The sequence below is a fragment of the Cupriavidus taiwanensis genome, from assembly GCF_900250075.1.
In the GTDB taxonomy this organism is placed as follows: domain Bacteria; phylum Pseudomonadota; class Gammaproteobacteria; order Burkholderiales; family Burkholderiaceae; genus Cupriavidus; species Cupriavidus taiwanensis_C.
The window spans coordinates 621,449-677,525 of sequence record NZ_LT977071.1; the positions used below are offsets into that span (position 1 = coordinate 621,449).

The window sequence follows — 56,077 nt, forward strand, 5'->3', positions numbered from 1 at the left end:
AGTCGTCGCGCTGGATCACCACGTCGGCGGCGTTCTTGTTCTGGCCCCAGCGATAGCCGCCCATGATCTTGGCCGGGCCGAAGGTGTAGCTGGCGCCCACCACGGCCTTGCGCAGCGTGCCGCTGCTGGTGCCGATGGTTGGATTCCACTGGTCGTAGCCGACGGTGGCGCCGAAGGGTCCGGCGGCATACGCCAGCGAGGCGCCATAGGCGGTATCGCGGCGGAACTGCCCCGGCACTTCGCCGTTGCCCCCGATCGGCGTGGCGATGCCGACCGTCTGCGGCAGTGCCAGCCCGACGCCGAACGACCAGTGCGCGCGCGCCGTCAGCGGGCCGAACTGGCCGGTGTACTTGACGGTGTTGTCCTCGCGGAAGTTGGGGCCCGCCTGCAGCACCACCGGTTCGTATTGCGTGGCGTAGGCCGTGGGCGAGAAATTCGCCAGGGCTTCGAAGATCGAGGTGTACTGGCGGCCCAGGCTGAGCTGGCCCATGTTGGCGTGGCGCACGGCGACAAAGGCCTGGCGACCGAACAGGCGCCCGGCTTGCTGCAACGCGCCGTTGTCCACGCCGAAGCCGCTTTCCAGCACAAACGATGCCTGCCATCCGGAACCCAGGTCCTCCATGCCGCGCAGGCCCCAGCGCGAGCCGGACAGGCCGCCCGAGTCCATGCGGAACACCTTGTCGCCCGGCCCGCGGTTGAAGCCATTCGCGGCGACCGGTACGGCGCCGACGCGGTTCACATATTCGACGTTGATGTCGGCCACGCCATACAGCGTGACCGACGATTGCGCGACGGCCGCCAGCGGGCACCCCAGTATCAGGGCCATGACGGTGTTTCTGGTTTTCATCTCTCTCCTCCTTGTTGGCCCGGCCTTGGTGGCCGGATGTTCTTGTCGTGACGCGCGCTGCGGCGCGCTCAGGCCTGCTGCACGACCAGCGCGTCCAGTTCCGCCAGCAGGGCATGGGCGCGCGGCCAGGGACCGTAGCCGGCGGCCGGGTTGAGGTGGCCGACGTTGCCCAGGTCCACCAGCCCACTGCCCCACGCGGCGGCCATTTCAGTGACGCGCGCATGGCTCGCCAGCGGATCGTTGCGGCTGGCCGCCACCAGGCTGGGAAACGGCAACGGCGCCAGCGGCGTCGGCAGCCAGCCGGCTTGCGCCAGCGCTTGCTGCGCCGGATAGCCCGGCGGCAGCGGCTGCGTGAAGTCCGGCGGCGTCACCAGCAGCGCGCCACGTATTGGGCGGCGGTGCAACGCCGCCCAATGCACGGTGATCATCACGCCGGCGCTGTGCGCGACCAGCACCACCGGCCCGTCGATGTCCGCCAGAGCGGCATCGAGCGCGGCGACACGGGCGGTGCGGCTGAGCTTGTCGTGCTCCAGCGGCGGCACGCAGCGGGCATCATGCCCTTGTGCCTGAAGCTCGGCCTGGAGCAGGGTCTGCCAGTGCTCGGCGACGTGGTCGCGCAAGCCCGGCACCATCAGGATGGTGGGCGAAGGGGTAGCAGTCATGGTGGGATCAGAAAAAGTCAGACAGGAACGGCGTGGGGCACGGGTTGGCCATCCAGGCGCCGCAGGTCCGCGGCATAGTGACGGCGGCCGATGCAGAACAGCAGCGTGGCGGCGGCGCCGGCCAGCGGCATCCATTGCAGCGCGCCGCTCAGGCCGATGCGGTCGGCCAGCACGCCGGTCAGGAACGGGCCTGGCGCCAGGCCTAGCAGGTTGTTGATAAGCGTCAGCGTCGCAAACGCGGTGGCGTGGATGGCAGGCCGCGTCAGGTTGGCCACCATCGCGCTGGCCGGGCCGGCGCAGCCGCCCACCACCAGCATGCCCGCGCCGATCAGCACCAGCTGGGCCGTGCCGGCGGGCAGCCGGAACGCCGTCATCAGCAATACGCAGCAGACCAGGCTGTAGGCGATGGCCATGTGCCATTTGCGCCCGGGCGCGCGCCGCGCCACGCGGTCGGTCAGCGCGCCGCAGGCCACCATGCCGGCGCCCGCTACCAGCACCAGCAACGCCGCCGCCACACCAGCCCGCCCGGTTGCCATGCCGTACTCACGCGCCAGGAAGCTCGGCAGCCACGCCAGCAGCGCGGCCATCACCAGCAGTTGCAAGGCGCTGCCGGCACAGGCGCACAGCATCGAGGGCAGCGTCAGCAGTTCGCGCACGATCCGGCGCGGCGCCAGCTGGCACGCCGTGGCCGCGTCGCGGTTGCCGTCCTCAGTGGCGCCAATACGCTGCTGCAGCCGGCGCAGCCGCTGCTCGCTGATCGTCAGCGCATAGCAGGCCACCATCGCCAGCCCGAACGCGGCCATCCCGGCAAAGGCCATGCGCCAGCCGAAATGTGCGGACAGGATGCCGCCCAGTCCCATGCCCAGCACCGAGCCGAACGCGCCGCCGGCGATGAACGCAGCGCTGAGGCTGGCGCGCAGGTGGCGCGGGAACACCGACACCACCACCGCGATGCCGACGCTGCCGTAGGCGGCCTCGCCGATGCCGACGCACAGCCGCGCCAGGAACATCTGCCCAAAGCTGCCCGCCAGCGCGCAGCCCAGCGTGGCCAGGCTCCACAGCGCCGCCATCAGGATCAGGCTGCGCACGCGGCCCCAGCGGTCGGCCAGCAGCGACAGCGGAAGCGCCAGCACGCCCACCATCAGCGCCACCACCCCGCCGAGCGCGCCCAGTTCCGTATCCCCCAGCTGCCATTCGGCCTTCAACAGCGGAAACACGGCATTGAGCACCTGGCGCGACATGTAGTCCGACAGCAGCAGCGCAAAGGTCAGCGCAAACACCAGCCACGCATAGCGCGGTCCGGCAGCCGCGGGCGCGGCCGGCGTGGGCGCGGCGGATGCGGCGGCAAGGGCAAGGCGGGATCTGGGCATGGGCGTCTCCGGAAGCCGGCCGGCGGTCTTGGCGCCGCCGTGTGTTCAGTACCCGCGCGGAGTGGCGGGTGAGCGCAGCCAGTATCTGGCGATCGGGACTACGCGGTTTGATATTCCGGGACGTTCGCTTGACATTACGTGACAGGTGGGGAAAACGCCGAGACAAAAAAAACCGGCACCCTCAGGTGCCGGTTTCTGGCGGCCCCCGCCGTCAGGCGGGGAAGCGCGAAGCTCAGTCTTCCAGCTTCGGCAGCGAAGCGCTGACCTGCGTCGACAGCAGGCCGGTCTTGGCATACGTCTGCAGCTTCTCGCGGGTATCGACGATGTCCAGCGTGCGCATGGTCAGCTGGCCGATGCGGTCCAGCGGCGTGAACATCGACTCGCCCTTTTCCATGGTCAGCCGTTCCGGCTTGTAGGTCAGGTTGGGCGAGGTGGTGTTCAGGATCGAGTAGTCGTTGCCGCGGCGCAGTTCGATGGTGACCTCGCCGGTGATGGCGCCGGCCACCCAGCGCTGGGCGGTTTCGCGCAGCATGATGGCCTGCGGGTCGAACCAGCGGCCCTGGTACAGCAGGCGGCCCAGGCGGCGGCCGTTGTCGCGGTACTGCTCGATGGTGTCTTCGTTGTGGATGCCGGTGATCAGGCGCTCGTAGGCGATGAACAGCAGCGCCAGGCCCGGGGCTTCGTAGATGCCGCGGCTCTTGGCCTCGATGATGCGGTTCTCGATCTGGTCGCTCATGCCCAGGCCATGGCGGCCGCCGATGCGGTTGGCTTCCATGAACAGGTCGACGGCATTGGCGAAGGTCTGGCCGTTCAGCGCGACCGGCTGGCCTTCCTCGAAGCGCACCGTGACTTCCTCGCGCTTGACTTCGACGTCATCGCGCCAGAACTGCACGCCCATGATCGGCTGGACGATGCGGATGCCCGAATCCAGGTGCTCCAGGTCCTTGGCCTCGTGGGTGGCGCCCAGCATGTTGGAGTCGGTCGAGTACGCCTTTTCGGCCGACATCTTGTAGTCGAAACCGTTCTGGCGCATGAACTCGGACATCTCGGCGCGGCCGCCCAGTTCGTCGATGAACTGCTGGTCCAGCCACGGCTTGTAGATCTGCAGGCCGGGGTTGGTCAGCAGGCCGTAGCGGTAGAAGCGCTCGATGTCGTTGCCCTTGAAGGTGCTGCCGTCGCCCCAGATGTTGACGCCGTCTTCCTTCATCGCGGCGACCAGCATGGTGCCGGTGACGGCGCGGCCGATCGGGGTGGTGTTGAAGTAGGTGATGCCGGCGGTGGAGATATGGAAGGCACCGCACTGCAGCGCCGCGATGCCCTCGGCCACCAGCTGCGCGCGGCAGTCGACCAGGCGCGCTTCCTCGGCGCCGTAGGCCTTGGCGCGGCGCGGGATGTCGTCGTAGTCGGGCTCGTCCGGCTGGCCCAGGTTGGCGGTGTAGGCGTAGGGGACGGCGCCCTTCTGGCGCATCCAGAGGAGTGCCGCGCTGGTGTCAAGGCCGCCGGAGAAGGCGATACCGACGCGCTGGCCGGTAGGAATGTGCTGCAGGATGGTAGTCATCGCCAGAAAATCAATGTGAATTTGTCGGCTCTTGGGCGGGCTTCCACGGCGTCGACCGCAAGCGGCCGGAGGCGGCGGGAAGCACGGCGACGCGGCCGGCCGAGTCACGTGCCGAGTCAGTGCCAAACGCGAATTGTGACACGGCAGCGCCCACGCGCCAAACGCGGGGGCCGGCGGGGGCGCCGGCGCCACCCCGGCCGCGCCGGACGCGACCCGGCCATACCGTTCAAATCCGACGAACGCGCCTTTCAAAACTCTCGACTGGTTCGGCCCGATACCCCTCCCTATACTGCGCCGCACTGTTGTCGGAAAGCGGAGTCGTCATGCTGCATCGCGCCCTGGAAGGTGTCCGGGTCCTGGATTTGTCGCGCATCCTGGCCGGTCCCTGGTGTACCCAGAACCTGGCCGACCTGGGCGCCGAGGTGACCAAGGTCGAACACCCCGAACGCGGCGACGATACCCGCGGCTGGGGCCCGCCCTACCTCGACGCACCGGCCGGCACCGAAGGCGACCCGCGCCTGTCCGGCTACTTCATCTGCTGCAACCGCGGCAAGCGTTCGCTCGCGATCGACTATGGCACGCCCGAAGGCGCGGCGCAGGTGCGCGAACTGGCGCGCACGGCCGACGTGCTGGTCGAGAACTACAAGGTCGGCACGCTGCGCCGCTACGGGCTGGACTACGACACGCTCAAGGCCATCAACCCGCGCCTGGTCTACCTGTCGATCACCGGCTTCGGCCAGAGCGGGCCGATGGCGGACAAGCCTGGCTACGACTACGTGTTCCAGGGCATGGGCGGGCTCATGAGCTACACCGGCCAGCCCGACGGCACGCCCGGCGCCGGCCCGCTGCGCACCGGCGTCGCGGTGGTCGACCTGAGCACCGGCATGTATGCCACCTCCGCGGTACTGGCCGCGCTGTACCAGCGCCAGGCGACCGGCGTGGGCGCGCACCTGGACATCGCGCTGCTCGACGTGGCGGTGGCGATGAATGCCAACCAGGCCGCCAACTACCTGGTGTCGGGCCAGAACCCGCAGCGCAGCGGCAACGCCCATCCCAACTGCGCGCCGTATGAAGTGTTCCGCTGCGCCGACGGCCACCTGATCCTGGCGATCGGCAATGACAGCCAGTTCGCGCGTTTCTGCGCCGTGGCCGGCATGCCGGATCTAGCGCAGGACCCGCGCTACGCCACCAATTCCGCGCGCATCGAACACCTGGACGCCTTGCGCGCGCGGCTGACCGAACTCTTTCCCACCCGCACCCGTGCCGCCTGGACCGAGGCCTTCGACGCCGCCGGCGTGCCCTGGGGCCCGATCCACACCATGGACGAAGTCTTCGCCCATCCGCAGGTCAGGCACCGCAAGCTGATGCAGGTGGCCGAGCACCCCGTGATGGGGCGCGTGCCGATGGTGCGCAACCCGATGCTGGCCGGGCACGAGGCCCCGCCGGCACCGCCCCCGCTGCTGGGCGAACACAGCCCTCAGCGCTGACCGTTCTGCCACGACATCTATAACCCCGACCCGGAGACATCCCGATGAAGCCAACCCTTTTCGCCATGGCCCTGCTCGGCATTGCCAGCAGCGCGCACGCCGCCTATCCCGAGCGGCCGATCAAGCTGATCGTGCCCTACGCGGCCGGCGGCACCACCGACATCATTGCCCGCATCGTCGGCACCCGCCTGGGCCCGGTGCTGGGCCAGCCAGTGGTGATCGAAAACCGCCCCGGCGCCGGCGGCGCGGTCGGCAGCGCCTACGCGGCCAAGCAGCCGGCAGACGGCTACACGCTGGTGATGGAGGTGGAAAGCTCGCACGCGGTCAACCCCAACGTCTACCTGAAGACCGCCTACGACCCGGTCAAGGACTTCGCGCCGATCAGCAACCTGGCCGACGTGCCCAACGTGCTGGTGGTCAATCCCGCCTTCCCGGCGACGGACCTGGCATCCTTCATCAAGCAGCTCAAGGCCAATCCCGGCAAATATTCGTTCGGCTCGTCCGGCAACGGCGGCCTCAGCCACATGAACGGCGAGCTGTTCATGAATACCACCGGCACGCGCATGCTGCACGTGCCGTACAAGGGGCTGGGCCCGGCGCTCAACGATGCTGTGGCCGGGCAGATCCAGGTGGTGTTCGACAATATCCCGTCGTCGTCCGGACTGATCCAGGGCGGGCGCCTCAAGCCGCTGGCGGTGGCCGCGAAGCAGCGCCTGAAGGTGCTGCCCAACGTGCCCACCTATGCCGAGGCCGGCCTGGCGGCGATGAACAACCCGTCGTGGTTCGGCCTGGGCGCGCCGGCCGGCACGCCCGCCGCCATCCTCGACCAGCTCAACGACGCGGTGCGCAAGGTGCTGGCCGAGCCCGAGGTGGTCGCCGCCATCGAGAAACAGGGCGCGATCCCGGCACCGACCTCGCGCAAGGCCTTTGGCGACCTGATCCGTGGGCAGAACGCGCACTGGCAGCAGGTGGTCGAGGCCATCCACTTCACCAAGCTCCAGTAAGCCCAGAGGACCGACATGAGCACACTTCAGCAGGAATCGCACGCCGGCGTCGAGATCGACGCGCGCGGCATTGCCACCGTCACCATCCGCGAGGCCGGCTCGCTCAATATCCTGAGCACGCCGGTGATCGCCTCGCTTACGCGCGCGATCGAAGCGCTGGCCGCCCATGACGCGCTGCGCGTGCTGGTGCTGCGCGGCACCGGCGACAAGGGTTTCATCGGCGGCGCCGACATCAAGGAGATGGCCGCGCTCGACCGCGCCAGCGCCGAGGCCTTTATCAGCGGCCTGCGCCGGTTGTGCGATGCCGTGCGCCACCTGCCGGTGCCGGTGATCGCGCGCATGCCGGGCTGGTGCCTGGGCGGGGGGCTGGAACTGGCACTGGCGTGCGACCTGCGCATCGCCGCCGACACCGCGCAGCTGGGCATGCCCGAGGTAAAGGTCGGCATCCCGTCGGTGATCCATGCCGCGCTGATGCCGCGCCTGATCGGCAATGCGCGCACCGCGTGGATGCTGCTGACGGGCGAGATCTCCAACGCGGCCGAGGCGCTGCAGTGGGGGCTGGTCAGCCGCGTGGTGCCGCTGGCGGAACTGGATCAGGAAGTCGAGCGCGTGGCCGCGCTGCTGGCGGGCTTTGGCCCGGTCGCGGTGCGCCAGCAGAAGCGCCTGCTGCGAGAGTGGGAAGACGCGCCGCTGGAGGTCTCGATCGGCAACAGCGTGACCGAGTTCGGCAGCGCCTTCGACACCGGCGAGCCGCAGCAGCACATGGCCACCTTCCTGAACCGCAAGCGCTGACGGGCTAAGCGTGGGACAGGCAGTTACGGCGCCGTGGCCGCCACGGCGCCGCCTTCGCGCGTGGCTGCCACGCGCGGATCGTTGAGCAGGAACTGCGCAAAGGCCTCGGCAAACGCCGGCAGCTTGCCGTCGGCGCGCACGATCAGGTTCAGCTCGCGCAAGGCCCACGGCTCGGCCAGCCGCACCCCGGCCACGCGCGCCTCGCGCAGCGCCTGCGCCGCGACACTGCGCGGCACCAGCGCCACGCCGACGCCGGCCTCGGCCAGCGACAGCACCGCATCGAAGCTGTGCGCATGCAGGCGTACATTGGGGCTCTTGCCGGCGCGCTGCGCCATCTCGCGCAGGAACAGGAAGTTGCTGCTGGTGCGGCTCATGCAGACAAAGTCGAACGCCAGCGCCGCGCCAAAGCGCACCTCCGGCTCGCGCGCCAGCGGATGCTCGGCCGCCATCACCAGGATCAGCTCGTCGCGCGCGTAGCGCACCGAGCGCACGCCGGCAGCTTCGTCGCCGGTATGGAAATCTCCCGCCAGGATGCCGACATCGGCTTCATGCGCCGCCACCGCGGCCAGGATCGCCTGGCTTGCGCGCTCCTCCAGGTCGATGTTCACATCCGGATTGGCCAGCAGGAAGTGGCTCACGCTGGGAATGATGAAGCCGTTGAGCGAGCTGCTGTTGGCCAGCAGCCGGATATTGCCCTTCAGCCCGGCGGAGAAGCGCCCGACCTCGCCATGCATGCGCTCGACGCCCAGCAGCAGTTCGCGCACATGGACCAGCAGGGTTTCGCCGGCCGGCGTCAGCTCCATGCCGCGCGCCGTGCGCACGAACAACGGCGTGCCCATGGCGTGCTCGAGGTTCTTCAGCCGGTAGCTCGCCGCCGACGCGGTGATGTGGGTGGCCGATGCGCCGCCCGACAGGCTTTGCGCATCGGCAATGGCCTGGAACAGGCGGAGGTCGGTCAGTTCGTAACGCAAGGCAACTCCATTCGGGCCGCGGCAGTCGAAACGGTTGGCGCCGGGCGGGCGCTGTCGCCGGCCATTCTAGTGCACCTCCGCCGGCGTTCCGGCAGCCGCCCCACCGCGCCGCCAGCGCGTTTAATGTGGACGCCGTCCATGTTCTTTGCTAAGGTATTGTGGACGGCGTACACAAAGCGTGTCGCCATGTTGCCGAGATCCCGGTGGCCCCTACAGCCCCACAGGCCGCCCCTTCACAGGAGTTGTCATGCAAGTCCAGCCCTATCTGTTTTTCGAAGGCCGTTGCGACGAAGCGGTCGAGTTCTACAAGCAGACCCTCGGCGCCAAGGTCAACGCCCGCATGACCTTTGCCGACAACCCCGACGCCGGCAAGGGCGGCGAAGGCTGCCAGCCCGGCGCGGGCGCGCAGGACAAGGTCATGCACCTGGAATTCCAGGTCGGCGACAGCATCATCCTGGCCTCCGACGGGCAGTGCTCGAACCAGGTCGCGTTCCAGGGTTTCGGCCTGGCGATCACGTTTCCCGACAAGGCCGGGGTCGAAAAGGCGTTCAACGGCCTGAAGGAAGGCGGCCAGGTGCTGATGCCGCTGGACAAGACCTTCTTCGCCGAGCAGTTCGGCATGGTGGCCGACCGTTTCGGCATCATGTGGATGCTGCTGACCGCGCCCAAGTAAGCCGGGGCGCAGGTTCCCGGCCAGCGGCGCGCGCTTCGGGCCACAGCCCGGGGAGGGTTTACAATGCGCGCCGCCCGCCGGAGAAACCTAGCCATGGACGATCGCATCAACGAACTCGAAATCAAGCTCGCCTTCCAGGAAGACCTGCTCGATACCCTGAACAGCACCGTGGCGCGCCAGCAGCAGCAGATCGACCTGTTGCAGGAGCAGTTCCGCGCGCTTTACCAGCAGGTGCGCAGCGCCGCCACCACCGCGGCCGACGCCGACCCCTTGCAGGAAATTCCGCCGCACTACTGAACCGGCACGCTGCCCGATGTGACGGAACGCGAGCCCCGGCCGCGCGGTCTGACAGGCTGATCCCACTTATCGCGGCGCCCCATGGCGCGCCCGACCCGCCACATGCGCCTGACGCCTTGCCTGCTCCTTGCCGCCGCCTGCATCGCCGGCTCCGCTCCGGCCCTGGCCGGCTACAACATCTGGACCGGCGAATATTCCCTGACCCGCCAGGAACTGCAGACCGAACTCGACAAGCGCTTTCCCGCCACGCTGCGCTACGCCGAAGTCGTCAGCGTCCAGCTCAGCCACCCGCGGCTGGTGCTGGATGAAGCCAGCAACCGCATCACCACCCATGTCGACGCACGCCTGAACAATGCCCTGCTGCCCTCGCCTCCGGTCGACGGCAAGCTCGCCCTGAACAGCGGCATCCGCTATGACGCGAGCCGGCGCGCAGTGCTGCTCGACAACCCCACCGTGCAGCAGGTCGAAGTCGCCGGCATGGGGCCCTACCGCGAACAGCTCAACGCCATCGGCGCCGTGGTCGCGCAGCAGCTGCTGAAGGACTACCCGATCTACACCTTCAAGCCGGAGGAGCTGCGCGTGGGCGGCAAGGAGGTGGAACCGGGGGCGATCACGGTGGGCAAGGACGAGGTGCGGGTGGAGGTGAAGCAGCGGTAGGCGCCTTCGGGCAGCGCCCCTCCCCCTGCTCCACCTACCGCTTCATCAGCGCTTGGTGCCGCGGAACACCAACCCCAACCCCGCCAGCACCGCCCCCATCCCCGCCAGCGCGAGCGGTGCCATGCGGTTGCCCAGCAGCAGGTAATCGAGCGCCGCGGTGCCCGCCGGCACCAGGTAGAACAGGCTGGTCACGTTGACCAGGTTGCCGGCGTGGATCAGGCGGTAGAACAGCAGCGTCGCGCCGATCGAAATCCCCAGCGCCAGCCACAGCAGCGGTGCGGCGAACGCCAGCGACGCTTCGAAGGCGAAGGGCTGGAACGGCAGGCACAGCAGGCAGGCCGCCAGGCTTGCGCCGTACTGCAGCGGCAGCACTTCGGCGGGCGGGCGCGGACTGCGCTTTTGCAGGATGGCGCCGACGGTCATGCTGGCCAGCGAGGCCAGCGCGCACAGTACGCCCGCCGGTGACAGCCGGGCCACCAGCAGGCTGTCGGCGACGACCATGGCCAGCCCGGCGAATGCCAGCGCCAGGCCGCCGAGGCGCGCCGCGCTGGCGCCGCGCTCGGTCAGCAGCAGTGTCAGCATCGGCTGCGCGCCCAGCACCGTGGCCAGCACGCCGGGCGTCATGCCGTGGTCCAGCGCCAGAAAGTAAAAGACCGCGTAGCCGCCGATCAGCAGCAGGCCCGCGCCGGCCGTGTGCAGCCGCTCGCCGCGCGGCGGCAGCAGGCGCTTGCGCGCCAGGCCTATCGCGCACAGCACGGCGCAGACCAGCGCGAAGCGCAAGGTCAGCAGGGCGAACGGGGTGGCATGGTCGAGCGCCAGCCGGGCGGCGATGGCGCCGCTGCTCCATAGCAGCACGAACAGCGGCGTGGCCCAGAGGGCGGAGGAAGTGGTACGCGTGGTAAGCGTGTTGCGCGCGGCGTCGAAGCGCGCCGCGCAATCTTCTTGGTTGGTCATGGCTTGTCATCTGTCGTCAGCTTGGCAGGCTCCGGCAACGCGCTGCGACATGCGGCCACGGCACGGCGACAGCGCGCACGGGCGTGCGGCGGCCGTGCGCACGGGCGCACGAAGGCGGGATTACCGGAGACGAGAAAGGCTGGGGCGCGTGCCCGTCAGCCGCGCGGCGGCGGCGGGTGCGCACCGCCGGAGAACGGCGGCGGCGGCGCGACAGATGTGAACGCAGGCTGGCGACGCGGGCACGGCAACGCGCGGCCCGGAGGCGCGGCGATGACGGGGCGTTGGCGGTCTGCGGTCATGGTGGGAAGCGGAAGCCTTGAAGAAAGATCGACCGGCGTCGATCAAAGTGGTGTGGCGATGCTATGCCTGCACGGCGCTCGCGTCAACGGGATCCTGCAGTGTCCTGCTCCAGCCGCGACACCAGCGCCTGCAGCGCCGGCGCGCAACCGGCCTCGACCTTCAGCGCCAGCATGGCGTCGGCACGCGTGGTGCCCAGGTTGAGCGCGGCCACCGGCTTGCCCATCTGGCCGGCCCAGACGCAGAAGCGGTAGCCCGAATAAACCATCAGCGACGATCCCACCACCAGCATCGCATCCGCAGCGGCCAGCGCCGCGCGCGCGGCGTCGACACGCGTGCGCGGCACGGATTCGCCGAAGAACACCACGTCGGGCTTGAGGATGCCGCCGCAATGGCTGCAATCGGGCACCTGGAACTGCGCGAACAGCGGCGATTCGAAATGCACGTCGCCGTCGGCGGCGGGCGGCGCGATCACGTCGCGCAACGCGGCGTTGCGGGACACCAGCCAGTCCTGCAGGCCGGCGCGGTCGTGGCTGGCGCCGCAATCCAGGCAGATGGCGCTGGCCAGGCTGCCGTGCAGTTCGATCACGCCCTGGCTGCCGGCGCGCTGGTGCAGGCCGTCGACATTCTGCGTGACCAGCGCCGTCATCCGGCCCTGCGCGCCGAGCCGCGCCAGCGCGTGGTGGGCATCGTTGGGCCGTGCCTGCCCCGCCAGCGGCCAGCCGAGCATGCTGCGCGCCCAGTAGCGCTGACGGCCTGCGTGCGAGCCGAGAAAGGCCTGCAGCGTGATCGGCGGGGAGCGTTGCCACTGGCCACGCGCGTCGCGGTAGCCGGGAATGCCGGAATCGGTGCTGATGCCGGCGCCGGTCAGCACGAACAGGCGCGGGTGGCGCTGCACGAAATCGAACAGCGCCGCCCCGGCTGCCGGGGAGGGCTGCGATGGCTGCGATGGCGGCATGGCCGGGACGCTCAGGTGTGTGCTCAAGCGGCCGGATCCTCGGCATGGCGCGCTTCCCATGCCCGCAGCGCCTCGCGGTAGCGGTCCAGCTCCTGGTAGTAGTAATCGAAGATGCAGGGATCGCAGCCGGAGCCGCAGCACTCGCCATCGGCGGGCCGCTCCGGCGGCTCCGGGCGGGGGTCGTCAGGGGTAAGCGTGGAACCAGTTACAGGGACTACAGAGGACACTTGAGACACTTGCGGATCGCGCGCGCGGCGCCATGGCAGACCAGCCCCCAGTATATTCCGGCGCGCTCGCCGGCGTCCGGCGGCCCCATCGCCCCACCTGGCAGCACCGGGAGCCGATCTGAATGCTTCCGAGCCGCGTGTTGAATTGTTTTTGCGCGCGGCGCGGCGCGGGGCCCGCACAACACGTTTTGCCGGAAGATAGCCGGACTTCCCCCACGGCAACCGGCCTGGTGGCGGTTGCGACCCTGATCGAGCCATGAAGGCAGCTCCACACCATTGCTTGCGCCGCGCCGGCATGATGCGCCTGCTTGCCGCCATCGCGCTGGGCGCCGGTACCGCGATGGCCGCGGAGCCCCCCGCGCCCGGCCACGACGCCGGCACTGCCGCGGGCCTTGCCGCCCCTGCTGGCGCGCCGCCCGCCGCGGCCGGCCGCCCCCGCATCTGCCTGGTGCTGTCGGGCGGCGGCGCGCGCGGCGCCGCGCATATCGGCGTGCTCAAGGTGCTGGAGGCGATGCGTATTCCGGTCGACTGCATCGCCGGCACCAGCATGGGCTCGCTGGTCGGCGGCGCCTACGCTACCGGCATGGGGCCTGCTGAAATGGAACAGCTGGTCAGCGGCCTGAGCACCAACAAGCTGTTCAAGGAACGGCCGCCGCGCCAGGACCTGTCCGTGCGGCGCAAGCAGGACGACTTCACCAACCTGTTCACGCCGGAGATCGGCTTGCAGGCAAGTGGCGTGCTGCTGCCGAAGGGCGCGGTCTCCGGCGTGCAGCTGGAGACGGTGCTGCGCCAACTGGCCAGGACCCCGGGCTACCGCGATTTCGACCGCTTGCCGATCCCCTACCGGGCGGTGGCGACGGATCTGGTGGCGGGCACGGCGGTGGTGTTCAGCGAGGGCGAGCTGGCCAACGTGATGCGCGCCAGCATGTCGGTGCCGGGGGCGGTGGCCCCGGCGGAATACGAGGGCCGGCTGCTGGTCGACGGCGGGCTGACCGACAACCTGCCGGTGGGCGTGGCGCGCAGCATGGGCGCCGATATCGTCATCGCCGTGAACCTGGGCACGCCACTGCTGAAGCGCGAGGCGCTGACCTCGGTGATCGGCGTGACCGGCCAGATGCTCAACATCCTGACCGAGCAGAACGTGCGCGCCTCGCTGGCCTCGCTGCGGCCCACCGACGTGCTGATCGAGCCCGCGCTGGGCGACTTTTCCGCGACCGACTTCGACCACCTGTCGACCACCATCCCGATCGGCGAGGCCGCCGCGCGCAAGGTCGCCGACCGCCTCGCGCCGCTTGCGCTGCCGCCGGCGCAGTATGCCGAGCTGCGCGCGGCCCAGCAGGCGGTGCAGCCGCCTGACACCCGCCCCGTCGACGAAATCCGGCTGGCGCCGTTGCATCGCGTCAATCCCGACTATGCCAGGGCGGTGATGCAGACCCGCCCGGGCGAGCCGATCGACCAGGCCGCGCTGGACCAGGACATGCGCCGCCTGTTCGGCACCGGCGACTTCGAGCACGTCAACTACGGCATCCTGGAAGAACCGGGCCGGCGCGTGCTGACGGTCAATGCCGTGGAAAAATCGTGGGGCCCCGACTACCTGCGCTTCGGGCTGGGACTGAGTTCGGACTTCCGCGGCGATGCGTACTTCAACCTGGTCGGCAGCTACCGGCGCACCTGGCTCAATGCGCTGGGGGCGGAATGGCGCACCGACGCACAGGCGGGCCAGACCTCGGCGCTGAGCAGCGAGTTCTACCAGCCGCTGGATACGCGCCAGTTCTTCTTCATCGCCCCGCGCATCGAGCTGGAACGGCGCCCGGTCAATGTGTTCCAGGGCAGCACGCGCATCGCCACCTACGACGTGCGCCGCTTCGACCTGGCGCTCGACGTCGGCAGCCAGTTCACCAAGTACGGCGAGCTGCGCGTCGGGGTGCAGGCCGGCTCGGAGCACGCCACGCTCAGCACCGGCCCGGCGTCGCTGGCGCCAGGTCCGGGCAGCATCCGGCGCGGGGCCATCACCGGGCGGCTGTTTTTCGACCAGCTCGACAGCGTGGATTTCCCCCGCTTCGGCTATGCGGGCGGGGTGCGGATCTACGCCTCGCAACCGGGGCTCGGAGCCGACCAGACCTATATCAAGGCGCAGGCCGACGGCATCTATGCTCATTCGTTCGGCGACCATACGCTGTCGTTCGGCTTCAAGGTCGGCGGCAACCCCGGCGGCAAGCCGCTGCCGAACTACGACCAGTTCCAGTGGGGCGGCTTCCTGCAGCAGTCCGGCTACGCGACCGGGCAGCTGATGGGCGCCAACATGCAGTTTGCGCGGCTGGTGTACTACAACAAGCTGGCGCGGCAGACCCTGCTGCAGGGCGTCTACGCCGGCTTCTCGCTGGAGGCTGGCCGCGTGGGGGACCCGCTGGTGCCGGGCAGCCCGACCGGGCTGCTCAAGTCCGGCTCGCTGTTCCTGGCACTCGACAGCCCGCTCGGGCCGCTGTACCTGGCCTATGGCCGCGCGGCGGCCGGCGTGTTCAGCTTCTACCTGTATCTGGGCAAACCGTTCTGACGCGGCGCGGCAATGTGCGCCTGCCGTACCCCTCCAAAGTTGTATGTAATGTCTTAATTCAAATGTCTATACTTTTCCCTGTCACCAAGACCCCCTCTTGAATGACAACCTTCCCCGGTCGCCGCTTCCCCAGCGGCGACTTTTTTATGGGCGCCTGGCCGACCATGGCGCGCCTATAATCCCTGCCTTGGGCTGCACTTTGCGGCCGTTCTCCGCGCCAGCTTCCGCGCGCACCCTTGATGCAGATCGACTTCCAGCATTTCACGCCGTGGCTTTCGCTCGCCGGCGGGCTTGTCATCGGCCTTGCGACGGCGCTGATGATGCTCGGCCTGGGCCGCATCGCCGGCATCAGCGGCATCGTCGGCGGCCTGCTGCGGTTGCCGCAAGGCGACACCGCATGGCGCGCCGCCTTTGTCATCGGGCTGCTGCTGTCGCCATGGCTGGCCTTCGCGTTCGATGCCATGCCCGCGGCGCGCATCGACGCGGGCTGGACCGAGGTGCTGGTGGCCGGGCTGCTGGTCGGCGTGGGCACGCGCTACGCCGGCGGCTGCACCAGCGGCCACGGCGTGTGCGGCCTGTCGCGCGGTTCGGTGCGTTCGCTGGCGGCTACCGTGACCTTCATGGCGGCCGGCTTCCTGACGGTGCTCGTGCAGCGCCACGTGCTGGGAGGCTGAACCATGGGCGCGTTGCTGGCGTTGCTGGCCGGACTGGTGTTCGGCATTGGCCTGATCCTCTCCGGCATGGCCAACCCGGCCAAGGTGCTGGGCTTTCTCGACCTCGCGGGAATGTGGGACCCGTCGCTTGCCTTCGTCATGGCCGGCGCGATCGGAGTCGGCGTGGTGGCTTTTGCGCTGGCACGCCGGCGCCAGCGCTCTTGGCTTGGGCTGGCGATGCAGTGGCCGGCGCTGGCCGCGGTCACGCCGCGCCTGCTGCTGGGCAGTGCCGCCTTCGGAACCGGCTGGGGCCTGGCCGGCTTTTGCCCGGGCCCCGCGCTGGTCGCGCTGGGTGCAGGCTACGCCAAGGCGTGGGGCTTTGTCGCGGCGATGCTCGCGGGCATGGCCCTGTTCGAGGTGGCGGAAGCGCTGACCCGGCCTCGCCGATGACGCAGCGCAGCATGCAAGCAATGCTGGCTCGCGGCGCCAGAGCGGTTTAACATTGCGCGATTATCGAACGACCGTAGACCACTCCCAGCCTCCCATGGATGTCCTCCGCCCCATCGGTCTTGGCCATGCCCAGGCCGACACCGTCCGCGTTGCCCGGCCCCAGGCCGACCTGCTCGGCAGCTTTGCCGGCGATCCCAATTTCATGCTGTCGCTGGCGCGCGGGCTGACCGTGCTGGAAGCGTTTTCCGAGCGCAAGCGCCCGCTGACGATCTCGCAGGTGGCACAGCGCACCCAGCTCTCGCGCGCGTCGGTGCGGCGCTGCCTGTACACGCTGGAGCAGCTCGGCTATGTCAGCCAGCAGGACGGGCAGTTCGCGCTGCGCCCGCGCGTGCTGCACCTGGGGCACGCGTACTTCTCGTCGACCTCGCTGGTGTCGCTGGCGCAGCCGATCCTGGACAACCTGAGCGCGCGCATCCACGAGACCTGCACGCTGGCGATCCTGGACGGCACCGACATCCTGTACCTGGTGCGCTCCGAGGTGCAGCGCGTGCTGAACTATTCGCTCGGCATGGGCAGCCGCCTGCCGGCCTACTGCACCTCGAACGGCCGGCTGCTGCTGGCGCACCAGCCCGCGACCGTGCTCGACGGCTTTTTCGAGCATGCCGAGCTGCGCCCGCGCACGCTGCAGACCAAGGTTTCGCGGCAGGAACTGGAAGCCTGCTTCGAGCGTGCCCGCGAAGTGGACTATGTGATCGTCGATGAAGAGCTGGAGCCCGGACTGCGCGCCATGGCCGTGCCGGTGCGCTCGGCCTCGGGCATCGTGCTGGCGGGGCTGAGCGTGAGCGTGCGCGCCGCGCGCGTTTCCGAAGCGGACATGATCACGCGGCTGCTGGCGCCGATGCGCGAGGCCGCCGCGGCGATTGGCCGGATGATCGGCTCCTGATCCTGCCGCTGGCCGGCGCCAGGGCTTACCAGCCCGCCTGCGCGCGCAGCCGCGCGGGACTGAGCATGGCGGCGGTCACGCCATGGTCAGCGATATGCGCCGGCAGCGGCCGGCCCTGCGCCAGCGCGGCGCAGGCCTCTCCCATCGCCGCCGAGGTCTGGATGCCATAGCCGCCTTGCGCGGCCACCCAGAAGAAACCTTCCACCTCGGGATCGAATCCGCCCACCAGGTCGCCGTCGGCAACGAACGAGCGCAGTCCGGCCCAGGTGCGCGCGGGGCGGCGGATCTTCAGCGTGGTGGCGGCCTCGATCTGGTGGATGCCCGTGGCGATGTCCAGCTCCTCGGGCTGCACGTCGTGCGGCGGCACCGGGTCGGCGTTGGCCGGCGAGCCGAGCAGCATGCCGGCATCGGGCTTGACGTACCAGGTCTCGTCGAAGCCGTAGAACATCGGCCAGCGCGAGACCTCGATGCCATCGGGCGGGGCAAAGACAAAGGCCGAACGCCGGCACGGCTGCAGCCCCACCGGCGCCACGCCCGCGCGCGCCGCCACCACGTCGCACCACGCGCCTGCCGCGTTGACCAGCACCGGAGCGCGGTAGATATCGGCGCCGGCATGGACGTGCCACACGCCGTCGCACCGCTCGATCACCCCGGCCTCGGCGCCGCAGGCGATCACCCCGCCGTGATGGCGCACGCCGCGCAGGTAGCCCTGATGCAAGGCATGCACGTCCATGTCGGCGGCATCGGGCTCCAGCACCGCGCCCAGCACCAGTTCCGGCCGCAGCACCGGCACCAGCGCGCACGCGCCGGCCTGGTCCAGCCGCTGCGCCCGTGCGCCCATGCCGGCCAGCACCTGCCAGTGCGCGTCGAGCTGGTCCTGTTCGCCCGGACGCGCCAGCATCATGGCGCCGCGCGGCGACAGCACCGGATGGTCGGCAAACCCCGTGGGCGGGGCATCGAGGAAGGCGCGGCTGGCCATGGTCAGGCCGCGCACCTGCGGCGTGCCGTAGCTTTCCAGGTAGAGCGCGGCCGAACGGCCGGTGGCGTGGTAGCCCGGCTGCGCCTCGCGCTCGAGCACGATCACACTGCCCGCGCGCGCCAGCCAGTACGCCACCGAGGCCCCGGCAATGCCGGCGCCGATGACTAGGTAGTCGGCCGAAAACTGCTTGCCGCCGGCCGGAGCCGGATCGCTGTGGACCATTGCCGTGTGCCTCCCGTGTCATGCGAACTGGCGGGCAATGTAGCGTAAACCGGCCGGCGCGCGCGCGCGGAGCGCGCCGGATCCGAGGCGGCGTCTCAGCCGCGGTGCGCCAGTTCGAGTGCGAACACCAGCCGCTGCAGGAAGTTCTCCATGCGCCCGTCCGGATTGACGAAGGCGCAGCCGAAGTGGTGGATGGCGCTGTCGTCGTGCCCCACCAGCCAGTGGCCGACCACCTGCATGTCCACCTCCAGCTTGCCCAGCTCGCGGAAGTCCAGCCGGCACTTCGCCACCGTGGTCCCAACCGGCAGATGGTCGGCGGTGACGGCCTTGGAGCGCAATCCCACGCCGGACAGCGACAGGTCGGCGATATCGAGGCCCAGCACGGTCTTGTCCGGCATCGGCATCTCGCACCGGTAGCCCTTGGTCACCAGCGTGCGTGCGCGGAAATGGCGGCGGCGCTGGAAGTGATAGAGCTTGTCCGGAAACTCGACCACGAAGGCGGGGCCGTCTTCGTAACGCGTGGCCGCCGGCTGGCCCACCACGAAGTTGACCGGCACGCCGCGCAGCAGCCCGGAGAACGCGTTCTCTTCGGAGGTCATCAGCGACATCCGTTCAGGCTCGGCATTGCACCAGTCGAACACGAAGGTGCGGTTGACCGGGTCGACATGCAGGATCGAGGTGACGAACTGGTGCGCGGTGCGGGTGCGCACGCTCAGCATGCACTTCTGCCACGCCAGGTCGCGCAGCACCGTGCCGATCTGCGAGTTGTGGGTCAGGCGATAGCGCTCGTCCGCCGGGTCGGCTTCGGCATCGTGATCGGCGGGCCCGGGGGCGTCGTGCTGGTTCATAGGTTCACGCAACATCTGGAGGGGCTGGGAGCGACGGCCATGGCACAGCCGCGGACCAGCCGGAGCCCGTCGGCGGCACCGGCCTGCCGGCCGCGCGCCGCATGTTAAGCGCCTGCACCATAGGCCGGCAAGACCGATGATCTCACTTCGGCAAATCTGTGGCAGAACTTGAGGACAGACTTCCGGGGGGTAGCGCTTGCGTGCCTTTCAGGCCTGCGGCGGCGGTGCGAGCGTGGCGTGCGCGCACTCGCGCAGCCATGCCAGCAGGGCCAGCCGGCGCGTGTCGTGCTCGAACGGCGCGGGCGACAGCAGGTGATAGGCCGAGCCGTCGGCCGCAAAGCCGAACGGCGCCGCCACCCGGCCGTCGGCGATCTCGTCGGCAGCCATCAGCTGCGAAGCCATGGCCCAGCCCAGGCCCGCCGCCGCGGCCTGCAGGCTCAGGTAGAAATGCTCGTACCAGGCGTCGCCGTCCAGACGCAGCCGGCCCGCGTCATCGGGGCACGCCGCCTGCCAGCGCTGCCAGGCCTGCGGCCGCGTGCGCGTATGCAATCGCACCGGCGCCACCGCCGCACCCTCGGCCGACTGTGGCCGGCACACGGGGCCCACGCGCTCCTGCACCACCTCGCGCGCATGCCAGCGGGCGTCGAAGGCAAAGTCATTGCGCCGCAGCGCCAGGTCGGCGCCGCTGCGCGCAAAGTCGATCGGCCCGCCCGCCGCCATCAGGTGCAGCGGAATGTCGGGATGGCGCGCGGCAAAGCGCGGCAGCCGCGGGATCAGCCAGCGCATGGCGATGGTCGGCTCGCACGACAGTACCAGCGCCCGCTCCGCGGGCTGTGTGCGGATGCGCGCGGCGGCGGCGGCCAGACCCTCCATCGACTGTGTCGCCGCCGCAAACAGCGAGCGCCCCGCCTCGGTCAGGAAAACGCCGCGATTGCGCCGCTCGAACAACGCCACGCCAAGCGTGTCCTCCAGCTGGCGGATCTGCCGGCTGACCGCGCCATGGGTCAGGTGCAGCTCCTGCGCCGCGCGGGCAAAGCTCTCATGGCGCGCCGCGGCCTCGAAGAATCGGATCCATCCCAGCCAGTGCATCGGTCAGTTTTTCTCACGGAATCGCGCGAGTATATATCGGTTGTGCGGGCGTTTTGCGGCACGCAGAATTGGGTACGCTTCGATCCCCAACAAGCGGGGATCGACCGGAACACACAACATATCCTGACGCAACATGCCCCCTCTCGCCGAATCCCTGGCGGTCGCCACGGTGACCGTGCTGGCCGTGATCAGTCCTGGCCCGGACTTCGCCATGGTCACCCGCAACAGCTACCTGTACGGCCGGCGTGCCGGCTTGCTCAGTGCATTCGGCATCGCCCTGGGGGTGCAGGTGCATGTGCTCTATACGATGTTCGGGGTATCGCTGCTGATGACGCACGCGCATGGCGTGCTGACGGTGGTGAAGGCGCTGGGTGCCGTCTACCTGGTCTGGATCGGCCTGCAGACGCTGCGCAGGCGCGACGCGCTGACGGTAGACCTGCGCGGCGGCCGCGCGCTGGCCCCGCTGGCGGCGCTGCGCATGGGCCTGCTGACCAATGCGTTGAACCCGAAGACCACGCTGTTCGTCGTCAGCACCTACACCCAGGTGGTGGACGTCCACACCCCGGTACCGGTGCAGTGGGCCTATGGCGGATTCATGTCGGTGGCGCACCTGGCGTGGTTCAGCGTGGTGGCGTGGGTGTTCACCGCGCCGGCGCTGCGCGCGGCCATGCTGCGGCGCCAGCGGCTGCTGGACCGCGCCATCGGCTCGGCCCTGTGCGGGCTGGGCGTGGCGCTGGGCTTCAGCAACCTGGCGTAGGGCCTTGCGCCGCCAGCGGCCAGGCCTGGCGCAGCAGGTGTTGCGGGCCCTGCGGACCGAGCCGGCTTTCGAACAGCACCAGCCGCGCGACGCGCCACGGCGCGCTGGCCAGGGTGCGGTGCGCATCGAGCCACGCGCGCAGCGCGCTCTCGGGCACGGTCGGCTTGCAACGGGCCAGGGTCACGTGCGGATGGAAGCGCCGCCGCTCCGGCGGGAAGCCGGCGGCCTGCGCCAGTGCCTCGCCTACCTCGGCGTGCATGGCGCGCAGCGCGTCCAGTCCGGGACCGGGCGCGAGGCCGGCCCATAGCACCGATCCCGGGCCGCTGCGAAAGCGCCCGGTGCCGTACGCCTGCAGCGTGAACGCGGGGGTGCGCAGCATCGCGAGCGCGGCAGCGAGCTTTTCGACGGCCTGTGCCGCCTCGCCCAGGCCTTCGCCGAGGAAGTGCAGGGTCAGGTGGACCTGGGCCGGTGTCGCGGCGCGCATGCCGGGCACGGCAGGAAGCGACGACAACAGCCCCACCGCCTGTGCGGGCGGCACTTCCACCGCGATGAACAGGCGCGCCATCGCTGCGTGGCCGGCTTCAGCCCGTCGCGGCAGCGATGCCCTCGCGCCGCAGCAGGGCGCGCTTGCGCTCGATGCCGCCGGCATAGCCGGTCAGCGCGCCGGCGCTGCCCAGCACGCGATGGCAGGGCACGATCACCGACAGCGGGTTGCGGCCGACCGCGCCGCCCACGGCGCGCGCATGCGTGGGCGGCAGCCCGAGCGTGCGCGCCAGTTCGCCGTACGAAGCGGTGACGCCGCACGGGATCTCCAGCAGCGCCTGCCACACCCGCTGCTGGAACGGGCTGCCGGCAAAGCGTACCGGCACGGTAAAGGTGTCGCGGCGGCCGGCAAAATACTCGGCCAGCTCGGCGGCGGCCCGGTCCAGCACCGCGGCGTCGGCCGCAGGCACGTCGCGGCTGTCGGCAATGCCGGCGGGATGGTACTTCTGTCCCGCGAAGAAGAGGCCGGTCAGGTGCCCGTCGCGCGCGCGCAGCAGCACGGTGCCCAGCGGGCTGTCGATATGACGATAGCTGGTCATGGGAGGGTCTCCGGTTGCGCCGCGGCCGGCGGCGTGTCCTTCATCGTTTCATAGCGGTGCCACAGGTGGATTGCGGCGTAGGCCCGCCACGGCGCCCATTGCGCAGTGCGTTCGTGCATCGCGCGCACGGTGCTGACGCCCAACACCTTGCGCAGCGCATAGTCGGTGCCGGGGAAGGCATCAGGCCAGCCCAGCGCGCGCATGGCGACATACTGCGCGGTCCAGTCGCCGATGCCGTCGATCCCGCGCAGCGCCGCCACCGCCTGCTCCGGCGCCGCATGCGGGTCGAGCACCAGCGTGCCGTCGGCGACGCGGCGGGAAAGCGCCTGCAGCGTGCAAGCCTTGCCTGGCGACACGCCCGCCTGGCGCAGCGCAGCCTCGGGCAACGCCGCCAGCGCGGCCGCGCTCGGGAAGGTGTAGCGCAAGCCGTCGTCAGGCGGCGCGCCGTCCAGCGCCTGCCCCGCGCACTGTGCCAGCGCGGCCAGGATGCGCCGTGCCTGCACCACCGAAATCACCTGCCCGATCACCGCGCGCACCGCGATCTCGAAGCCATCGACGCAGCCCGGCAAACGCACGCCCGGCATCGCCTCCGCCAGCTCGCCCAGGTGCCGGTCCACCACGTCGGGGCGGCAGCCCAGGTCGCACAGCCGGCGCACCTTGCCCAGCGCCTGCGGAATCACGCGCGCCAGCGACGCCGACAGGGTCACGCGCAGCACCAGCCGGCGCGGCACATGCTCGATGCGGACCCAGCCGAGGTGGGTGCTGCCACCGGCTTCGACGCGCAAGGTGCGGAGGTAGGCGCCATCGCGGATGGCTTCGATGCCGTCGACCGCGCGCGTGGCCAGGAAGCGCAGCCATGCGTCCCAGGCAAAGGGCGGCCGGTAGCCGAGCTCGAACACCAGCCGGTCGGCCACGCCCTCGGCGGCACGCCGCCGCAGCGCCAGCGGCGTCAGGCCGTAGCGGGTCTTCAGCACATCGTTGAAGCGGCGCACGCTGCCGAAGCCCGCCGCCAGCGCCACGTCCGTCACCGGCAGCGCGGTATCGGCCAGCAGCCGCTTGGCCAGCAGCAGGCGCTGGGTCTGCGCGTACTCCAGCACCGACACGCCAAACTGCGCGTCGAACAGCCGCCGCAGGTGGCGCTCGGTCACGCCGATGCGCGCCGCCAGCGCGGCCACGCTGCCGTCGGCCATGAAGCCTTCGTCGATCAGCGTGGCGGCGGCCTGCGCCAGCCGGCCGGAAATATCGGCCAGGCCATGCCCCGGCGCCAGTTCCGGGCGGCAGCGCAGGCACGGGCGAAAGCCATGCTTCTCGGCCGCGGCGGCGCTTTCATAGAACGAGCAGTTCTCGCGCTTGGGAGTGCGTACCGCGCACACGGGGCGGCAATACACGCCGGTCGACGAGACGCCCACGTAGAAGCGCCCGTCGAAGCGGCGGTCGTGCGAGGCCACGGCCTTGTAGCAGGTGTCGGGATCGAGGTTCATGACGGCATGCTACCGCCAGATGCCGGCGTGCATCCGCTGCTTTCGGACATTTCCCTCTGGCGCGCGGGGGTCGGTTGGGGCACAGTTGCCCTGCCCTTATCTTTCCCATCGGAGACCCCATGCGCCGCACCGCCCTGCAACTGTCACTGCTTGCCACGCTGGCCTGCCCGCCGGCGCTGGCGCAGCCTTCGGCAGCGCCGGTACAGGCAGTGCAGGCGGTGCAGGTGGCATCGGTCGAAGGCATTACCGAACACCGCCTGCCCAACGGCCTGCGCATCGTGCTGGCACCCGATGCCGCCAAGCCCACCACCACCGTCAACATCACCTACCTGGTCGGCAGCCGCCACGAAAACTACGGCGAGACCGGCATGGCGCACCTGCTCGAGCACCTGCTGTTCAAGGGCACGCCGTCGCTGCCGGGCAAGACCATCCCGGGCGAGTTCGCGCGGCGCGGCATGAGCGTCAACGGCACCACCGCGCAGGACCGTACCAACTACTTCGAGACCTTCACCGCCAGCGACGACAACCTCGACTGGGCGCTGCGCATGGAGGCCGACCGCATGGTCAACAGCGTGATCGCGCGCGCCGACCTCGACCGCGAGATGACGGTGGTGCGCAACGAGATGGAGATGGGCGAGAACAGCCCCGGGCGCATGCTGATGCAGCAGACCATGGCCGCCGCCTATCGCTGGCACAACTACGGCAAGGCCCCGATCGGCGCGCGCAGCGACGTGGAGAACGTCAGCCTCGACAACCTGCGCGCGTTCTACCGCCGCTATTACCAGCCCGACAACGCGGTGCTGGTGGTGGCGGGCAAGTTCGATCCCGCCGCCACGCTGGCGCGCATCGAGCGCTATTTCGGGCCGATTCCGCGCCCGCAGCGCGTGCTGCCGCCGGAGCCCACCGTCGAGCCCGCGCAGGAAGGCGCGCGCGAACTGGTAGTGATGCGCCCCGGCGACACCCGCCTGGTGGCCGCGCAATACCATGTCAGCCCCGGCGCGCACCCCGACACCACCGCGCTGTCGCTGCTGACCATCATCCTGGGCGACACCCCCGGCGGCCGGCTGTACAAGGCGCTGGTGGAGCGCAACCAGGCTACGTCGATCGGCAGCGCGTTCTATGCGATGAAGGACCCCGGCGCGCTGCTGTTCATGGCGCAGGCATCGAAAGACCAGCCGCTCGCGGCCGCGCGTGCCGGCCTGATCACGCAGATCGAGGGCTTTGCCGAGGCGCCCGTGACCGAGGCCGAACTGGAGCGCGCGCGCGTGCGCATGCGCAACGCCTACGAGCAGTACATGAACGACCCCGGCGCGCTGGGGATTGCCCTTTCCGAGGCCATCGCCAAGGGCGACTGGCGCCTGTTCTTCCTGGCGCGCGACCGCATCGAGACCACCACGCTGGCCGACGTGCAGCGCGTGGCGCTGAACTACTTCCAGGCCTCGAACCGCACCCTTGGCGTGTTCCTGCCGGCCGAGCAACCGCAGCGCGCGCAAGTGCCGGCGGTGCCCGACATCGCGGCCATGGTCAAGGGCTACCAGGGCCGGCCGGCGTTGCCCGCGGTGGCGGCATTCGATCCCAGTCCCGCCAACATCGAAGCCCATACCACGCGCCAGACGCTCGCCAACGGCATGCAGCTGGCGCTGCTGCCCAAGCCCGCGCGCGGCGAAGTGGTGCACGGCGTGCTGGTGCTGCGCATGGGCGACGCGCACAGCCTGCAGGGGCTGACCACGGTGGGCGCGCTGACCGCCGCGATGCTCCGCCGCGGCAGCGCCGGCATGGACCGCCAGCAGATCGCCGACCGCATCGAGGCCCTGCGCGCGCGCGTTAGCATCGCGGGCGGCCCGGAGCAGGTGACGGTCAGTTTCGAGACGCGCCGCGCGCACCTGCCCGAGCTGCTGGCGCTGCTGCGCGACCTGTTGCGCGCGCCGACCTTCCCCGAAGCCGAGTTCGAGACCCTGCGCCAGACCAGCATCGCGGAGCTCGAAAGCGTGCAGCGCGAACCCGGCGTGCTGGCCGCCAATGCGCTGGGCCGGCACGGCGACCCCTACCCCGCGGGCGACCCGCGCCACGCGCGCACCATCGCCGAGAATATCGACGACCTGCGCGCGGCCACGCTGGTGCAGGTGCGCGACTTCCATGCGCGCTTCTACGGCACGGGGCATGCGCAGCTGAGCCTGGTCGGCGATTTCGATGGCGCGGCTGCCGCGGCGCAGGCGGCCACCTTGTTTGGCGACTGGACCGCGCCGCAGCCGTATGCGCGCGTCGACCGTCCGTTCGTGCCGATCCCGCCCGCCGAGTTCACGCTGCCCACGCCCGGCAAGGCCAACGCCGTGTACCTGGCCACCGCCCCGATCGACCTGACCAATGATGCGCCCGACTATGCGCTGATGATGATTGCCAACCGCGTGCTAGGTGGCGCCAGCCTGCGCAGCCGGCTGGCGGACCGGCTGCGCCAGCGCGAAGGCATGAGCTATGGCGCCAGCAGCTGGGTGCAGGTGGGCGCGCTCGACCGCGCCGGCCGCTTCGGCGTGCGCGCGCAATATGCGCCGCAGAGCCTGGCGCGGGTGCAGCGCGCCGTCAGCGAGGAACTGGAGCGGCTGGTGCGCGACGGCATTACCGAACAGGAACTGGCCGAGGCCGTCAGCGGCCTGCTGCAGCAGGGCATGGTCAGCCGCAGCAACGACGCCGCGCTGGCCGGCGCGCTGGCCAGCCAGCTCTACCTGGGCCGCACCATGGCCTTTACCGCGCAACTCGAGCAACGGCTGCGCGACGCCACCACGGAAGCGGTCAACGCCGCCATCCACCGCTATATGCAACCTGGCACGCTGTCGCGCGCCTATGCCGGCGACTTCGCCGGCGCAGCGGCGCAGGGCGCGGCAACCGGCCAGGCGGCGGGCACGCCCGCCAGCACGTCGACCGGTCCGACCGCCGGCGGCAATGAAGCCGGCGACACGCCGCCCGCGCGCCTCTGACATGCCCCTGAAATACATCGGCAACCATACTCGCCGGGCGGTGGCGCCATCCGCGAGCGCGGGCGACCCGGCGTCTTTGCGGCGATGGTGCGCGGCTGGTCCGATGCGCACCGCGCCAGGGGCCTTGCCCCGACCCCGGGTTGACTGTATATTCGTACAGTATAAGTCGATACAAGAGGTGTGGATGTCAATCGTGCGAGCTGGCAGCAAGGCAGAAGCGCTCAGGCTTCTGGCCTCCGAAGGCGTGCTGGCGCTTGAGCTGGACTACGAGACCGGATGGCAGGACGCCGTCGAACTCGGCAGGCTCGGAGAAAAGCGCGGTATCAAGGTGCAATATCGCGGACAAGAAAGCATCGCCGTCCGTTCCCGCGAAGCCCTGATCGAAGGGCTGGCCAAACCCAAGGGCACATTCCGTCAACGCAATCTCTATTGCCAGTTCGATCTCGGCACGCTGGCGGACCATGAACTGCTCGACCTCGAGGCCAAGGCCACGCGGCTCGGGGACTACATTCTCGCCGGCCACCTGCTGCGCGAGGTCGATGGCGTGTGGCCGCAGTAAGCGGCCTAAGCTACGTAAGCGCCCCTGCGATCACCAGAAATAAGGAAGCCGCCCTGCAGGCGGCTTCCGTTACGTTGCGCCGGTCACGCCGGTCACGCCAATCACGCGGATCAATGCCAGAGCCGGGTCGCGTTGGCCCAGCGCGCCGCGCATGACTGCGCCACCGGCGCGTCGATGATGTCGTTGGCGGCATCGTCGGCCGGTGTCGCCGCGGCAGTCTCCAGCGCGGTGCGCCACAGCACCGCCGACACCAGCGTCTTGCACTGGCGGCGCTCGCCATGCGCCAGCGCCAGCAGGCGCTCGTAGCCGTCGATCACGATCAGGCGGTCGCCATGGCGCGGCTGCAGCGTAAGCGTGAACAGGTGGTCGCACTCGCACTGCATGCTACCGCCGCTGACCGCCACCACGATGGCACCGGGCAAGGCGATGCCGCTGTCCTGCACCTTGGTACGCAACCGCGCCAGGTGCGCCTGCACGCGCGGGTCCGGGGCAGCGCCGACGCTGGCCGCCATCTGTGCCGGCAGCGCGGAGAGCGCCATCAGCTCGGCCGGCGATACCGCCAGCGTGTACGCCTGCAGCGTGGGGCGATAGGTCGCCACCACCGCGCGCAGCCGGTGCGGCGCGCCGTCATCATGTCCTGCCTGCGGCGCACCGTCGCGCCCGCGATACTGCATCGTGTCCATGTCGACTCCTGCCACGCGGGCCGTTGGGGGTCAGTCGCGCAGCAGATGCTTGGCGATGATCATCTGCTGGATCTGCGTGGTGCCTTCATACAGGCGCAGCAGGCGCACATCGCGGTAGAAGCGTTCGGCCTTGTACTCGGCGATATAGCCCGCGCCGCCGTGGATCTGCACCGCGCGGTCCGCAACGCGGCCCACCATCTCGGTACAGAACATCTTGGTGCACGAAGCCAGCATGCTGACTTCCGGATCGCTCTTGCCGGCGGGCTTGGCATCGTAGCGCTGGGCGCAATCGCGCACCATCGACAGGCCCGCGTAGAGCTCGGCCTGGCTGTCGGCCAGCATCGCCTGGATCAGCTGGAAGTCGCCGATCGGGCGGCCAAACTGCTTGCGCTCCTTGGCATACGCCACGGCGTCGGTGATGAGCCGGTGCGCCATGCCGCAGGCCAGCGCCGACAAGTGCAGGCGGCCGCGGTCCAGCACCTTCATGGCGGTCTTGAAGCCCACCCCCGGTACGCCGCCGATGATGTTGGCGGCCGGCACGCGCACGTTCTCGAGCACCACGTCGCAGGTCTTGGTGCCGCGCTGGCCCATCTTCTTGTCGGGCTTGCCCAGCGAGATGCCCGGGGTGTCGGCCGGCACGATGAACGACGAGATGCCCCCGGCGCCCGGGCCGCCGGTGCGCGCCATCAGCGTGAACGCGCCCGCGCGCGGCGCATTGGTGATGAAGCGCTTGGTGCCGTTGATGACATAGTGGTCGCCGTCCAGCTCGGCCCTGGTCTGCAGCGAGGCCGCGTCGGAGCCGGCGTTGGGCTCGGTCAGCGCGAACGAGATGATCATCTCGCCGCTGGCGATGCGCGGCAGGTACTGCTGCTTCTGTTCCTCGGTGCCATCCATCAGGATGCCCTGCGAACCGATGCCGACGTTGGTGCCGAATACCGAGCGGAAGGCGAACGCGGTATGGCCGAGGTCATAGACCACATCGCATTCCTGCGACATCGACAGGCCGATTCCGCCGTAGTTCTCGGGGATGGAGATGCCGAACAGCCCCATCTCCTTCATGTCGGCGACGATCTCGGCGGGCACGTCGTCGGTTTCCTCCAGCGTGTCTTCGGCGGGCTTCAGGCGTTCGTCGATGAAGCGCTGCACCGAGGCGCGCAGCAGGGCAAAGGATTCTTGGTCTAGGGCCATGGTGGTTCTCCGGGTCAAGCCAGTACGTCAGTCTGGCCGCCTATGGTACGCCGGTGGCAGGATTTGACAATCCACTGGATCTTGGACAGAAGCGTCAGCGAAATTTGACAATCAGCCGCCCCGACCTCTCAGCTGACGGAGAGCAGGCCGGCCATGCCGATGCCCAGCGCCGCCAGTGCATCGCCGGCAATCAAGCCCCCGCCAAGCAGCGACGCGGTGTTCATGTCGCGCGGCAAGCCCTGCCCGCGCGTCCCGCGCGCGCCGACTACGGCGCCCACGCTGGCCAGCACACCGCCTGCCGCCATCCATGCCGCCGCCGTCAGGTTGACGAAACCGCCGAACGACGACGCATAAGGCGAGGGCAGGATCACGGCATCGAGCACGAAATCCGCCGCCTGCCCGCCTCGTCCGGAACGCGCAAAGCGCTGCCACGCAGGGTGGCCGAGGATGGCGCGGCGCAACAGCGCCGTGGCCAGCCCGATCAGCAGTCCCGCTCCGACCGCCAGATACTGGCCGGTCCGGTCCTGCGACAAGCCATGGAGCACGCCCACGATCTTGTAGGTCATGGCCGAGGTCCAGCGCGCCGGCTGCTGGTCGGCCGGCAGGCTGGTCTGGTCCAGCGCCAGCACCGGATAGGCCTGCAGGAACAGGCGTGCCATCGCCACCGCGACCAGTGCGCCGACCACGATGCCCGCCACCTGGTAGCCGAACTGCACCATGCGGTCGCTGCCCAGGCGCCAGCCGGTGGAGCGGTCCTGCTGCATGTCGCTGGCTTCGGCGGTGGCCACCAGCAGCACCGTGGCGGCGATCAGGCCGACTTCGGGCGCGCGCAGGCCGGCGGCCGCCATCAGGATCACCGACAGCACGAATGCCGATGAAATCGGATTCTGGTCGACCATCCCGACCGAGATGCCGTTGACCAGCGCGAACACCAGCGCCAGCAGCACGGCAATCAGCTGGAAGGCCAGCGGCTGCCCGAACCACAGCACGCCCGCCGCCACCGTGGCCGCACCCCACAGCAGCGCCCACGCCGCCACCCAGCCCATGCCCGGCCCGCGCCGCGGCGCGGGCGGTTGCGGCTGGCGCCGTGCCCGCCAGCGCCGGCATGCCTGCACCGACAACTGCGCCAGGTCGACCACGGCCGCGCCCATGATCATGCCGAGCGCCACCAGGAACGTGGCCTTGCGGTAGGGCTCGCCCCGCGCGAGCCAGCCGGCGTCGACGAACCATGGCGTCATGGCCCATCCGGCCAGCCCGCCCACCAGCGCGGCAACGCCCACGCGCGCGCCGACGATCATGCCGGCGCCGAAGGTGGCTGCGGACAGGTCCAGCACGGCCAGCCACGGCACGCGCCCGGCCCCAAGCCCGCTGGCCAGGCCCAGCGCCATGCCGCCGCCGAGGCGCGCCACCGAGCGCCGCAACAGCACCGGGTCGGTCAGCGCGCGCAGGATGTTGGCCACCGCCAGCCCCGACGGAAAGGTCAGCTGCATGCGGTCGACCAGCAACGGCGTGTACAGCATGCCCACGCCCACCCCGAACATGCCGATGCACAGCAGGTACAGCAGCAGTTGCCACAGCGGCGGCTGCGCCATGCCCAGCCACGCCATCGCCTGCAGTACCACCGCCATGCCGCCCATGCCCGCCACCGACGCCGCCGCGGTCTGGATGTAGTTGGCGCCATGGCGGCCGGATGCGCCATAGCCGGCCGTCACCACCGAGCCCAGGATGCCCGCCAGCACCTGTCCGCCAACAAAGAACCCCAGCGAGAAATTCATGTACGCCGCGGCGACGCCACCCAGCGGCCCCAGCACCAGCATGCCGGCCGCACCCAGCATCAGGTGGTATTGCCAGCTGCCGGGCGATGGCAGCCAGGCCACGCGCGGCGCGGCATCGGAGGGCAGGACGGGCATGGCGCGGCCCCTTCAGCAGTGTGCCTGTTGCGAAGCATAGGCGAAGCCCAGAAGAAGGGGCGCGGCGGCCGCGGCTGGTTTGCGCTTGCGCAGTGCCGGCCTTGTCCGGAGGGGTTTACACTAGTTTCGCACGCAACTATATGGCCGATATAGTTGCGCCCACAACCATCTCGCACAAACTATCGCCCGTCATGCCAGATCCCCACGCGCCTCACCTGCCGGTGCCGCCCGCGCCACCGCCCGATTCGTCCCGTCCCTGGCCACAGCGCATCCCGGTGCTGATTGCCGGCGGCGGCCCGGTCGGCCTGACGCTGGCCGCACTGCTGGCGCGCCAGGGCATTGCCACGCTGGTGGTGGAAGCCGACCACGGCTACTGCGCCGGCAGCCGCGCGATCTGCATGGCGCGGCGCTCGCTGGAAATCCTGGGCTGGGCGGGCGCCGACCGGGCCACGGTAGCAACCGGCCTGCCGTGGGTCGGCGGGCGCAGCTACTACCGCGACACGCAAGTGCTGCACTTCAAGATGCCGAGCGAGCCGGACGAGCGCTTTGCGCCGATGGTCAACATCCAGCAGTACTACCTGGAGGCCTTCGCCCACGATGCCGCACTGCGCGGCGCGTCGCCGGCCGACGTGCGCTTCGGCGCGCGCCTGCGGACGCTGCGCCAGCACCCCGGCGGCGTGGTCGCCGAGATCGAGACCGGCGACGGCGCGGTGGAGATCGATGCGCAATGGCTGGTGGCGTGCGACGGCGGACGCAGCACGGTGCGCGAGCAACTGGGCCTGCGCATGGAAGGCACGCAGTACGAAGGCCGCTACGTGATCGTCGACATCGTGCAGAAAACCCGGCGCGAGGTAGAGCGGCTGGCCTGGTTCGACCCGCCCTCCAATCCCGGCTCGACCCTGCTGATGCACCGGCAACCCGACGACGTCTGGCGCATCGACTACCAGATCCGCGACGACGAAGATCCCGACGAGGCGATCAGGCCCGAGAACGTGCTGCCGCGCGTGCAGAGCCACCTCGACATGATCGGCGAGACCGAGCCGTGGCGGCCGCTGTGGATCTCGATGTACAACGCCAAGTGCCTGACCCTGCAGGATTACCGCCATGGCCGCGTCATGTTCGCCGGCGACGCCGCGCACCTGGTGCCGATCTTCGGCGTGCGCGGGCTCAATTCGGGGCTGGACGATGCCGGCAACCTGGCCTGGAAGCTGGCCTGGGTGCTGCGCGGCCAGGCCGGCGACAGCCTGCTCGACACCTACTCCGCCGAGCGCCTGCACGCCACGCGCCAGAACCTTGCCTACGGCGCCAAGAGCACCGAGTTCATGGCGCCGCCCGACTTCGCCTTCAGGCTGATGCGCGAGGCCACGCTGCGGCTGGCGCCATCCGAGCCGGCGGTGCGTTCGCTGATCAATCCGCGCCAGTCGGCACCGATTGCCTATGTCGATTCGGCGCTGAACGGTCCCAGCGACTTCGGCGACGACTGCCCGGGCGCGGCACCAGGCGTGCCCGCGCCGGAGTTGCGCGTGGACGGGCCGGACGGCATCCGGCATCTGACGCAATGCTTCGGGCAGCGCTTCACGCTGCTCTGGTTCCGGCATGGCGCCGCTCGGCCGGCGCTGCCCGAACCGCTGGCCGCGCTCGCGCAGGAATATCCACAAGCCCTGCAAGCGTACCAGGTGGTCACCGGCGCCCCGGCCGGCGCCGCCGCGCTGGCCGACGTCGACGACCAGGCCCACGCCCGCTATGGTGCCAACCCTGGCACGCTGTATCTCATCCGTCCCGATGGCTATGTGCTGGCACGCTGGCGCGAACCGTCATGGGGCGCCGTGCGCGCTACCCTCGCCCCCCTGCTGCAGACCGGAGCCCCCCATGCGAGCTGAAGAACTCGACCAGGCCTATACCCGACTGTGCGAAGCCATGGGCCGCACCGGCGAAACGCGTGCGCCGCTGTTGCTGGCGATGGTGTGCCTGGGCCTGATGAGCCGGCAGCAAGCGCTGGCGCCGGTGATGGCGCTGATCGACGAGGCTGAGGCACGCAGCCGGCAAGGCCCTGGCGGCTCTACAATGCCGACGCCCGAAACGGAAACGCCATGAAGCCACTGCCACGCCTCGAACAGTTCCTGACCTACCGCCTGCACCAGGTCAACAAGCTCAGCGACAAGGACAGCGCCGCCGCCTACCTGGAGCAATGCGGGCTGCCGCTCAGCGAGGGGCGTTGCCTGGCGGCGATCGGGGCCTTCGCGCCGCTGTCGGTCAACGCCCTGGCGCAGCGCGCCAACCTGACCAAGGGCCAGGCGAGCCGCTCGGCACAGGCGCTGGTGGCGCGCGGGCTGGTCAGCAAGGAAGCCAGCGCGGCCGACGGGCGCGGCGTGGTGCTGTCGCTGACCCCGCAGGGCAAGCCGCTGTACCGGCAGGCGATCGCCATGATCGCCCGGCGCAATGACGAGATCTTCGGTTGCCTGAGCGAAGCCGAGCAGGCGCTGCTGGGCAGCCTGCTCGACCGGCTGGTGGCGCACGCCGGCCAGCAGGACGCGCAAGGCCCCGACGACGACGCGGACGCCTGAGCGCTCAGCGGCGCAGGTTGTCCACCTGCGCGCGGGCGCCGTCGCGGCGCGCGGCGTCCGCCATCTCGTTGCTGACCACGGTCTGTCCGATCGGTGCCAGCGCAATGCCGGCCAGCTTCAGGTGCTGGATCGCGAACGGGATGCCGATGATGGTCACGAAGTTGGCGAGCGCCGCCATGACATGGCCGATGGCCAGCCACACGCCGGCAACGACAAACCACAGCACATTGCCCACCAGCCCGAGCGCTCCGGTGCCGACATCGTCGCGCCCGGTCAGTTCGCGCCGGCTGATGGCCTGCTTGCCGAACGGAAAGAAGGTGAAGCTGCCGATCACGAAGCAGGCCTTGCCCCAGGGAATGCCGATGATCGAGATAAAGGCCAGCAGCCCTGCCAGCCACCAGGCCAGGCCCATCACCACGCCGCCAAGAATGAACCAGAGGAAGTTGCCGATCGCGCGCATGCTGTCGTTGCACCAGTGATGGGAGGAACACGCATGATACGCAATGGCGCCGCGCCGGCATGGCGCTGAACGGCCTGCGCCGTAAAAGCGTACCCGTTTCTGCGTGCCGCGGCGGGTCCAGGCAGGCCGCGTCACTGCGCCCCCCTTTCTCCGCGATAACGCTGGATTTATCGGCACGGCATGCGCCCCCAGGAGCGCCGCTGCGCCTGGCCGCGCAGGCCAGGCGTACCCGTTTCTGCGTATCGATCCAGGGTCTGTCGCTTTCGGCAAGCCTGGTGCCGCGGCGCTAGAATGTGCCCCTGCCGCTGTCCGAGCGCCGGTATCCGCCCGCGCTGCTGCGATCATGGCCGCGGCCCGCTCGTCCCACTACCTCCTGCTCCGCTGTCCCCGCCATGAAGCCCACGCTGTTGATCCTGACCCAGGTCGCATCACACCACCGCGATGCCATTGCGGAACGTTTCGAGATCTTCTATGCCCCCGATGCCGCGAGCCGAGCCGACCATGTCGGGACGCATGGCGAGCGCATCCGCGCGGTACTGACCATCGGCGCCACCGGCCTGAGCGCGGCGGAAATCGACGCCATGCCGGCGCTGGAACTGGTGTGCGCGCTGGGCGCGGGATTCGAGAACATTGCCGTGTCGCATGCCCGCGCGCGCGGCATCGTCGTTGCCAATGGCGCGGGCACCAATGACAGCTGCGTCGCCGATCACGCCTTTGCGTTGCTGCTGGCGACCGTGCGCGCGGTACCGCAACTGGACGCGGCCACGCGCGCCGGCACCTGGCGCACGGCGCTGCCGCTGCGGCCCAATGTGTCGGGCAAGCGGCTGGGCATCGTCGGCCTGGGCACCATCGGCCGGCGCATCGCCCGACGCGCCGAAGGCTTCGACCTGGAGATCGGCTATCACAACCGCACGCCGCGCGACGGCGCCGGCTACCGCTATTTCGACAGCATCGGCGCGCTGGCCGAATGGGCCGACTACCTGGTGGTGGCCACGCCGGGCGGACCCGGCACCCGCCATCTGGTCGATGCCAGCGTACTGGCGGCGCTGGGGCCCTCCGGCTTTCTCGTCAATATCGCGCGCGGCAGCGTGGTGGACACCGAGGCGCTGGCGCGAGCGCTGCGCGCAGGCCAGCTGGGCGGCGCCGGGCTGGATGTCTACGAGAGCGAGCCCGCGCCGCCCATGGTATTGCTCGACTGCCCCAACGTGGTCCTGACACCGCACGTCGCCGGCTGGTCGCCGGAGGCCATCGGGGCCTCGGTGGCACAGTTCCTCGAGAATGCCCGGCGGCATTTTGCGGGGGAGCCGGTGTTGACGCCGGTGCTGTGAGGGCCAGCGCTCATGCCTGTTCGAACACCACCCTGACCCGCAACCCCGGCCCGGCATCCTCAAGCACCACCCGCGCGCCATGCGACTGCGCGATCTCGGCGACGATGGCGAGGCCCAGGCCGCTGCCGCCGGTCGGCGCATCGGCGACGCGATAGAAGCGGTCGAACACGCGCGCGCGCTCTTCGGCGGGGATGCCCGGGCCGTTGTCGCTGACCACCAGTTCCACGCTACGGCCGTCGGCACCGCGCCGCACCGCGACGTCGATGCGGCCGCCGGCGGGGATGTATGCGAGCGCATTGTCCAGCAGGTTGGTCAGCAGGATGCGCAACGCATCGGCGTCGCCGCGTACCACGGCGGGGGTAGTGTCGGCGCTGCCGTCCAGGCCCAGGTCGATGTCGCGATCGAGCGCGGCCTGGGCCATCTCGGCGACCACGGCCGCGGCCAGTTGATGCAGTTCCACCGGTTCGTGCGGGGGCACGGCCGCGCCCGGTTCCTGCCGCGCCAGCGTCAGCAGCTGGGTCACCAGGTGGGTCAGCCGCTCCAGCCCCTGGCGCAGCTTGGCGATGGCTTCGTCGCGCGCGGCGCCGTCGTCGGCACGCTCGACCAGTTGTGCCTGCAGCTGCAGCGCGGTCAGCGGCGTGCGCAGCGCGTGCGCGGCATCGGCAACGAAGGCGCGCTGGGTGTCGATGGCATGCGAGAGCCGCGCCAGCAGCTGGTTCAGCGCCGCGCTCAGCGGCGCGATCTCGTCGGGCATCGGGCGCACCGCCAGCGGCGCCAGCGCGTTGGCGTCGCGCGCGCGCACCTCGGTGGCGATCTCGCGCAGCGGGCGCAGGCCGCGGCCCACCGCCATCCACACCAGCCAGCCCAGCAGCGGCAGCAACAGCAGCAGCGGCGCCACCGTGCGCAGCGCCATGCGCGCGGCCAACGTGCGGCGCGCGCTCATCGGCTGCGCGATCTGCACCACGGCGGGCCCGAGCTGCATGCTGTACAGGCGCCATTCGCCCTGCTGCGTGGTCACGTTGGCGAACCCCAGCTCGGCGCGCGCGGGCAGTGCCGGATGCGAGTGCGACAGGTAAAGGCTGCGCCCGGAGCCGTCCCAGATATGGATCACCACATCCTCGTCGGCGTGCGCGAGGTCGCCGGGCGCGCCGACGAAGGGCGGCGCCACCGGGTTGGGAAACTGGCTCGGCAGCGCCGCGGCCATCTGCTTCATCTGGTAGTCAAACAGCGCGTTGGCCTCCTGCCGCGCCTGCCCGTAGATCAGCGCGGTGGCGATGGCGATCCCGGCTATCAGGCCGGCCGCCAGCCAGGCCAGCAGCGTTCGCTGGATCGAGCGCATCAGCTGCCCTCCTCCTCGCCATCGGCCGCCGCTTCGCCGTCGAGGCGCGGCACCACATAGCCCACGCCGCGGATATTGCGGATCAGCGCCGCGCCGAACTTCTTGCGCAGCGCGTGGATGTAGACCTCGACGGTATTGCTGCCGACCTCGTCGTCCCAGCCATAGAGCCGCTCCTGCAGCTGCGGCACTGACCACACTTTGCCCGGGCGCGCCATCAGCGCCGACAGCAGCGCGAATTCGCGCGCCGACAGCCGCACCGGTTCGCCGCGGCAGGTGGCTTCGCGCGTGCCGGGGTTGAGCACGATGTCGCCGTAGGTGACCAGCGGTTCAGCACGCCCGGCGGCGCGGCGTGCCAGCGCGTGCATGCGCGCGGCGAGTTCCTGCAGGTCGAAGGGCTTGACCAGGTAATCATCGGCGCCGGCATTGAGCCCCGCGACACGGTCGGCGACGGCGTCGCGCGCGGTCAGGATCAGCACCGGCGTGGGCACGCCGCGCGCCCGCAGCGCGCGCAGCACCTCCAGGCCGGGGCGGCGCGGCAGCCCCAGGTCGAGCAGGATCAGGTCGTAGCACGCCTGGCCGTCCGCGGCGGTGCTGGCCGCGGCCAGGCCCGCATCGCCGTCGCGCACCCAATCGACGGCAAAGCCTTCCTGGCGCAGCGCCAGCTTGACGCTCTCGCCGATCATGGCGTCGTCTTCGACCAGCAGCACGCGCATGGCTAACCGTTCCCGCCCGCGCCGCCGAGGCGTTCGGCCAGCGCCTGCGCCAGCCCCGCCAACGCCGGATGGCTGGCGGTGATGACATGGACCGGCACCGCCTCGAGCCAGCCGCGCATGCGACCCTTGGCGACAAAGCGCTCGGCGAATACCGAGTCCCGCAGCGCCGGCACGAAGCGCGGCAGGATGCCGCCGCCCAGATAAACGCCGCCGCGCGCACCGATCACCAGCGCGATATCGGCCGCGACCGAGCCAAGCAGTCCGAAGAACACCGCCATGGCGCGCTGGCACAGCGGGTCGTTGCGCTCGAAGGCGCCCGCGGTGACCTGCGCCGGCTGCAGCGGCGCCAGCAAAAGCGTACCCGTTTCTGCGGCCAGCGCGGCATGGATATGCGACAGGCCGCTGCCGCTCAGCAGCCGCTCGGCCGAGACCCGGCCGACGTTGCGATGGGCCGCGCGCCACGCGATCCATTCGTCGTCGGTGTCCGGCATCAGCTCGATATGGCCGCCTTCGCCGGCCAGCGCCACGGCCTGCCCGCCCGGCGCCGGCACCAGTCCGGAAACGCCCAGGCCGGTGCCGGGCCCGACCAGCGCCAGCGGCGCGGTGCGCACCGCGGTGCCGGCGCGCACCTGCGCCAGCCCGTCGGCGGGCAGATGCGGCAGCGCCAGCGCCAGCGCGGTGAAGTCGTTGATGGCCACCAGCGTCTGCAGCCCGAGCGCGCGCCGCATGCCGTCGATCGAGAAGGTCCAGTTGTGGTTGGTCAGCCGGACCTGGTCGCCGGTCACCGGATTGGCCAGGCCGATCGCGGCGTGACGCGGCGTGGGCTGGCCGGAGCCGGCGAGGCCGTAGAGGTACTGGCGCAGCGCCGCCTCCAGCGACGGAAAATCCGCCACCTTCAGCGCCGTCACCGGCCCGATCCGCATGGGCGCGGTCTCCAGCGCAAAGCGCACGTTGGTGCCGCCTACATCGCCGAGCAGGCGCGGGAAGTCAGCGGAGAAGGATGCGGTAGTGGCCATGGCAGCGGATCTCGTTCCTTGCGCAAAGGTGGGCAAGCGGGGCGGTCAGGTCTTGAACACGTCAAAGCCGTGCCGGTGCCGCGACAGCACCAGGCTCACCGGCAACGACGGCGTGGGGCCCTGCAGCGCGCGCTCCAGCACCGCGGCCTTGGCCGCGCCGGAGACGGACAGGAAAACGCGCTCGGCGGCCAGCAGCGCGGCCAGGTTCAGCGTGATGCGCGCATGCGGCGCCACCGACGGATGGGTGATGGCGTAGCCCGGCTGCGGCTCGCTCAGCGCGCTCTGCAGTTCGGGCGCATCCGGGAACAGCGAGGCGGTATGGCCGTCCTCGCCCATGCCGAGCACCACCACGTCGGGCTGGCGGAACGCGGCGTTGGCGCGCGCCACCGCCTGTGCGGGCGCGGCGGCGTCCTGCGCGTCGGCAATCAGCGGCACGAAGGCGGCGCTGGCCGCGGCCTCGCGCAGCAGGTGGGCGCGCACCAGTGCGGCGTTGCTGTCGGCGTGGTCGGGCGGCACCACGCGTTCGTCGACCAGCGTGATCGTCACCGCATCCCAGCGCACGTGCCGGTGGCGCAGCCGCTCGAACATCGCCACCGGCGAGCGCCCGCCCGAGACCGCCAGCACCGCCCAGCCCTTGACGCGCACGGCGAGCTCCAGCGCATTGCCGATCGAGATCGCCAGGGCCTCGGCCTGGTCCATCGGCGTGGGATGTTCAAACAGGCGCATGGCGGCTTCCTTTGCAGGGGTGCGAGCCCATGGCTCAGGCTTCCTCGTGCCACAGGCCGCCGTCGCGCGACATCAGCGCCGACGACGCCGCCGGCCCCCACGTGCCGGCGGTATAGGGCTTGGGCGGGACCGTGCTGGCTTCCCAGGTATCGATGATCGGCTCGACCCAGCGCCACGCCTGCACCTGCTCGTCGCGGCGCACGAACAGGCCCAGCCGGCCGCGGATCACGTCCAGCAGCAGCCGTTCATAGGCGCCGGCGCGGCGCACCTTGAACGAGTTGGCGAAGTCCAGGTCGAGCGAGGTGGGCGTCAGTTCCAGCGTATCGCCGGGCTGCTTGACCAGGCAGTACAGGCGGATGCTTTCCTCGGGCTGCAGCTGGATCACCAGCCGGTTCTGCGGCGACTGCGTCAGCGGCCGCGGGAAGATCGCGTGCGGCACGTCGCGGAAGTGGATCACGATCTCGGCCACGCGCGACTGCATGCGCTTGCCGGTGCGCAGGTAGAACGGCACGCCTTCCCAGCGCCAGTTGGCGATCTCGGCCTTGATCGCGACAAAGGTCTCGGTACGGCTGTCCGGCGCGATGCCTTCTTCCTCCAGGTAGCCGGGCACCGGCTTGCCGCCGATCGCGCCGGCGCGGTACTGGCCGCGCACGGTCTTCTCGGCCACGTCCTGCGGCGTGATCGGCCTGAGCGCCTTCAGGATCTTGATCTTCTCGTCGCGGATGGCGTCTTCGCTCAAGCTGGCCGGGGGCTCCATCGCCACCATGCACAGCAGCTGCAGCAGGTGGTTCTGCACCATGTCGCGCAGCGCGCCGGTGCGGTCGTAGAAGTCGCCGCGGGTTTCCACGCCGAGTTCTTCGGCAATGGTGATCTGCACGTCTTGCACCCACTCGCGGCGCCACAGCGGCTCGAACAGCGCGTTGCCGAAGCGGATCGCCATCAGGTTCTGCACCGACTCCTTGCCGAGGTAATGGTCGATGCGGTAGATCTGCTCTTCGGCAAAGAATTTCGCCACCGCGGAGTTGATGGCCTCGTTCGATTCCAGGTCATGGCCCAGCGGCTTTTCCAGCACGATGCGCACGTTGGGCGCGTGGCGCGTGTTCAGGCCGGTGCGCGCCAGCTGCTCGCAGATCGACACGAACAGGTGCGGCGCGGTGGCCAGATAGCACACCACCACCTCGGGCTTGCGCGACAGCAGCTGCTCGGCCAGCGCATCGAAATGCGCCGGCACGCGTGCATCGGCCTGCACGTAGACGATACGTGCGCAGAACCTGTCCCATGACTCGGGCGGCGCATGGGCCAGCGCGGGCCGCACGCTCTGTTCCAGCGAGGCGATGTAGTCCGCGCTCGACATCGGCTGGCTGCCGGTGGCGAGGATGCGTGCGGCCGGATGCAGCAGCCCCGCGTGGTGCGCATCGAACAGGGACGGCAGCAGCTTGCGCCGCGCCAGGTCGCCGGTGCCGCCAAACAGCACCATGTCGAAATCAGGCATGCTCACCCTGCGCTCCTTGAGGATTCGAGTTGTCGCGGCCAGCGCGCGATGGCCGGCCGGGTAGCGGCCAGTTTACGTGAGTCGCTACGGCTTGGCGAGGCAAGCGTACCCATTTCTGCGTGGTTGGCGCAGGCCGCGGGCGGGCCATCAAGCACCGTCCGCCGTGCAGGCCCCGGCAAAGTACGCTAGGCTGAAAGCTCCCCCGCAGGAGAACCCCATGCCACGTCATCCAGTGCTCGAGCGGGTCACCGCCCGCATCGTCTCCCGCAGCACCGCCTCGCGCCAGGCGTATCTTGACCGCACCCGCGCCATGGCCGGGCAGAAGGTCGAACGCGCGCAGCTTTCCTGTACCAACCTCGCCCACGCGGTGGCCGCCATGCCGGACGCCGCCAAGATCCGGCTGAAGGCCGACGAGCGGCCCAACCTGGCCATCGTCTCGGCCTACAACGACATGCTGTCCGCGCACCAGCCGCTGGCGGCGTTCCCGCAATGGCTCAAGGAAGCCGCGCTCGACGCCGGCGGCACCGCGCAGTTTGCCGGCGGCACGCCGGCGATGTGCGACGGCGTCACGCAGGGCCAGGACGGCATGGACCTGTCGCTGTTCTCGCGCGACGTGATCGCGCTGGCCACGGCGGTGGCGCTGTCGCACCAGATGTTCGATGGCGCGCTGTACCTGGGCGTGTGCGACAAGATCGTGCCCGGGCTGGTGATGGGCGCGCTGTCCTTCGGCCATCTGCCCGCGGTGTTCGTGCCCGGCGGGCCGATGACCACCGGCATCAGCAACGACGAGAAGGCGCATACCCGGCAGCTCTACGCCGAAGGCAAGATCGGCCGCAAGGAGCTGCTCGAGGCCGAGACCCGCTCCTACCACGGACCGGGCACCTGCACCTTCTACGGCACCGCCAACTCCAACCAGATGCTGATGGAAATGATGGGCCTGCATCTTCCTGGCACGGCCTTCGTCAATCCCAACACGCCGCTGCGCGAAGCGCTGACGCGCGAGGCCGCGCGCCAGGCGCTGAAGCTGGTGCACGGCGGCGAGCGCTATACGCCGGTGGCCGAGGTGCTGGACGAGCGCGCCTTCGTCAACGGCATCGTCGGGCTGCTGGCCACCGGCGGCTCGACCAACCACACACTGCACCTGATCGCGATGGCGCGGGTGGCCGGCATCGTGCTGAGCTGGGACGATTTCGACGAACTGTCGGCAGTGGTGCCGCTGCTGGCGCGCGTGTACCCGAACGGCAAGGCCGACGTGAACCAGTTCCAGGCCGCCGGCGGGCTGCCGGTGGTGATCCGCGGCCTGCTCGCACTCGGTCTGCTGCACGACGACGTCACCACCATCGTCGGCCAGGGCCTGCAAGACTACACGCGCGAGCCGGTGCTGCGCGACGGCCAGCTGACGTGGATCGATGGCCCGGCCGCGCCGCTCGATGACAGCATCGTGCGCGCCGCCGACGTGCCCTTTGCGCCGGACGGCGGCATCAAGCTGCTCGACGGCAAGCTGGGCCGCGCGGTGATCAAGACCTCGGCGGTCAAGCCCGAGCACCAGGTGGTGCAGGCGCCGGCGATCGTGTTCGAGCATCAGGACGATGTGCTGCACGCTTTCAAGCGCGGCGAGCTGGAACGCGACTTCATCGCGGTGCTGCCGTGGCAGGGCCCGGCGTCGTGCGGCATGCCGGAGCTGCACAAGCTCACGCCCACGTTGACGGTGCTGCAGGACCGAGGTTTCCATGTGGCGCTGGTGACGGACGGACGCATGTCGGGCGCATCGGGCAAGGTCCCGGCCGCCATCCACGTCTGCCCGGAAGCGCTGCGCGGCGGCGCGATCGCGCGCGTGCGCAGCGGCGACATGATGCGCGTCGACGCGACCACGGGCACGCTCGACGTGCTGGTGCCCGACGACGAATGGCAGGCACGCACGCCGGCGCGCCCGGACCTGAGCGCCAATCGCCATGGCGTCGGCCGCGACCTGTTCGCGACCTTCCGCCGCCAGGTCAGCACGGCCGAAAGCGGGGCCTGCACGCTGTTTTCGGACGAGGGCGAGGCGCAGGACGCGCGCGGCTAGCCCGGTTGGCGCGCGGGCTGGCGCGTCGGCTGGAGCGACGGCTGGTGCGACTGCGGCGCGGCCGGTCGCGAGGCTGCCGACGGGGCGCTGTCGGCCACCTTCACCACGCCCGGCACCGACGATGCGCCCGGCACGTGCAGCTCCTGGATCGGCACCGCCAGCTTGCTGCCGGCCTGCTCCAGCACCTGCTTGATGCGCTCGTAGAAGGCGAAGCGCACGTTCCAGTAATCGTCGTTCGAGGTCCAGTAGCGCACGTTCAGCGTGATGCCCTGCTGGGTGTAGTTGACCACCATGGTTTCGGGGGCGGGCTCGGCCAGCAGCCGCGGCTCGCGCGCCAGCATCGCGCGCAGCGCTTCCAGGCTGCGCTGCACGTCGCTGTCGAAGGTCACCGTGGCCTCGATGTCGGCGCGCCGCGTTGCGTTCTCGCTGTAATTGGTGATGGCGCTGCCCCACAGCTTGCCGTTGGGCACGCGCAGGCAGACGCCATCGAAGGTGGTCAGCTCGGTCATGAAGAGCCCGGTCTCGCGCACGGTGCCGGCCACGCCCTGCGCGTCGATGTACTGGCCCACGCGAAACGGGCGCAGCAGCACCAGCATGATGCCGGCGGCAATGTTCTGCAACGTGCCCTGCAGCGCCAGCCCGATCGCCAGGCCGGCGGCACCGAGCATGGCGATGATGCTGGCGGTCTGCACGCCGAACTGCGACAGCACCAGCACGATGGTCAGCACGCGCACCATCCACTGCAGCGCATTGGCCAGCAGCGGGCGCATGGTGGCGTCGACATGGGTGCGGGCCAGCGCAGCCCGCGCCGCAGTGCCGACCCGGCCCGACAGCCACCAGCCGATCATCAGGATCAGGATGGCCGCCAGGCAGTTCATGCCCTGGTTGATGCCGAAGCGGACCAGGTAGGACCAGCCCGCCTCAAGCTGGTTGGCATCGATGAAGTCGAGATTCATGGGAGCGGCTCCGTTTGCGGTTGTTGTCAGGGTTGTCGACGGTGCTGGCCCGGGGACGGCGATGCGTACCCGTTTCTGCGTGCCGTGGCGATGCCCGGGCAGACTTGCCGGAACGCTGGACAGCGGTTCTACGTTTGACAAATTGATGAACATTGAACGCAAGATGTCAGACGATCACCGACAAAGCCGGAAGCACGACACATAGGAGGGGACAAGCGAAGCGGAAGCGGGTTCCCAGGACTCGGACGCGGATTTGTGGGCTGTGGGCGCCGGCCCTTGCGCTGCAACGGCTGCCGCCGGTCGGACCACAACCAGAAAGGCTACGCGCCCGCGCGCCAGGCGCCGGGTGTCATGCCGAACGCGGCCTGGAAACGGCGGCTGAGATGGCTGGCCGAGGCAAAGCCGGCGCGGGCGGCGACTTCATGCAGCGGGCGGCGCGGATCGGCCAGCAGCCGTTGTGCCCGCTCCAGGCGGGTCTGCAGCACCCACGCATGCGGCGGCATGCCGAACGACACCCGGAACATGCGCGCGAAGTGGAATTCCGACAGGCCCGCCAGCGCCGCCAGATCGCCCAGCGTCGGGTTGCTGTCGGGATGGCTTTCGATCCAGTCGCGCACGATCCGCCGCGCCTGCGCGGACAAGCCGCCGCGCCAGTCGGTCGGGGCGGCGCGGCCGGCGTGGTTCAGCACCAGGTGGCTGAGCGCCTCGTGCGCCAGCGCGTTGCCGGCCATGCGGGCCTCCGGCAAGTGCCAGTCGAGCGTGGCAAGCCGCTGGCTCAGGGCATGCAGGCGCGGATCGTCGGCAAAGGTCAGGTCGCGCAAGGCCACCGAGCGCGGTTCGCGGTCGAGCAGGCGCACGCAGTGCCAGGCCAGGGTTTCGGGGCGGAAATACAGATGCAGGAAGCGCTGCGGGCCGCCGACATGCCAGCGCGACTCATGGTCGGCCGGCAACAGGCACAGCCTGCCCGGGGCGCCTTTGTTGCCGGGCTGGTCGCGCCGGTAGGTGGCGTGGCCGCCCTGCAGGTAGACCGACATGGTGTGGTGGCCGGGCCGCGCATAGCCGGTGCTGTCGTTCCGGTTGCGCCACAGCGCCACGCCCAGGCCATCGCCCAACGGGGCGGCGCGCTCCAGCGAAGCGCGCGAGCCGCTGAGCGCGGCGAACACCGCGTGGCGCTGGAGCGGATCGGTCGGCAAGGTCATGTGGCGCAAGGCGTGGCGGGATGCGGGCGGGGATGCGGGCGGTGATGCGAGCGGCAACCATCGGGCGCGACTTTCAGCGACGAAAGTTGGCGCGCGAGGCATCACTATACCGCCGTCAGCCCCGCCCCCGCGCACGCAGAAACGGGTACGCTCCGGGCATCGCCATGCAGGCCCGCACGCGCCATGCGGCCGTTCAGGCGGGATGTTCGTGCAGCTTGTCGCGCGCCGCCAGCGCCGGGAACAAACGCATCCACACCGCCACCACCAGCAGCGTGCCGACCCCGCCCAGGACCACCGCGCCCACCGGGCCGAACAGCGCGGCGGTGACGCCTGACTCGAACTCGCCCAGCTGGTTGGAAGCGCCGATGAACACCGAATTGACGGCGCCTACGCGCCCGCGCATGTCGTCGGGCGTATCGAGCTGGACCAGCGTGGATCTCACCACCACGCTGATCATGTCGGAAGCGCCCAGCACCACCAGTGCCGCCATCGACAGCGGCAGCCAGGTCGAGACCCCGAACACCACCGTGGCGACGCCGAACACCGCCACCGCGGCGAACATCACGCGTCCGGCGCGCCGGTTCAGCGGATGGCGCGCCAGCCACAGCGCCATCGCCAGCGCGCCGATGGCCGGCGACGAGCGCAGCAGCCCCAGCCCCCACGGTCCGGTATGCAGGATGTCGCGCGCGTAGATCGGCAACAGCGCCGCGGCGCCGCCCAGCAGCACCGCCACCATGTCCAGCGAAATCGCGCCTAGCAGCACCGGGCGGCTGCGGATATAGGCGAAACCGGCAAAGACGGTGCGCACGCTGACCGGCGCGGTCAGCCGCTGCGCCGCCTGGCGCAGCGTGATGCCGCCCACCAGCAGCGCGGCGATCGCAAACAGCGTCGCGCTCAGCGTGTACACCACCCCCGGGCCGGCCACATAGGCGAAGCCGCCGATGGCCGGGCCGATGATGATGGCGGCCTGCCCCGCCGAGCTGGCCAGCGCCACCGCGCGCGGCAGCTGGCGCGGCGTGACCACGCTGGGCAGCAAGGCCTGCAGCGTGGGGTTCTCGAACGCGCGCGTGGCGCCGATCAGCGCGACGAAGACAAAGATGTGGTGGCTGTCGATCCAGCCGCCCAGGCTGGCGGCGGCCATGCCGGCGGCCAGCAGCGCCTCGAGCGACTGGCAGGTGCGCACGATGCGGCGCCGGTCGAAGCGGTCGGCCACGTGGCCGGACATCAGGATCAGCGCCACCGACGGCAGGAACTGCACCAGCCCGACCATGCCCAGCATCAGCGGGTCGCGCGTCAGGTCGTACATCTGCCAGCCCACCGCCACGGTAAAGATCTGGTAGCCGATGGTGGTGCACAGCCGCGCGAACCAGTAGCGGCGAAAGACGGAATCACGGAAGACGCTGTCCGGCTCGGCGGCCGGAACGGTGGCAGGGGAAGACATGGACGGGGCAGGAAGGGGAGCTTGCGCCCGGGAAGCGGGTTCGCCGTGCGCAAAGGGCAGATTCTAAAGCGTGCGCTTAATTGCTGCATGCAGATGCCCACGCCTGCACACCGGTTATTCGAAATGTGCGGAATGAAGCGCGAATCTTGCCTCGTTGTCAGCACAATGATGCAGAGACGCGACACGCGCATGCGGCGCAACGCCAGACTTCTCGCTTTTGAGAATCACTCGCATTTATAATCGCCGCCCATTGGCGCGACCGTCCGGACCACCGCTTCCGGCGCAGCGGGACGCGCCGCTCTCCCAGGAAACTCACCTTGCAGCCCGCTTTCCGCCTGACCGGGGGTGCCATCGGCGCCGCCCTGCTGTTCGCCCAGATCGCCGCGATGCCGGCCCACGCCGCCGAACCGGCTTCCGCAACGCCCGCCACTGCCACCGCCGCCAATACCGAAGCCACGCTGAACACGGTCACCGTGGTGGGCAACTGGCTGGAAAACGCCAATGAGGCCAAGGTGCTGGAGCATCCGGGCGCGCGTACCATCGTCGACCGCGAGACCTTCGCCGAAGCCGGCGCCAACAATGTGCGCGAAGTGCTGCGCCGCATTCCCGGCGTGCAGGTGCAGGAGAACAACGGCACCGGCGGCAGCGATGTCTCGCTCAACGTGGGCGTGCGCGGGCTGGCCTCGCGGCTGTCGCCGCGCTCGACCATCCTGATGGACGGCGTCCCGCTGGCGGTGGCGCCCTACGGCCAGCCGCAGCTGTCGATGGCGCCTTTGTCGCTGGGCAACCTCGAGACCATCGACGTGGTGCGCGGCGCGGGCTCGGTGCGCTACGGCCCGCAGAACGTGGGTGGCATCATCAACTTCGTGACGCGCCCGATCCCCGCGACCTTCGCCGCCGATGCCTCGGTCTCGACCGACATCTACAGCCACGGCGGCAACGTCAAGACCAACCCGACCGCATTCATCGGCGGCACCAACGAGCAGGGGCTGGGCGGCGCGCTGCTGTACTCGGGCATCCACGGCAACGGCTACCGCGCCAGCAACGACCACGTCAATATCGACGACCTGCTGCTGAAGGGCGCGTACCGGATCTCGAAGACCGACTCGCTCAGCGCCGCCTTCCACTACTACGAAGGCAAGGCCGGCATGCCCGGCGGCCTGACGCCGGCGCAGTACGCGGCCGACCCGTTCCAGTCGGTGCGCCCCTACGACAACTTCAGCGGGCGGCGCCACGACTTCAGCCTGAAATACAGCCACAACGACGCCGACCGCAAGTTCGAGGTGCTGACCTACTACACCGACAGCTTCCGCGGCAGCAATATCGAGCAGGAAGGCACCGGCGCGCAGGCCGGCCGGCGCCGCCTGACCGCGGCCCCGCGCAACTACCATACCTTTGCGGTCGAGCCGCGCTACTCGCAGCTGTTCCGCGGCGACAGCATGAGCCATGAGGTCAGCGTCGGCTACCGCTTCCTGCGCGAAGCCAGCGACGAGCAGGCATCGCGCACCGCGTTCTATGTGCCGGGTTCGATCGATGCCACCACGCTGCCCTCGCCGGTCTACCAGTGGCGCACCGGCGGCACCACCGCCAACGCGGTCTATATCGACGACACCATCAACGTCGGCAACTGGACCATCACCCCCGGGCTGCGCTATGAGTTCATCCGCTCGTACGTGACCGACAACTTCAGCGGTGTGCGCCGCGACGTGTCTTCCAACGAGCCGCTGCCGTCGCTGGCGGTGATGTACCACGTCAGCGACCAGTGGAAGCTGTTTGCCAACGCCGGCGTGTCGTTCGGCCCGCTGCAGTATTTCCAGATCGCGCAGACCACCAACGGGCTGACGCCGGAAAAGGCCAAGACCTACGAGATCGGCACGCATTTCAACGCCAATGGCTGGGGCGGCGAGCTGACGTTGTTCAACATCGACTTCGACGACGAACTGCAGCTGCGCGGCGGCACCGCCGGCGCACCGGATGCATGGACCAACCTCGGCGCCACCACCCACCGCGGCGTCGAATCGTCGCTGCGCTATGACTTCGGCGCGCTCGACAAGTCTTTGATGGGCCTGTCGGCCTACGCCACCTACACCTACACCGAAGCCACCTACAACCAGGGCAACTTTGCCGGGCGCGACCTGCCGTTCTATTCGCGCCACGTGGCCACGGTGGGCATGCGCTACGCGCGCAACCGCTGGTCGTTCAATGTCGACGGCTTTGCGCAGTCCAAGCAGCATTCGCCGGGCGACCCGAGCAATTCGACCACCTACCAGACCGCGGAAAGCGCCAATGGCGCGCTGGGCGATATCCCGGGCTATGCGCTGATGAACCTGCGCGTGGGCTATGACTTCGGCAAGGCCGCGCAGAACCTGAAGCTGGCCGTGGGCGTGAAGAACGTGTTCGACAAGCGCTATTTCACCCGCTCGACCGACAACAATGCCGGCAAGTATGTGGGCATGCCGCGGACGTTCTATATCCAGGCGTCGCTGGCGTATTGATTGGCTGCAAAAGCGCCAGGCAAACCCTCAGAACAGCAAAACGGCTCGCCATGGCGAGCCGTTTTGCTTTGCACGAGGACGATGATCAGACGATCTCGCGCGTCTCCAGGAACTGCAGCTCCGGGAACCGTTCCTGCGTCAGCCGCAGGTTGACCATGCTCGGCGCCAGGTAGACATGGTCGCCGGCACCGTCCAGCGCCACGTTATGCCCGGCCTTGGCGATCAGCTTCTCGATCTCGGCCGGCGTGCCCTTGAGCCAGCGCGCGGTGGCGCATTCATGCGATTCGAAGATGGCGTCGACGCCGTACTCATGCTCCAGCCGGTGCGCCACTACGTCGAACTGCAGGATACCCACGGCCCCCAGCACCAGGTCGTTGGACGCCAGCGGGCGGAACATCTGCGTGGCGCCCTCTTCCGCCAGTTGCTGCAAGCCCTTCTGCAGCTGCTTGACCTTGAGCGGGTTGTTCAGGCGCGCGCGACGGAAGAATTCCGGCGCGAACGACGGGATGCCGGTGAACTTGAGCGGCTCGCCTTCGGTGAAGACATCGCCCAGGCGGATGGTGCCGTGGTTGGGCACGCCGATGATGTCGCCAGCGTAGGCCTCTTCGGTGGTGTTGCGGTCCTGCGCCATGAAGGTGATGGCGTTGTTGATCGCCACGGTCTTGCCTGCCGAAACGTGCAGCAGCTTCATGCCGCGCTCGAAGCGGCCCGAGCACACCCGCACGAAGGCAATGCGGTCGCGGTGGCGCGGATCCATGTTGGCCTGGATCTTGAACACGAAGCCGGTGAACTTGGGCTCCTGCGGCTCGACCACGCGCGAATCCGTGTTGCGCGCCAGCGGCGGCGGCGACAGTTCGCACAGCGCATCCAGCAGCGACTGCACGCCGAAGTTGTTGATGGCCGAACCGAAGTACACCGGCGTCTGCTTGCCGTTGAGGAAGGCCTCCTTGTCGAAGGTATGCGAGGCCCCGCGCACCAGCTCGATCTCGATGCGCAGCTCTTCGGCCTGGCTGCCGAGGATGCGGTCCAGCTCCGGATTGTCCAGGCCGTCGAGGATCGCGGAGGTGCCCTTGTCGCCGTGCGGGTCGAACAGCTGCACCTTGTCGTCGATCAGGTGGTACACGCCGCGGAAGGCCTTGCCCATGCCGATCGGCCACGTCATGGGCGCGCACTGGATCTGCAGCACGTCCTCGATTTCATCGAGCAGTTCGATCGGCGAGCGGCCTTCGCGGTCGAGCTTGTTGATGAAGGTGAGGATGGGGGTGTCGCGCAGCCGGCAGACGTTCAGCAGCTTGATGGTCTGCGCTTCCACGCCGTTGACCGAGTCGATCACCATCACCGCCGAGTCCACCGCCGTCAGCGTGCGGTAGGTGTCTTCGGAGAAGTCCTCGTGGCCGGGGGTGTCGAGCAGGTTGACGATGTTCTCCTGCGCCTTGCCGTCCGCGCTGTCGCGTCGGTAGGGGAACTGCATCACCGACGACGTCACCGAAATGCCGCGCTGCTTTTCCAGCTCCATCCAGTCCGAGGTGGCATGGCGGTCCGCCTTGCGCGCCCGCACTTCGCCCGCGACCTGGATCGCGCCGCCGAACCACAGCAGCTTTTCGGTCAGGGTGGTCTTGCCCGCGTCGGGGTGGGAGATGATGGCGAAGGTGCGACGACGCGCAATTTCAGGAACGAGCGAGCTCACGGCAGCGGAATCAGACTGGGAAATATTGGGATGGCCCGGCGGTGGCCGGAACCAGGACCGGCAGCGCCGCGGGCGGCCGCAGGGCCGGGCCCTGCGGGCACGCGAAGGGATGGGGCGTTATTTTACCGGTTTGGGCGCCGCTACGGGATTTGCGTTGTCGCCTGCCGGGTCCACACCCGAGCCATGTCTGCTCCATGCCCGCTCCGGCGTGCTGCCGCTACTCGGCCAGCTTGTCCGCCGGCTTGCCGCGCAGGCTGCCGAACTGCAGCGCGTACTGGCGCGTCAGCTCTGCGCCGAAGAAGAAGATCTGTGCCGAGTAATACACCCACAGCATCAGCGCCACCACGGAGCCGGCAGCGCCATAGGACGAGGCCACGGCACTGTTGCCCAGGTACAGCCCGATCAGCCGCTTGCCGATCGAGAATAGCAGCGCGGTGATGACCGCGCCCATGGTGACGTCGCGCCAGGCGATACGCGCATTGGGCAGCATCTTGAAGATCACCGCGAACAGCGCGGTCACCACCGCGAACGAGAACAGCGAAGAGATCGCTTCGGCCACCGGAGCGAACCACGACTGCGTCCATAGCTGGCCCCAGATGCGCTCGACCACCGCCAGCGCCGCATTGACGATCAGCGACACCAGCAGCATGAAGGCCAGCACCAGCACAAGGCTGAACGACAACAGGCGCGTGCGCAGCAGCTGGCGCCAGCCGGCGGTGTCGGGCACCGGCACGTGCCAGATGTCGTCCAGGCTGCTTTTGAGTTCGGCAAAGGCGCTGGTGGCGCCGACGAACAGGATGCCGGTCGCGATCAGCGCGGCCATGCCGCTGCCGCCGGCGCGGTGCGTCGCGGCCAGGATGCCCTCGATGGCGGCGGCGCCCTGGTCGCCGACCAGCCCTTCGAGCTGCGCGAAGATCTCGCCGCGCGCCGCCTCGGCGCCGAAGAACAGGCCGGCGATCGAGATTACCAGAACCAGGATCGGCGCCAGCGAGAACAGCATGTAGAAGGACAGCGCCGCGCCCTTGCTGGCGGCGCGGTGCGCGAACCACGAGGTGATCGCGGCGGCCACCACGCGCAGCGTGCGCGCGCCGGTGTGGCGGTCGGGCAGCCAGTGGGGGCGGTGCCGGCGGGGCGGCGGCACGCCGTCGGCGGCAGACGATGAGGAAGGTTCGGTCTTGTCAGTCACGGCCTGGTGCTGGCGCGATCCGGCGCGGGGACCGCGGATGGATTGCGCCTGCCCGCGCGGCCGGCGCTGCGTTCATCATACTGCGCATCGCGCCGCTTGCCCAAGGCGCGCCTGGCGCGGCGCGCCGCAGGCGACCTGCTACAGTAAGACCAGGCATACCTGCCGGCGCATCCGTTGCCCGCGCGCCGGCGCAAGGAGGCACCCGTGACCTGCAACCTCCGCGCACGCCCAGCGGCCGTGCTGGCAATCATCGCCATGCTCGGCTGCGCCGGCTGCGAGCGCAGCCAGCCCGGACCCAAGCCCATCTCCGGCACCGCGTCGGGCGCCGTGCCCTCGGCAGCTCCTGCCGCGACACCGTCCAGCCCCGCCAATCCCCCTGGCACCTCGGGCCAGCCGCGCTGACTGCTCGCGGGCCGCGCCACCGCGCGTACCCGTTTCTGCGTCGCCACGCACGGACCCGTCTCACTGGCGCGATGCACCGCGGTTACTCGCGTGCATGACAGATGTAAGCCCAGTTTCAACCGTGCAACCGGCTGCGAGGCCGTAGCGCCACGCCTCGCGCCCACGGCAAAGCGCCGGCCAGTGCGCGCCAGCGGACACCAGCGCCATGCCTGCGCCGCCACGGCGCCAGCGCAACGCGTTGCAGTGGCGAAACCGATTGGTCCAGAGTCGCCGTGCAGTGGCGGCCAGGTACCGCGAAGCGTCTCGCAAAGCCGCGTGGCACAAGCGTTTGCGGCCCTTGGCACACTTGTCGCTCTGGCTTGGCCAGGGCGCACAGCAGGCTGGCGCCAGTTCCGTCAAACCCGTCGTTTGCGCGCTGGAGATCACCACATGCGTAACCCGCCTTCCCGCATGACGGCGCGCCGGCGCGCATACCGCCTGGCCGGCCCGCCGCCGTCAGAGACGGACCTGGTGTCGGCGCCGCTGCTGCCCTATCCGCGCGCGCGGGTGCAACTCGCGCGCAGCGCGCACGGCATCGCATGCATGGCGATCCGCAGACCGGCGCAGGCCAGTCCCTCCTGCCGGCGTCATGCCGGCAAGCGGCGCGCGTGACGGACTAATACAACAAGCGGGCACGCGAGCCAGCGTGACCGCGCCGATTAGTGTTCCGTCCCCCGGCGGACACTTTTTTTCCACAGGGAGAAGCCGACCATGAAAGCTGCAATGCTCGCCACGGCGCTGGCGATCGGCTCGGGCAGCGCGGCGGCGGCCAGCTACGCGTGGTTCGATCGCCCCGACGCGGATGACGCGAACAGCCACGCCGCGGTCAGTCATGACGTCTATGTGCGCGGCTTCGGCTGGGCCTGGGGAGAGCTGCGGCTGGATCCGGACACGACCGGCGGCGAAGCGCTGGCGCCGCCCGTGCGGCACGCACGCGACGGCCAGCGCCGCCGCGACATGGTGCCATGGCCAGCGCAGGATGCCTGCGAGCCGCCGCGGCGGGCGCGCGGCAAGATCAGCATGAACCTCGCCACCGCGCCCGCGCAGGCGTACGGCGGCGGGTTCGCGGACGGGTTCGCGGACGGGAAGTGGGCCGCAAGGCCCCCGCGGGTGGTGCGCTGACGTGCCGGCCGGCACGGGGAAAGGCGGAACCGGCGAGCGGACGTCGCCGGTTCCCCTTTCCCGCTGGCGCCTGTGCTGGTCGTGGTAGTGGCCGCGGTACCGGCCGTGCCGGCAACCGACACGTGACCGGAGCTGTTGACTGCCGCTACTCCCCCGCCGAGGCGTGGCTCTCCACCCGGATGTTGTGCTTGTGCATGAGCCGGTACAGGGTCACGCGCGACACGTTGAGCTCGCGCGCGGCCGGCACCACGTGAAAGCCGTGGCTGGCCATCACGGTGCGGATCGCTTCGCGCTCGGCCTCTTCGCGAATCGCATCGAGGGTCTTGCGCGGCAGCTCGGCGCCGTTGTGCAGCTGCAGGTCTTCGGCGGTGATCTTGCGGTTGTCGGTCATCACGATGGCGCGGCGCACGCGGTTGATCAGTTCGCGCACATTGCCCGGCCAGGCGTACTGCATCATCGCCTGCGTCGCGCACGCGGAGAACCCGCGGATGCGACGGTGCGCCTCGTGGCCGTGCTCGGCCAGCACTGCATTGGCCAGCAGCAGGATGTCCTCGCCGCGCTCGCGCAGCGCCGGGATCGACAGCGTCAGCACGCACAGCCGGTGGAACAGGTCCGAACGGAAGCGCCCGTCGCCCTGCGCCGCCACCAGGTCCACGTGCGTGGCCGAGATGATGCGCAGGTTGAGCGGGATCGACTGATGGCCGCCCAGCCGCGTGATCGTGCCCTGCTGCAGGAAGCGCAGCAGCGCCACCTGGCTTTCGAGCGGAAGGTCGCCGATTTCGTCGAGAAACAGCGTGCCGCCCTCGGCCTGTTCGATCCAGCCGATCTTGCGCTGGTTGGCCCCGGTAAACGCGCCCTTTTCATAGCCGAACAGCTCTGACTGCACCAGGTGCGAGGGAATGGCACCGCAGTTGATGGCGATGAACGGGCCCTTGCGCCGGCTCGAGGCATCGTGGATCGCCTGCGCGGCCAGTTCCTTGCCGGTGCCGGACTCGCCCGAGATAAACACCGGCGCCTCGTTGTGCGCCACCTTGGCGAGCGAGCGGAACATCGCCCGCATCGCCGCGCATTCGCCGATCATGGTGCCGCGCGACGCGCTTTCCTGCGGGCGCGTGCCGTGCAGCGACGCCATGCCGCGCGCATGCCGCAGCGTGTACAGCAACTCCGGCATCGAGAACGGCAGGCGCACGTAGTCGACGCAATAGTCGCGGATCATCCGCCGTACGCGCTCGTTGGCCAGCATCGCATCGGAGGTGATCGCCACCCACGTGATATGCAGGTACTGCAGCGCCTGTTCCAGCTGCGTGAACTCGGCCTCGCTGTAGTCGGACTGCAGGTCGATCACGCCGGCCGTGGGCGGGCAGGCGCGCACCGTGCGCTCGGCATCGCGGACCTGCGCGACACGGCGGATTTCCCATTCCGTGCCGATCACGGACGGGTCGAAACCAAAATCTTCATGACGCGACACGACCACGAGCTGTGCAGTGCGTGGCGCCTTGCACAGTCGGTCCATCACGATCTCCCGGACGTTAGGCTTGTTCTTGGTGCCGGCACCCGTGGCCGCCGCAGCGGCGCGCGTCCGTGGCGGACGGTGGGGCTGAACTGGCTGCGGGCATGCGCCCGCGGTCGACGTCGGTGTCACGAGCTGGACAGACTGCGGGTGGATTCATCAGGCGCGGCAAGGTAATCCGCGCCCGGCTGGAGCTGCTCGCGGATGCGCCGCCGCACAGCCTCCTTCTCGCGCATCAACTCCACGCGAGGCGCCTGCGGCGACTGGCCGGAGTATTGGTAGTAGAGCGTCTTGTAGGTCAGCTGGCTCAGGATCCATTCCTGCAGCAGCGTGCGCTGGCGCGCCAGTTCCCCCTCGAGCAGCCGATGGCGGCGCAGCAGGTTGGACACCGCCGCACGGGCGCTGTCGCTGAGTTCGCTGTCTTCGGCAAGCAGGGCGACAACCTTGGCGATGGCCGCGTCGCTCACGGCCCGTTTGGCGGGCACTTCACCTGCGGCTTCCCCCACGGCAGCCCAGGCTGGTTGCATAGATCGGATGGATCGGTTACTGGACTCCCTGACAGGCCCGATGACGGGTCGCCGGATCTCTCCTGCGGTCATGATTATCCCCGTTGAACAACATCCCCCGGCACTGCACGTCTACGTTTACCACTTTTCAGTCTTGGAATTTTGTTGTCTGCGTGGCGCGCATGTTGTCCGCACGCTCCCGGATTGTGGGCGGCGCCGTCATTGATATTGACGGTCTCTGTCCCGAAAGCGCTGCCGCCCTGGCGCATTGCGCCGACGCGCTTTCGGTCTGGCTCCGGCACCCTGCCGCATACACCGGAGTCAAGAAGGGGCGCTTGCCGCGCCCCTCTTTGCCACGCCTATAGTTCAGTGCATTTGCGGCGGTTTGTCCAGCCCCGTGTGGGTGACTTACAGCCAATCTCATCCATTGGTATGAGCCCTCGCGCACACACGCGAGAGCGCTGGCAGCGGCACGCCGAAGCGCGCTTGCGCGTGATGCGACGCGGACATACTACGCAGAAACGGGTACGCTCCGACACCCCACCGCGGCAGGGACATGACCATGCCGGAGCCCTGAATCGCTGTCTCGGCCTGCACGCAGAATCGGGTACGCTGCGCCGGCCTCGCGTGCATCGGCCGCGCGCAGAAACGGGTACGCAGCAGCTACGTGCAAACTGCGCTGCGTGTCATCACGGCGATAAAAAAGG

The 56,077-nt window shown here is 69.7% G+C and carries 52 protein-coding genes (1 of these 52 only partly in view); 22 read left to right on the plus strand and 30 right to left on the minus strand.

From position 1 onward, the window contains the following. From CBM2588_RS19285 to argG, 4 genes are all read right to left on the minus strand, one after another. Positions 1-847, minus strand: partial view of a porin gene (locus tag CBM2588_RS19285; RefSeq protein ID WP_115682022.1) — the 5' portion only. 317 nt of this gene lie to the left of the window's left edge; 847 of the gene's 1,164 nt are visible here — the first part of the coding sequence; its start codon is at positions 845-847; the stop codon falls past the left edge of the window. A 68-nt stretch (positions 848-915) separates the two neighbouring features. Next, positions 916-1,509 (minus strand): RBBP9/YdeN family alpha/beta hydrolase, encoded by a 594-nt coding sequence (locus CBM2588_RS19290; protein WP_115682023.1) that lies wholly within the window; start codon positions 1,507-1,509, stop codon positions 916-918. Positions 1,510-1,526: 17 nt separating this feature from the next. Continuing rightward, positions 1,527-2,879 carry an MFS transporter gene (locus CBM2588_RS19295; RefSeq protein ID WP_115682024.1) on the minus strand — a complete coding sequence of 451 codons (1,353 nt, stop codon included), beginning with the start codon at positions 2,877-2,879 and terminating at the stop codon, positions 1,527-1,529. 232 nt (positions 2,880-3,111) lie between these two features. Then, on the minus strand, positions 3,112-4,437 hold the full coding sequence (gene argG, locus CBM2588_RS19300) for an argininosuccinate synthase (protein WP_012357049.1): 1,326 nt from the start codon (positions 4,435-4,437) through the stop codon (positions 3,112-3,114). A gap of 323 nt (positions 4,438-4,760) precedes the next feature. Here argG and CBM2588_RS19305 point away from each other — a divergent pair, with 323 nt between their 5' ends. The 3 genes from CBM2588_RS19305 to CBM2588_RS19315 are packed head-to-tail and all read left to right on the plus strand — an operon-like array spanning position 4,761 to position 7,720. Next, entirely contained in the window at positions 4,761-5,924 is a 1,164-nt protein-coding gene (locus tag CBM2588_RS19305; RefSeq protein WP_115682025.1) for a CaiB/BaiF CoA transferase family protein, read from the plus strand. Between the two features lie 44 nt (positions 5,925-5,968). After that, positions 5,969-6,928, plus strand: coding sequence for a Bug family tripartite tricarboxylate transporter substrate binding protein (locus CBM2588_RS19310; protein ID WP_115682026.1), 960 nt, complete (start codon positions 5,969-5,971; stop codon positions 6,926-6,928). A 15-nt stretch (positions 6,929-6,943) separates the two neighbouring features. Beyond that, positions 6,944-7,720, plus strand: a complete 777-nt coding sequence (locus CBM2588_RS19315) for an enoyl-CoA hydratase (protein ID WP_115682027.1) — start codon at positions 6,944-6,946, stop codon at positions 7,718-7,720. Between the two features lie 23 nt (positions 7,721-7,743). Here CBM2588_RS19315 and CBM2588_RS19320 read toward each other — a convergent pair whose 3' ends face one another. After that, positions 7,744-8,691, minus strand: coding sequence for a LysR family transcriptional regulator (locus tag CBM2588_RS19320; protein ID WP_115682028.1), 948 nt, complete (start codon positions 8,689-8,691; stop codon positions 7,744-7,746). Between the two features lie 247 nt (positions 8,692-8,938). Between CBM2588_RS19320 and CBM2588_RS19325 the strand changes: the two genes are divergently transcribed. The 3 genes from CBM2588_RS19325 to CBM2588_RS19335 all read left to right on the plus strand — a co-directional run bounded on the left by CBM2588_RS19325 (position 8,939) and on the right by CBM2588_RS19335 (position 10,318). Further along, complete coding sequence (locus CBM2588_RS19325; RefSeq protein WP_111520773.1) at positions 8,939-9,364, plus strand: VOC family protein; 426 nt, start codon at positions 8,939-8,941, stop codon at positions 9,362-9,364. Positions 9,365-9,457: 93 nt separating this feature from the next. Beyond that, a complete protein-coding gene (locus CBM2588_RS19330) occupies positions 9,458-9,661 on the plus strand; it encodes a SlyX family protein (protein WP_115682029.1) in 204 nt (67 codons plus the stop codon). Positions 9,662-9,763: 102 nt separating this feature from the next. Further along, positions 9,764-10,318: a DUF1439 domain-containing protein gene (locus tag CBM2588_RS19335; protein ID WP_115683658.1), complete on the plus strand. Its 555-nt coding sequence runs from the start codon at positions 9,764-9,766 to the stop codon at positions 10,316-10,318. Between the two features lie 45 nt (positions 10,319-10,363). On the opposite strand, the gene CBM2588_RS19340 is transcribed toward CBM2588_RS19335, so the two are convergent. From CBM2588_RS19340 to CBM2588_RS19350, 3 genes are all read right to left on the minus strand, one after another. After that, positions 10,364-11,272, minus strand: a complete 909-nt coding sequence (locus CBM2588_RS19340) for a DMT family transporter (RefSeq protein ID WP_115682030.1) — start codon at positions 11,270-11,272, stop codon at positions 10,364-10,366. A gap of 382 nt (positions 11,273-11,654) precedes the next feature. Then, positions 11,655-12,527, minus strand: coding sequence for an NAD-dependent protein deacetylase (locus CBM2588_RS19345; RefSeq protein WP_115682031.1), 873 nt, complete (start codon positions 12,525-12,527; stop codon positions 11,655-11,657). Positions 12,528-12,550: 23 nt separating this feature from the next. Then, positions 12,551-12,754: an oxidoreductase-like domain-containing protein gene (locus CBM2588_RS19350; protein WP_115682032.1), complete on the minus strand. Its 204-nt coding sequence runs from the start codon at positions 12,752-12,754 to the stop codon at positions 12,551-12,553. A gap of 256 nt (positions 12,755-13,010) precedes the next feature. Between CBM2588_RS19350 and CBM2588_RS19355 the strand changes: the two genes are divergently transcribed. From CBM2588_RS19355 to CBM2588_RS19370, 4 genes are all read left to right on the plus strand, one after another. Further along, entirely contained in the window at positions 13,011-15,308 is a 2,298-nt protein-coding gene (locus tag CBM2588_RS19355) for a patatin-like phospholipase family protein (protein WP_115682033.1), read from the plus strand. 239 nt (positions 15,309-15,547) lie between these two features. Further along, the gene (locus tag CBM2588_RS19360; RefSeq protein ID WP_115682034.1) at positions 15,548-15,982 is read left to right on the plus strand and encodes a YeeE/YedE family protein; all 435 of its coding nucleotides are present in this window, start codon (positions 15,548-15,550) and stop codon (positions 15,980-15,982) included. Positions 15,983-15,985: 3 nt separating this feature from the next. Continuing rightward, positions 15,986-16,411 carry a DUF6691 family protein gene (locus CBM2588_RS19365; protein WP_115682035.1) on the plus strand — a complete coding sequence of 142 codons (426 nt, stop codon included), beginning with the start codon at positions 15,986-15,988 and terminating at the stop codon, positions 16,409-16,411. Positions 16,412-16,505: 94 nt separating this feature from the next. Then, entirely contained in the window at positions 16,506-17,354 is an 849-nt protein-coding gene (locus tag CBM2588_RS19370; RefSeq protein WP_115682036.1) for an IclR family transcriptional regulator domain-containing protein, read from the plus strand. 25 nt (positions 17,355-17,379) lie between these two features. On the opposite strand, the gene CBM2588_RS19375 is transcribed toward CBM2588_RS19370, so the two are convergent. The 3 genes from CBM2588_RS19375 to CBM2588_RS19385 all read right to left on the minus strand — a co-directional run bounded on the left by CBM2588_RS19375 (position 17,380) and on the right by CBM2588_RS19385 (position 20,492). Then, positions 17,380-18,555, minus strand: a complete 1,176-nt coding sequence (locus tag CBM2588_RS19375; RefSeq protein ID WP_115682037.1) for an NAD(P)/FAD-dependent oxidoreductase — start codon at positions 18,553-18,555, stop codon at positions 17,380-17,382. A 95-nt stretch (positions 18,556-18,650) separates the two neighbouring features. Then, positions 18,651-19,403 carry a flagellar brake protein gene (locus CBM2588_RS19380; protein WP_231942208.1) on the minus strand — a complete coding sequence of 251 codons (753 nt, stop codon included), beginning with the start codon at positions 19,401-19,403 and terminating at the stop codon, positions 18,651-18,653. Between the two features lie 207 nt (positions 19,404-19,610). Continuing rightward, entirely contained in the window at positions 19,611-20,492 is an 882-nt protein-coding gene (locus CBM2588_RS19385) for a LysR substrate-binding domain-containing protein (RefSeq protein WP_115682039.1), read from the minus strand. A gap of 133 nt (positions 20,493-20,625) precedes the next feature. Here CBM2588_RS19385 and CBM2588_RS19390 point away from each other — a divergent pair, with 133 nt between their 5' ends. Beyond that, entirely contained in the window at positions 20,626-21,249 is a 624-nt protein-coding gene (locus CBM2588_RS19390) for a LysE family translocator (RefSeq protein WP_115682040.1), read from the plus strand. On the opposite strand, the gene thpR is transcribed toward CBM2588_RS19390, so the two are convergent. The 3 genes from thpR to CBM2588_RS19405 are packed head-to-tail and all read right to left on the minus strand — an operon-like array spanning position 21,233 to position 23,812. After that, positions 21,233-21,814, minus strand: coding sequence for an RNA 2',3'-cyclic phosphodiesterase (gene thpR, locus CBM2588_RS19395; RefSeq protein ID WP_115682041.1), 582 nt, complete (start codon positions 21,812-21,814; stop codon positions 21,233-21,235). The two genes, CBM2588_RS19390 and thpR, sit on opposite strands and share 17 nt — an antisense overlap. Positions 21,815-21,830: 16 nt before the next feature. Then, positions 21,831-22,331: a methylated-DNA--[protein]-cysteine S-methyltransferase gene (locus CBM2588_RS19400; protein ID WP_115682042.1), complete on the minus strand. Its 501-nt coding sequence runs from the start codon at positions 22,329-22,331 to the stop codon at positions 21,831-21,833. Next, a complete protein-coding gene (locus CBM2588_RS19405) occupies positions 22,328-23,812 on the minus strand; it encodes an AlkA N-terminal domain-containing protein (RefSeq protein ID WP_115682043.1) in 1,485 nt (494 codons plus the stop codon). The genes CBM2588_RS19400 and CBM2588_RS19405 overlap by 4 nt, the downstream gene beginning before the upstream one ends. 119 nt (positions 23,813-23,931) lie before the next feature. On the opposite strand from CBM2588_RS19405, the gene CBM2588_RS19410 reads away from it, so the two are divergent. Both CBM2588_RS19410 and CBM2588_RS19415 read left to right on the plus strand, forming a co-directional pair. Next, positions 23,932-26,784, plus strand: coding sequence for a M16 family metallopeptidase (locus tag CBM2588_RS19410; protein WP_115682044.1), 2,853 nt, complete (start codon positions 23,932-23,934; stop codon positions 26,782-26,784). A gap of 184 nt (positions 26,785-26,968) precedes the next feature. Further along, a complete protein-coding gene (locus tag CBM2588_RS19415) occupies positions 26,969-27,343 on the plus strand; it encodes a PHA-granule associated protein 4 (RefSeq protein ID WP_115682045.1) in 375 nt (124 codons plus the stop codon). A 110-nt stretch (positions 27,344-27,453) separates the two neighbouring features. Here CBM2588_RS19415 and CBM2588_RS19420 read toward each other — a convergent pair whose 3' ends face one another. From CBM2588_RS19420 to CBM2588_RS19430, 3 genes are all read right to left on the minus strand, one after another. Then, positions 27,454-28,026 (minus strand): hypothetical protein, encoded by a 573-nt coding sequence (locus CBM2588_RS19420; RefSeq protein ID WP_115682046.1) that lies wholly within the window; start codon positions 28,024-28,026, stop codon positions 27,454-27,456. A 30-nt stretch (positions 28,027-28,056) separates the two neighbouring features. Continuing rightward, positions 28,057-29,214 (minus strand): acyl-CoA dehydrogenase family protein, encoded by a 1,158-nt coding sequence (locus CBM2588_RS19425; RefSeq protein ID WP_115682047.1) that lies wholly within the window; start codon positions 29,212-29,214, stop codon positions 28,057-28,059. Between the two features lie 128 nt (positions 29,215-29,342). Continuing rightward, positions 29,343-31,124 (minus strand): OPT/YSL family transporter, encoded by a 1,782-nt coding sequence (locus CBM2588_RS19430; protein WP_115682048.1) that lies wholly within the window; start codon positions 31,122-31,124, stop codon positions 29,343-29,345. 191 nt (positions 31,125-31,315) lie between these two features. Here CBM2588_RS19430 and CBM2588_RS19435 point away from each other — a divergent pair, with 191 nt between their 5' ends. The 3 genes from CBM2588_RS19435 to CBM2588_RS19445 are packed head-to-tail and all read left to right on the plus strand — an operon-like array spanning position 31,316 to position 33,688. Then, positions 31,316-33,004: an FAD-dependent oxidoreductase gene (locus CBM2588_RS19435; protein ID WP_115682049.1), complete on the plus strand. Its 1,689-nt coding sequence runs from the start codon at positions 31,316-31,318 to the stop codon at positions 33,002-33,004. Continuing rightward, complete coding sequence (locus CBM2588_RS19440; RefSeq protein WP_115682050.1) at positions 32,994-33,218, plus strand: hypothetical protein; 225 nt, start codon at positions 32,994-32,996, stop codon at positions 33,216-33,218. Before CBM2588_RS19435 ends, CBM2588_RS19440 begins: the two co-directional genes overlap by 11 nt. Next, complete coding sequence (locus CBM2588_RS19445) at positions 33,215-33,688, plus strand: MarR family winged helix-turn-helix transcriptional regulator (protein WP_115682051.1); 474 nt, start codon at positions 33,215-33,217, stop codon at positions 33,686-33,688. Before CBM2588_RS19440 ends, CBM2588_RS19445 begins: the two co-directional genes overlap by 4 nt. A 4-nt stretch (positions 33,689-33,692) precedes the next feature. Here CBM2588_RS19445 and CBM2588_RS19450 read toward each other — a convergent pair whose 3' ends face one another. Then, positions 33,693-34,148, minus strand: coding sequence for a YccF domain-containing protein (locus tag CBM2588_RS19450; protein ID WP_115682052.1), 456 nt, complete (start codon positions 34,146-34,148; stop codon positions 33,693-33,695). A gap of 392 nt (positions 34,149-34,540) precedes the next feature. Between CBM2588_RS19450 and CBM2588_RS19455 the strand changes: the two genes are divergently transcribed. Beyond that, on the plus strand, positions 34,541-35,476 hold the full coding sequence (locus CBM2588_RS19455; protein WP_115682053.1) for a 2-hydroxyacid dehydrogenase: 936 nt from the start codon (positions 34,541-34,543) through the stop codon (positions 35,474-35,476). A 10-nt stretch (positions 35,477-35,486) separates the two neighbouring features. Here the strand turns inward: CBM2588_RS19455 and CBM2588_RS19460 are convergent, their stop codons facing one another. Genes CBM2588_RS19460 through zwf form a run of 5 tightly spaced genes read right to left on the minus strand, consistent with a single transcriptional unit; the run spans position 35,487 to position 40,762 of the window. Further along, positions 35,487-36,815, minus strand: a complete 1,329-nt coding sequence (locus CBM2588_RS19460) for a sensor histidine kinase (protein WP_115682054.1) — start codon at positions 36,813-36,815, stop codon at positions 35,487-35,489. Further along, positions 36,815-37,528: a response regulator gene (locus CBM2588_RS19465; protein ID WP_115682055.1), complete on the minus strand. Its 714-nt coding sequence runs from the start codon at positions 37,526-37,528 to the stop codon at positions 36,815-36,817. Before CBM2588_RS19465 ends, CBM2588_RS19460 begins: the two co-directional genes overlap by 1 nt. A gap of 2 nt (positions 37,529-37,530) precedes the next feature. Then, on the minus strand, positions 37,531-38,544 hold the full coding sequence (gene glk, locus CBM2588_RS19470; RefSeq protein WP_115682056.1) for a glucokinase: 1,014 nt from the start codon (positions 38,542-38,544) through the stop codon (positions 37,531-37,533). Positions 38,545-38,589: 45 nt separating this feature from the next. Beyond that, a complete protein-coding gene (gene pgl / locus CBM2588_RS19475; RefSeq protein WP_115682057.1) occupies positions 38,590-39,270 on the minus strand; it encodes a 6-phosphogluconolactonase in 681 nt (226 codons plus the stop codon). Between the two features lie 34 nt (positions 39,271-39,304). Next, on the minus strand, positions 39,305-40,762 hold the full coding sequence (zwf, locus tag CBM2588_RS19480; protein WP_115682058.1) for a glucose-6-phosphate dehydrogenase: 1,458 nt from the start codon (positions 40,760-40,762) through the stop codon (positions 39,305-39,307). A gap of 217 nt (positions 40,763-40,979) precedes the next feature. Here zwf and edd point away from each other — a divergent pair, with 217 nt between their 5' ends. Next, positions 40,980-42,827: a phosphogluconate dehydratase gene (edd, locus tag CBM2588_RS19485; RefSeq protein WP_115682059.1), complete on the plus strand. Its 1,848-nt coding sequence runs from the start codon at positions 40,980-40,982 to the stop codon at positions 42,825-42,827. Here the strand turns inward: edd and CBM2588_RS19490 are convergent. The 3 genes from CBM2588_RS19490 to CBM2588_RS19500 form a co-directional block, all read right to left on the minus strand. Continuing rightward, positions 42,824-43,783, minus strand: coding sequence for a mechanosensitive ion channel family protein (locus CBM2588_RS19490; RefSeq protein WP_115682060.1), 960 nt, complete (start codon positions 43,781-43,783; stop codon positions 42,824-42,826). The genes edd and CBM2588_RS19490 overlap by 4 nt on opposite strands. Positions 43,784-44,103: 320 nt before the next feature. Then, on the minus strand, positions 44,104-44,982 hold the full coding sequence (locus CBM2588_RS19495) for a helix-turn-helix domain-containing protein (RefSeq protein WP_115682061.1): 879 nt from the start codon (positions 44,980-44,982) through the stop codon (positions 44,104-44,106). 193 nt (positions 44,983-45,175) lie between these two features. Then, positions 45,176-46,423 carry an MFS transporter gene (locus CBM2588_RS19500; protein WP_115682062.1) on the minus strand — a complete coding sequence of 416 codons (1,248 nt, stop codon included), beginning with the start codon at positions 46,421-46,423 and terminating at the stop codon, positions 45,176-45,178. A gap of 317 nt (positions 46,424-46,740) precedes the next feature. Between CBM2588_RS19500 and CBM2588_RS19505 the strand changes: the two genes are divergently transcribed. Then, entirely contained in the window at positions 46,741-48,918 is a 2,178-nt protein-coding gene (locus CBM2588_RS19505; RefSeq protein ID WP_115682063.1) for a TonB-dependent receptor family protein, read from the plus strand. Between the two features lie 85 nt (positions 48,919-49,003). On the opposite strand, the gene CBM2588_RS19510 is transcribed toward CBM2588_RS19505, so the two are convergent. Together CBM2588_RS19510 and CBM2588_RS19515 are read right to left on the minus strand one after the other, a co-directional pair. Next, entirely contained in the window at positions 49,004-50,605 is a 1,602-nt protein-coding gene (locus CBM2588_RS19510) for a peptide chain release factor 3 (protein ID WP_115665876.1), read from the minus strand. A 217-nt stretch (positions 50,606-50,822) separates the two neighbouring features. Beyond that, the gene (locus CBM2588_RS19515; RefSeq protein ID WP_231942209.1) at positions 50,823-51,791 is read right to left on the minus strand and encodes a YihY/virulence factor BrkB family protein; all 969 of its coding nucleotides are present in this window, start codon (positions 51,789-51,791) and stop codon (positions 50,823-50,825) included. Positions 51,792-51,995: 204 nt separating this feature from the next. Here CBM2588_RS19515 and CBM2588_RS19520 point away from each other — a divergent pair, with 204 nt between their 5' ends. The 3 genes from CBM2588_RS19520 (at position 51,996) to CBM2588_RS19530 (ending at position 53,354) form a co-directional block, all read left to right on the plus strand. Beyond that, positions 51,996-52,193 carry a hypothetical protein gene (locus tag CBM2588_RS19520; RefSeq protein WP_231942210.1) on the plus strand — a complete coding sequence of 66 codons (198 nt, stop codon included), beginning with the start codon at positions 51,996-51,998 and terminating at the stop codon, positions 52,191-52,193. 429 nt (positions 52,194-52,622) lie between these two features. Next, positions 52,623-52,844: a hypothetical protein gene (locus CBM2588_RS19525; protein ID WP_231942211.1), complete on the plus strand. Its 222-nt coding sequence runs from the start codon at positions 52,623-52,625 to the stop codon at positions 52,842-52,844. A gap of 99 nt (positions 52,845-52,943) precedes the next feature. Then, entirely contained in the window at positions 52,944-53,354 is a 411-nt protein-coding gene (locus CBM2588_RS19530) for a hypothetical protein (protein WP_231942212.1), read from the plus strand. A 145-nt stretch (positions 53,355-53,499) separates the two neighbouring features. Here CBM2588_RS19530 and CBM2588_RS19535 read toward each other — a convergent pair whose 3' ends face one another. Together CBM2588_RS19535 and CBM2588_RS19540 are read right to left on the minus strand one after the other, a co-directional pair. Further along, positions 53,500-54,867: a sigma-54 dependent transcriptional regulator gene (locus CBM2588_RS19535; RefSeq protein WP_115682067.1), complete on the minus strand. Its 1,368-nt coding sequence runs from the start codon at positions 54,865-54,867 to the stop codon at positions 53,500-53,502. Between the two features lie 125 nt (positions 54,868-54,992). Beyond that, positions 54,993-55,463 (minus strand): hypothetical protein, encoded by a 471-nt coding sequence (locus CBM2588_RS19540; RefSeq protein ID WP_115682068.1) that lies wholly within the window; start codon positions 55,461-55,463, stop codon positions 54,993-54,995. Positions 55,464-56,077: the final 614 nt, after the last annotated feature.

Bases quoted from the DNA above. Each gene is read 5' to 3' on its own strand.
- CBM2588_RS19290 (WP_115682023.1), bottom strand. From the start codon at position 1,509: ATGACTGCTACCCCTTCGCCCACCATCCTGATGGTGCCGGGCTTGCGC.
- CBM2588_RS19295 (WP_115682024.1), bottom strand. From the start codon at position 2,879: ATGCCCAGATCCCGCCTTGCCCTTGCCGCCGCATCCGCCGCGCCCACG.
- argG (WP_012357049.1), bottom strand. From the start codon at position 4,437: ATGACTACCATCCTGCAGCACATTCCTACCGGCCAGCGCGTCGGTATC.
- CBM2588_RS19305 (WP_115682025.1), top strand. From the start codon at position 4,761: ATGCTGCATCGCGCCCTGGAAGGTGTCCGGGTCCTGGATTTGTCGCGC.
- CBM2588_RS19310 (WP_115682026.1), top strand. From the start codon at position 5,969: ATGAAGCCAACCCTTTTCGCCATGGCCCTGCTCGGCATTGCCAGCAGC.
- CBM2588_RS19315 (WP_115682027.1), top strand. From the start codon at position 6,944: ATGAGCACACTTCAGCAGGAATCGCACGCCGGCGTCGAGATCGACGCG.
- CBM2588_RS19325 (WP_111520773.1), top strand. From the start codon at position 8,939: ATGCAAGTCCAGCCCTATCTGTTTTTCGAAGGCCGTTGCGACGAAGCG.
- CBM2588_RS19330 (WP_115682029.1), top strand. From the start codon at position 9,458: ATGGACGATCGCATCAACGAACTCGAAATCAAGCTCGCCTTCCAGGAA.
- CBM2588_RS19335 (WP_115683658.1), top strand. From the start codon at position 9,764: ATGCGCCTGACGCCTTGCCTGCTCCTTGCCGCCGCCTGCATCGCCGGC.
- CBM2588_RS19340 (WP_115682030.1), bottom strand. From the start codon at position 11,272: ATGACCAACCAAGAAGATTGCGCGGCGCGCTTCGACGCCGCGCGCAAC.
- CBM2588_RS19345 (WP_115682031.1), bottom strand. From the start codon at position 12,527: ATGCCGCCATCGCAGCCATCGCAGCCCTCCCCGGCAGCCGGGGCGGCG.
- CBM2588_RS19355 (WP_115682033.1), top strand. From the start codon at position 13,011: ATGAAGGCAGCTCCACACCATTGCTTGCGCCGCGCCGGCATGATGCGC.
- CBM2588_RS19360 (WP_115682034.1), top strand. From the start codon at position 15,548: ATGCAGATCGACTTCCAGCATTTCACGCCGTGGCTTTCGCTCGCCGGC.
- CBM2588_RS19365 (WP_115682035.1), top strand. From the start codon at position 15,986: ATGGGCGCGTTGCTGGCGTTGCTGGCCGGACTGGTGTTCGGCATTGGC.
- CBM2588_RS19370 (WP_115682036.1), top strand. From the start codon at position 16,506: ATGGATGTCCTCCGCCCCATCGGTCTTGGCCATGCCCAGGCCGACACC.
- CBM2588_RS19375 (WP_115682037.1), bottom strand. From the start codon at position 18,555: ATGGTCCACAGCGATCCGGCTCCGGCCGGCGGCAAGCAGTTTTCGGCC.
- CBM2588_RS19380 (WP_231942208.1), bottom strand. From the start codon at position 19,403: ATGAACCAGCACGACGCCCCCGGGCCCGCCGATCACGATGCCGAAGCC.
- CBM2588_RS19385 (WP_115682039.1), bottom strand. From the start codon at position 20,492: ATGCACTGGCTGGGATGGATCCGATTCTTCGAGGCCGCGGCGCGCCAT.
- CBM2588_RS19390 (WP_115682040.1), top strand. From the start codon at position 20,626: ATGCCCCCTCTCGCCGAATCCCTGGCGGTCGCCACGGTGACCGTGCTG.
- thpR (WP_115682041.1), bottom strand. From the start codon at position 21,814: ATGGCGCGCCTGTTCATCGCGGTGGAAGTGCCGCCCGCACAGGCGGTG.
- CBM2588_RS19400 (WP_115682042.1), bottom strand. From the start codon at position 22,331: ATGACCAGCTATCGTCATATCGACAGCCCGCTGGGCACCGTGCTGCTG.
- CBM2588_RS19405 (WP_115682043.1), bottom strand. From the start codon at position 23,812: ATGAACCTCGATCCCGACACCTGCTACAAGGCCGTGGCCTCGCACGAC.
- CBM2588_RS19410 (WP_115682044.1), top strand. From the start codon at position 23,932: ATGCGCCGCACCGCCCTGCAACTGTCACTGCTTGCCACGCTGGCCTGC.
- CBM2588_RS19415 (WP_115682045.1), top strand. From the start codon at position 26,969: ATGTCAATCGTGCGAGCTGGCAGCAAGGCAGAAGCGCTCAGGCTTCTG.
- CBM2588_RS19420 (WP_115682046.1), bottom strand. From the start codon at position 28,026: ATGGACACGATGCAGTATCGCGGGCGCGACGGTGCGCCGCAGGCAGGA.
- CBM2588_RS19425 (WP_115682047.1), bottom strand. From the start codon at position 29,214: ATGGCCCTAGACCAAGAATCCTTTGCCCTGCTGCGCGCCTCGGTGCAG.
- CBM2588_RS19430 (WP_115682048.1), bottom strand. From the start codon at position 31,124: ATGCCCGTCCTGCCCTCCGATGCCGCGCCGCGCGTGGCCTGGCTGCCA.
- CBM2588_RS19435 (WP_115682049.1), top strand. From the start codon at position 31,316: ATGCCAGATCCCCACGCGCCTCACCTGCCGGTGCCGCCCGCGCCACCG.
- CBM2588_RS19440 (WP_115682050.1), top strand. From the start codon at position 32,994: ATGCGAGCTGAAGAACTCGACCAGGCCTATACCCGACTGTGCGAAGCC.
- CBM2588_RS19445 (WP_115682051.1), top strand. From the start codon at position 33,215: ATGAAGCCACTGCCACGCCTCGAACAGTTCCTGACCTACCGCCTGCAC.
- CBM2588_RS19450 (WP_115682052.1), bottom strand. From the start codon at position 34,148: ATGCGCGCGATCGGCAACTTCCTCTGGTTCATTCTTGGCGGCGTGGTG.
- CBM2588_RS19455 (WP_115682053.1), top strand. From the start codon at position 34,541: ATGAAGCCCACGCTGTTGATCCTGACCCAGGTCGCATCACACCACCGC.
- CBM2588_RS19460 (WP_115682054.1), bottom strand. From the start codon at position 36,815: ATGCGCTCGATCCAGCGAACGCTGCTGGCCTGGCTGGCGGCCGGCCTG.
- CBM2588_RS19465 (WP_115682055.1), bottom strand. From the start codon at position 37,528: ATGCGCGTGCTGCTGGTCGAAGACGACGCCATGATCGGCGAGAGCGTC.
- glk (WP_115682056.1), bottom strand. From the start codon at position 38,544: ATGGCCACTACCGCATCCTTCTCCGCTGACTTCCCGCGCCTGCTCGGC.
- pgl (WP_115682057.1), bottom strand. From the start codon at position 39,270: ATGCGCCTGTTTGAACATCCCACGCCGATGGACCAGGCCGAGGCCCTG.
- zwf (WP_115682058.1), bottom strand. From the start codon at position 40,762: ATGCCTGATTTCGACATGGTGCTGTTTGGCGGCACCGGCGACCTGGCG.
- edd (WP_115682059.1), top strand. From the start codon at position 40,980: ATGCCACGTCATCCAGTGCTCGAGCGGGTCACCGCCCGCATCGTCTCC.
- CBM2588_RS19490 (WP_115682060.1), bottom strand. From the start codon at position 43,783: ATGAATCTCGACTTCATCGATGCCAACCAGCTTGAGGCGGGCTGGTCC.
- CBM2588_RS19495 (WP_115682061.1), bottom strand. From the start codon at position 44,982: ATGACCTTGCCGACCGATCCGCTCCAGCGCCACGCGGTGTTCGCCGCG.
- CBM2588_RS19500 (WP_115682062.1), bottom strand. From the start codon at position 46,423: ATGTCTTCCCCTGCCACCGTTCCGGCCGCCGAGCCGGACAGCGTCTTC.
- CBM2588_RS19525 (WP_231942211.1), top strand. From the start codon at position 52,623: ATGCGTAACCCGCCTTCCCGCATGACGGCGCGCCGGCGCGCATACCGC.
- CBM2588_RS19530 (WP_231942212.1), top strand. From the start codon at position 52,944: ATGAAAGCTGCAATGCTCGCCACGGCGCTGGCGATCGGCTCGGGCAGC.
- CBM2588_RS19535 (WP_115682067.1), bottom strand. From the start codon at position 54,867: ATGGACCGACTGTGCAAGGCGCCACGCACTGCACAGCTCGTGGTCGTG.
- CBM2588_RS19540 (WP_115682068.1), bottom strand. From the start codon at position 55,463: ATGACCGCAGGAGAGATCCGGCGACCCGTCATCGGGCCTGTCAGGGAG.